At 40.8% G+C, this 57,671-nt stretch carries 47 protein-coding genes and 6 tRNA genes (2 of these 53 cut by a window edge); 36 read left to right on the top strand and 17 right to left on the bottom strand.

What is annotated here, in order from left to right:
* From fabZ to lpxA (FLL46_RS17210), 3 genes are all read left to right on the top strand, one after another.
* Positions 1 to 97, top strand: partial view of a 3-hydroxyacyl-ACP dehydratase FabZ gene (fabZ, locus tag FLL46_RS17220; RefSeq protein WP_142932558.1) — the final stretch only. 368 nt of this gene lie to the left of the window's left edge; the window shows 97 of its 465 coding nt (coding positions 369-465); its start codon lies off the left edge, out of view; it ends in the stop codon at positions 95 to 97.
* Positions 97 to 876 (top strand): acyl-ACP--UDP-N-acetylglucosamine O-acyltransferase, encoded by a 780-nt coding sequence (gene lpxA, locus FLL46_RS17215; RefSeq protein ID WP_142932557.1) that lies wholly within the window; start codon positions 97 to 99, stop codon positions 874 to 876. Before fabZ ends, lpxA (FLL46_RS17215) begins: the two co-directional genes overlap by 1 nt.
* Before the next feature lie 99 nt (positions 877 to 975).
* Positions 976 to 1,743, top strand: a complete 768-nt coding sequence (gene lpxA / locus FLL46_RS17210) for an acyl-ACP--UDP-N-acetylglucosamine O-acyltransferase (protein WP_142932556.1) — start codon at positions 976 to 978, stop codon at positions 1,741 to 1,743.
* 46 nt (positions 1,744 to 1,789) lie between these two features.
* On the opposite strand, the gene lpxB is transcribed toward lpxA (FLL46_RS17210), so the two are convergent.
* The 3 genes from lpxB to FLL46_RS17195 are packed head-to-tail and all read right to left on the bottom strand — an operon-like array spanning position 1,790 to position 5,039.
* A complete protein-coding gene (gene lpxB / locus FLL46_RS17205; RefSeq protein ID WP_142932555.1) occupies positions 1,790 to 2,944 on the bottom strand; it encodes a lipid-A-disaccharide synthase in 1,155 nt (384 codons plus the stop codon).
* Between the two features lie 56 nt (positions 2,945 to 3,000).
* On the bottom strand, positions 3,001 to 4,095 hold the full coding sequence (locus FLL46_RS17200; RefSeq protein ID WP_142932554.1) for a DegT/DnrJ/EryC1/StrS family aminotransferase: 1,095 nt from the start codon (positions 4,093 to 4,095) through the stop codon (positions 3,001 to 3,003).
* An 8-nt stretch (positions 4,096 to 4,103) separates the two neighbouring features.
* Entirely contained in the window at positions 4,104 to 5,039 is a 936-nt protein-coding gene (locus tag FLL46_RS17195) for a Gfo/Idh/MocA family protein (RefSeq protein WP_142932553.1), read from the bottom strand.
* Between the two features lie 436 nt (positions 5,040 to 5,475).
* On the opposite strand from FLL46_RS17195, the gene rnhB reads away from it, so the two are divergent.
* The gene (rnhB, locus tag FLL46_RS17190; RefSeq protein WP_142932552.1) at positions 5,476 to 6,054 is read left to right on the top strand and encodes a ribonuclease HII; all 579 of its coding nucleotides are present in this window, start codon (positions 5,476 to 5,478) and stop codon (positions 6,052 to 6,054) included.
* 75 nt (positions 6,055 to 6,129) lie between these two features.
* Positions 6,130 to 9,657 (top strand): DNA polymerase III subunit alpha, encoded by a 3,528-nt coding sequence (dnaE, locus tag FLL46_RS17185; RefSeq protein ID WP_142932551.1) that lies wholly within the window; start codon positions 6,130 to 6,132, stop codon positions 9,655 to 9,657.
* Between the two features lie 173 nt (positions 9,658 to 9,830).
* Here the strand turns inward: dnaE and FLL46_RS17180 are convergent, their stop codons facing one another.
* The gene (locus FLL46_RS17180; protein WP_142932550.1) at positions 9,831 to 10,316 is read right to left on the bottom strand and encodes a GNAT family N-acetyltransferase; all 486 of its coding nucleotides are present in this window, start codon (positions 10,314 to 10,316) and stop codon (positions 9,831 to 9,833) included.
* Between the two features lie 293 nt (positions 10,317 to 10,609).
* On the opposite strand from FLL46_RS17180, the gene FLL46_RS17175 reads away from it, so the two are divergent.
* Positions 10,610 to 11,653, top strand: coding sequence for a rod shape-determining protein (locus tag FLL46_RS17175; RefSeq protein WP_142932549.1), 1,044 nt, complete (start codon positions 10,610 to 10,612; stop codon positions 11,651 to 11,653).
* 174 nt (positions 11,654 to 11,827) lie between these two features.
* The gene (locus tag FLL46_RS17170; RefSeq protein WP_142932548.1) at positions 11,828 to 13,126 is read left to right on the top strand and encodes a coiled-coil domain-containing protein; all 1,299 of its coding nucleotides are present in this window, start codon (positions 11,828 to 11,830) and stop codon (positions 13,124 to 13,126) included.
* A gap of 85 nt (positions 13,127 to 13,211) precedes the next feature.
* On the opposite strand, the gene FLL46_RS17165 is transcribed toward FLL46_RS17170, so the two are convergent.
* On the bottom strand, positions 13,212 to 14,099 hold the full coding sequence (locus FLL46_RS17165) for a response regulator (protein ID WP_142932547.1): 888 nt from the start codon (positions 14,097 to 14,099) through the stop codon (positions 13,212 to 13,214).
* Positions 14,100 to 14,211: 112 nt separating this feature from the next.
* Complete coding sequence (gene folD, locus FLL46_RS17160) at positions 14,212 to 15,066, bottom strand: bifunctional methylenetetrahydrofolate dehydrogenase/methenyltetrahydrofolate cyclohydrolase FolD (RefSeq protein WP_142932546.1); 855 nt, start codon at positions 15,064 to 15,066, stop codon at positions 14,212 to 14,214.
* Between the two features lie 175 nt (positions 15,067 to 15,241).
* Between folD and FLL46_RS17155 the strand changes: the two genes are divergently transcribed.
* From FLL46_RS17155 to FLL46_RS17100, 12 genes are all read left to right on the top strand, one after another.
* Positions 15,242 to 15,318: transfer RNA gene (locus FLL46_RS17155), tRNA-Pro, on the top strand.
* A 60-nt stretch (positions 15,319 to 15,378) separates the two neighbouring features.
* Positions 15,379 to 15,455, top strand: a tRNA-Arg gene (locus FLL46_RS17150).
* A 66-nt stretch (positions 15,456 to 15,521) separates the two neighbouring features.
* Positions 15,522 to 15,597: transfer RNA gene (locus FLL46_RS17145), tRNA-His, on the top strand.
* A gap of 74 nt (positions 15,598 to 15,671) precedes the next feature.
* A tRNA-Leu gene (locus FLL46_RS17140) sits at positions 15,672 to 15,756 on the top strand.
* A gap of 281 nt (positions 15,757 to 16,037) precedes the next feature.
* Entirely contained in the window at positions 16,038 to 17,363 is a 1,326-nt protein-coding gene (gene tig / locus FLL46_RS17135) for a trigger factor (RefSeq protein ID WP_142932545.1), read from the top strand.
* Between the two features lie 142 nt (positions 17,364 to 17,505).
* Positions 17,506 to 18,105, top strand: coding sequence for an ATP-dependent Clp endopeptidase proteolytic subunit ClpP (gene clpP, locus FLL46_RS17130; protein ID WP_142932686.1), 600 nt, complete (start codon positions 17,506 to 17,508; stop codon positions 18,103 to 18,105).
* A gap of 158 nt (positions 18,106 to 18,263) precedes the next feature.
* Entirely contained in the window at positions 18,264 to 19,553 is a 1,290-nt protein-coding gene (clpX, locus tag FLL46_RS17125) for an ATP-dependent Clp protease ATP-binding subunit ClpX (RefSeq protein ID WP_142932544.1), read from the top strand.
* A gap of 371 nt (positions 19,554 to 19,924) precedes the next feature.
* Positions 19,925 to 22,336 (top strand): endopeptidase La, encoded by a 2,412-nt coding sequence (lon, locus tag FLL46_RS17120; RefSeq protein ID WP_142932543.1) that lies wholly within the window; start codon positions 19,925 to 19,927, stop codon positions 22,334 to 22,336.
* A gap of 236 nt (positions 22,337 to 22,572) precedes the next feature.
* Positions 22,573 to 22,845: a nucleoid-associated protein HU-beta gene (gene hupB, locus FLL46_RS17115; RefSeq protein WP_142932542.1), complete on the top strand. Its 273-nt coding sequence runs from the start codon at positions 22,573 to 22,575 to the stop codon at positions 22,843 to 22,845.
* A 13-nt stretch (positions 22,846 to 22,858) separates the two neighbouring features.
* Positions 22,859 to 22,934, top strand: a tRNA-Val gene (locus FLL46_RS17110).
* Between the two features lie 108 nt (positions 22,935 to 23,042).
* A tRNA-Asp gene (locus tag FLL46_RS17105) sits at positions 23,043 to 23,119 on the top strand.
* Between the two features lie 120 nt (positions 23,120 to 23,239).
* A complete protein-coding gene (locus FLL46_RS17100; RefSeq protein ID WP_142932541.1) occupies positions 23,240 to 25,141 on the top strand; it encodes a SurA N-terminal domain-containing protein in 1,902 nt (633 codons plus the stop codon).
* Positions 25,142 to 25,257: 116 nt separating this feature from the next.
* On the opposite strand, the gene FLL46_RS17095 is transcribed toward FLL46_RS17100, so the two are convergent.
* The 6 genes from FLL46_RS17095 to pspF all read right to left on the bottom strand — a co-directional run bounded on the left by FLL46_RS17095 (position 25,258) and on the right by pspF (position 31,902).
* Positions 25,258 to 26,235, bottom strand: coding sequence for a dipeptide ABC transporter ATP-binding protein (locus FLL46_RS17095; RefSeq protein ID WP_142932540.1), 978 nt, complete (start codon positions 26,233 to 26,235; stop codon positions 25,258 to 25,260).
* Positions 26,232 to 27,239 carry an ABC transporter ATP-binding protein gene (locus FLL46_RS17090; RefSeq protein ID WP_142932539.1) on the bottom strand — a complete coding sequence of 336 codons (1,008 nt, stop codon included), beginning with the start codon at positions 27,237 to 27,239 and terminating at the stop codon, positions 26,232 to 26,234. The genes FLL46_RS17095 and FLL46_RS17090 overlap by 4 nt, the downstream gene beginning before the upstream one ends.
* Before the next feature lie 39 nt (positions 27,240 to 27,278).
* Complete coding sequence (locus FLL46_RS17085) at positions 27,279 to 28,166, bottom strand: ABC transporter permease subunit (protein ID WP_142932538.1); 888 nt, start codon at positions 28,164 to 28,166, stop codon at positions 27,279 to 27,281.
* Complete coding sequence (locus FLL46_RS17080; protein ID WP_142932537.1) at positions 28,163 to 29,140, bottom strand: ABC transporter permease subunit; 978 nt, start codon at positions 29,138 to 29,140, stop codon at positions 28,163 to 28,165. Before FLL46_RS17080 ends, FLL46_RS17085 begins: the two co-directional genes overlap by 4 nt.
* On the bottom strand, positions 29,133 to 30,671 hold the full coding sequence (locus tag FLL46_RS17075) for an ABC transporter substrate-binding protein (protein WP_168204208.1): 1,539 nt from the start codon (positions 30,669 to 30,671) through the stop codon (positions 29,133 to 29,135). Before FLL46_RS17075 ends, FLL46_RS17080 begins: the two co-directional genes overlap by 8 nt.
* Before the next feature lie 163 nt (positions 30,672 to 30,834).
* The gene (gene pspF / locus FLL46_RS17070) at positions 30,835 to 31,902 is read right to left on the bottom strand and encodes a phage shock protein operon transcriptional activator (protein ID WP_142932535.1); all 1,068 of its coding nucleotides are present in this window, start codon (positions 31,900 to 31,902) and stop codon (positions 30,835 to 30,837) included.
* 386 nt (positions 31,903 to 32,288) lie between these two features.
* Here pspF and FLL46_RS17065 point away from each other — a divergent pair, with 386 nt between their 5' ends.
* The 13 genes from FLL46_RS17065 to FLL46_RS17005 all read left to right on the top strand — a co-directional run bounded on the left by FLL46_RS17065 (position 32,289) and on the right by FLL46_RS17005 (position 46,483).
* On the top strand, positions 32,289 to 32,504 hold the full coding sequence (locus FLL46_RS17065; protein WP_142932534.1) for a hypothetical protein: 216 nt from the start codon (positions 32,289 to 32,291) through the stop codon (positions 32,502 to 32,504).
* A gap of 103 nt (positions 32,505 to 32,607) precedes the next feature.
* Entirely contained in the window at positions 32,608 to 33,294 is a 687-nt protein-coding gene (pspA, locus tag FLL46_RS17060; protein WP_142932533.1) for a phage shock protein PspA, read from the top strand.
* A complete protein-coding gene (gene pspB / locus FLL46_RS17055; RefSeq protein WP_142932532.1) occupies positions 33,295 to 33,531 on the top strand; it encodes an envelope stress response membrane protein PspB in 237 nt (78 codons plus the stop codon).
* Positions 33,518 to 33,988 (top strand): envelope stress response membrane protein PspC, encoded by a 471-nt coding sequence (gene pspC, locus FLL46_RS17050; protein ID WP_142932531.1) that lies wholly within the window; start codon positions 33,518 to 33,520, stop codon positions 33,986 to 33,988. Before pspB ends, pspC begins: the two co-directional genes overlap by 14 nt.
* A 428-nt stretch (positions 33,989 to 34,416) precedes the next feature.
* Positions 34,417 to 37,044, top strand: coding sequence for a TonB-dependent receptor (locus FLL46_RS17045; RefSeq protein WP_142932530.1), 2,628 nt, complete (start codon positions 34,417 to 34,419; stop codon positions 37,042 to 37,044).
* A 164-nt stretch (positions 37,045 to 37,208) separates the two neighbouring features.
* Positions 37,209 to 38,150, top strand: a complete 942-nt coding sequence (locus FLL46_RS17040; RefSeq protein ID WP_142932529.1) for a class I SAM-dependent methyltransferase — start codon at positions 37,209 to 37,211, stop codon at positions 38,148 to 38,150.
* A 32-nt stretch (positions 38,151 to 38,182) separates the two neighbouring features.
* On the top strand, positions 38,183 to 40,765 hold the full coding sequence (locus FLL46_RS17035; protein WP_142932528.1) for a B12-binding domain-containing radical SAM protein: 2,583 nt from the start codon (positions 38,183 to 38,185) through the stop codon (positions 40,763 to 40,765).
* A gap of 676 nt (positions 40,766 to 41,441) precedes the next feature.
* Positions 41,442 to 42,224 carry a DUF3450 domain-containing protein gene (locus FLL46_RS17030; RefSeq protein WP_142932527.1) on the top strand — a complete coding sequence of 261 codons (783 nt, stop codon included), beginning with the start codon at positions 41,442 to 41,444 and terminating at the stop codon, positions 42,222 to 42,224.
* Between the two features lies 1 nt (position 42,225).
* Entirely contained in the window at positions 42,226 to 43,605 is a 1,380-nt protein-coding gene (locus tag FLL46_RS17025) for a MotA/TolQ/ExbB proton channel family protein (RefSeq protein WP_142932526.1), read from the top strand.
* Positions 43,606 to 43,669: 64 nt separating this feature from the next.
* Positions 43,670 to 44,134: a MotA/TolQ/ExbB proton channel family protein gene (locus FLL46_RS17020; RefSeq protein ID WP_246119342.1), complete on the top strand. Its 465-nt coding sequence runs from the start codon at positions 43,670 to 43,672 to the stop codon at positions 44,132 to 44,134.
* A 15-nt stretch (positions 44,135 to 44,149) separates the two neighbouring features.
* Positions 44,150 to 44,551 (top strand): ExbD/TolR family protein, encoded by a 402-nt coding sequence (locus tag FLL46_RS17015; RefSeq protein ID WP_142932524.1) that lies wholly within the window; start codon positions 44,150 to 44,152, stop codon positions 44,549 to 44,551.
* 1 nt (position 44,552) lies between these two features.
* Positions 44,553 to 45,173: an energy transducer TonB gene (locus FLL46_RS17010; RefSeq protein WP_142932523.1), complete on the top strand. Its 621-nt coding sequence runs from the start codon at positions 44,553 to 44,555 to the stop codon at positions 45,171 to 45,173.
* Positions 45,174 to 45,187: 14 nt separating this feature from the next.
* Positions 45,188 to 46,483 carry a tetratricopeptide repeat protein gene (locus tag FLL46_RS17005; protein WP_142932522.1) on the top strand — a complete coding sequence of 432 codons (1,296 nt, stop codon included), beginning with the start codon at positions 45,188 to 45,190 and terminating at the stop codon, positions 46,481 to 46,483.
* 519 nt (positions 46,484 to 47,002) lie between these two features.
* Here FLL46_RS17005 and FLL46_RS17000 read toward each other — a convergent pair.
* The 4 genes from FLL46_RS17000 to FLL46_RS16985 form a co-directional block, all read right to left on the bottom strand.
* The gene (locus tag FLL46_RS17000; protein ID WP_142932521.1) at positions 47,003 to 48,232 is read right to left on the bottom strand and encodes an ABC transporter permease; all 1,230 of its coding nucleotides are present in this window, start codon (positions 48,230 to 48,232) and stop codon (positions 47,003 to 47,005) included.
* Positions 48,225 to 48,926, bottom strand: coding sequence for an ABC transporter ATP-binding protein (locus tag FLL46_RS16995; RefSeq protein WP_142932520.1), 702 nt, complete (start codon positions 48,924 to 48,926; stop codon positions 48,225 to 48,227). The genes FLL46_RS17000 and FLL46_RS16995 overlap by 8 nt, the downstream gene beginning before the upstream one ends.
* Positions 48,927 to 48,974: 48 nt before the next feature.
* Positions 48,975 to 50,147: an efflux RND transporter periplasmic adaptor subunit gene (locus FLL46_RS16990; RefSeq protein WP_142932519.1), complete on the bottom strand. Its 1,173-nt coding sequence runs from the start codon at positions 50,145 to 50,147 to the stop codon at positions 48,975 to 48,977.
* Between the two features lie 68 nt (positions 50,148 to 50,215).
* Complete coding sequence (locus FLL46_RS16985) at positions 50,216 to 50,959, bottom strand: YIP1 family protein (RefSeq protein ID WP_142932518.1); 744 nt, start codon at positions 50,957 to 50,959, stop codon at positions 50,216 to 50,218.
* 249 nt (positions 50,960 to 51,208) lie between these two features.
* Here FLL46_RS16985 and FLL46_RS16980 point away from each other — a divergent pair, with 249 nt between their 5' ends.
* The 4 genes from FLL46_RS16980 to FLL46_RS16965 all read left to right on the top strand — a co-directional run bounded on the left by FLL46_RS16980 (position 51,209) and on the right by FLL46_RS16965 (position 55,972).
* Positions 51,209 to 52,009, top strand: coding sequence for an ABC transporter ATP-binding protein (locus FLL46_RS16980; protein WP_142932517.1), 801 nt, complete (start codon positions 51,209 to 51,211; stop codon positions 52,007 to 52,009).
* A 1-nt stretch (position 52,010) separates the two neighbouring features.
* A complete protein-coding gene (locus FLL46_RS16975) occupies positions 52,011 to 53,249 on the top strand; it encodes an ABC transporter permease (protein ID WP_168204207.1) in 1,239 nt (412 codons plus the stop codon).
* A gap of 229 nt (positions 53,250 to 53,478) precedes the next feature.
* Positions 53,479 to 54,882, top strand: coding sequence for an HDOD domain-containing protein (locus FLL46_RS16970; RefSeq protein ID WP_142932515.1), 1,404 nt, complete (start codon positions 53,479 to 53,481; stop codon positions 54,880 to 54,882).
* Between the two features lie 133 nt (positions 54,883 to 55,015).
* Positions 55,016 to 55,972 (top strand): bifunctional helix-turn-helix transcriptional regulator/GNAT family N-acetyltransferase, encoded by a 957-nt coding sequence (locus FLL46_RS16965; protein WP_142932514.1) that lies wholly within the window; start codon positions 55,016 to 55,018, stop codon positions 55,970 to 55,972.
* 126 nt (positions 55,973 to 56,098) lie between these two features.
* On the opposite strand, the gene FLL46_RS16960 is transcribed toward FLL46_RS16965, so the two are convergent.
* Positions 56,099 to 57,671, bottom strand: partial view of a LysM peptidoglycan-binding domain-containing protein gene (locus FLL46_RS16960; protein WP_142932513.1) — the 3' portion only. 50 nt of this gene lie beyond the right edge of the window; the window shows 1,573 of its 1,623 coding nt (coding positions 51-1,623); its start codon lies beyond the right edge, outside the window — the gene reads right to left on this strand; it ends in the stop codon at positions 56,099 to 56,101.

Here is a 57,671-nt window from a genome sequence, read left to right as displayed (position 1 = left end):
TAAAAGAACGATGTGGAAATTTGAAGCAGAGGCGCTAGTTGACGGAAAAGTTGTTTGTAGCGCCGATCTGATGTGTTCAAAACAGGATATAAAATAGTGATCCATCCAAGTGCGGTAATTCATCCATCTGCGCAACTAGCTGACAATGTTAGCGTTGGGCCATTTTCAGTCATTGAAGAAAATGTGAGTATTGATGAAGGAACTATTGTTGGTCCACATGTGGTGATTAACGGTCATACTCAGATCGGCAAGAACAATCATTTTTATCAGTTTTGTTCAGTTGGTGAAGCCAACCAGGACAAAAAGTATAAAGGCGAACCGACTCGCACAGTTATTGGCGATGACAATACCATACGTGAGTCTTGCACAATTCATCGCGGTACAGCGCAAGATCGAGAAGAGACCACTATCGGCAATGGCAATTTGTTGATGGCGTATACGCATATCGCGCACGATTGTGTTCTGGGAAATAATGTCACTATCGCAAACAGTTCCAATTTAGCTGGTCATGTTGTTGTCGGCGACTGGGCTATTTTGGGCGGGTTTTCCGGAATACACCAGTTTTGTCACATTGGAGAATATGCGTTTGTTGGGATCAGAAGTACCGTTACTCAAGATATTGCGCCATTTGTGCTGTACGCCGAATCTGCACCTCGTTCTGTAAACACTGAAGGATTGAGAAGACGCGGCTTTCATCCTGATGAGGTTGCGCTAATAAGAAAAGCCTATCGAATTATTTATCGAAAGGGATTATTAATAGAGCAGGTTGTGGAAGAGTTAACTAAACTTTCTACTGATTCTAAGTCCATTCAATTACTCGTTAATTTTATCAAGAATTCAAAGCGTGGGCTGGCTCGCGGTCCTATGATCATTTAGAATTCGTTAGCGTCTTCAGCGCAGAAGCAATATAATTCCAAACAAACTAGACACGCGCAAATCCACGCGCCTCAACTCGTTAATTGAAAGATAGTTCTTATGATCCATCCAACGGCAATTGTTGATCAATCAGCACAACTGGCTGAAAATGTGGAAGTCGGTCCATATAGTATTATTGGACCGGAAGTAGAAATTGATTCCGGAACTATTGTAGAAGCCCATGTTGTCATTAAAGGTCCAACAAAAATCGGTAAGGACAACCGAATTCACCAATTTAGCTCTATCGGTGATATTCCTCAGGATTTGAGTTTTGACGAAAACGAAAAAACTCAATTAATTATTGGAGATCGAAATAGCATTCGCGAGTATGTCAGTATTCATCGCGCGATCAGTGTTGATGATTGTGTGACGAAAATTGGTGACGATAATATGTTAATGGCACATGTTCATATCGGCCATAACTGTATCCTTGGCAATAATATAGTAATTGTTAACAGCGCAAACCTCGCTGGGCATGTGGAAGTTGACGATTGGGCAATACTCAGTGGTTTTACCGGTATACATCAGTTTTGTCGAATAGGCGCACATGCTATTGTCGGCATACAGAGTAAAGTGACTCAGGATATTTTACCTTTCTTAATGTATGCGGAATCATCACCCAAGACAATTAATGCCAAAGGCTTACAGCGTCGGGGATTCGAAAAGCAGGAAATCTTAAGTATAAGACGGGCATTCAAAACGATTTATCGCAAGGGCTATTCAAAGGAACAAATTGATAGTGAGTTGACCGCTATGGCTGTCGAGTCTAAATCAGTTCAACTGATGTTAGATTTTATTCGTAGTTCTCCCAGAGGGATTGCTCGATAAAACGAATAATAAGTTAATTGTCAGATTTCATTGTAACTAATCTACTTTAAGTGACGTGCTCGTTATTCGTTAACATTTGATAAGCTAGTTCGGCAACAATTTTCGAGCCGCCTTGAATGCCAAGTTTTTGTTTGACTTGTTTTAACTCGTTGATCATATTTTCTCGATAATCGTCATTTTCCAAAATCTCACTTATTTCTCCCGCTATTTTTTCTGGGACTGCATCTTGCTGTATAAATTCTTTGACGATCATTTTTTCAGCAACGATGTTCACTAGCCCAACTTTGTCAATGGTCATCATTCGCCGAAGTATTGCGTAGGATAAGGGCGAAATACGATAAGTGATCGCCAGCGGAATTTCCATTAAGCCGGTTTCAAGTGTGGCAGTTCCTGATGCAGTGATTATTGCGTCGCAAACGCTCATCACATTGTAAGGAAGATCGCGAATAAATTTAATGTCCAACTCAGAATATTGTTGACACTGTTGCTCTATTTCCGATTTACTCAGAGTGCTAGCAACGGCCAGTACAAACTGCAATTGTGGATGTTTTTGCTTCAGTTGTCTGGCGGATTCTAATTGTATGGGGAGAATTCTTTTTATTTCACTTTTTCGACTGCCCGGAAGTAATCCAACGGTTTTAAGCTCGGGTGAAAGTTGGTATTGATTAATTAGTGAGAGTTTATCTGTGTTAGCTTTTACTTCGTCCACTAATGGATTACCGACAAATTTTACCGGCACGTTAGCATTTTCGTAGAAGGCGACTTCGAATGGAAATAACACGGCCATCATGTCAATTTTTTCCCGCATTTTATGCACACGATGCGGACGCCATGCCCAAACTTGTGGTCCAATATAAAACAGCACTTTAACGCCATTTTTTTTGGCCGTTTGTGCGAGTTTCATATTAAACTCCTGGTAATCTACCAGGATTAACAGGTCTGGTTTTTGGTTGATAACAACTTCGCTTAATTTGTCTAATGCGCGTTTAATTTTTCGATAATTAATTAAAACTTCGACCACACCGACAACCGCTAACTCTGCACAGTCAATGATGACATCCGCTCCTGCGTCTCTGAGGTTATCTCCCCCCATCGCCATCACTTCAACTGAACTGTCAATTTCTATCAGCTTTTTTACCAAGTTGGCCGCGTGCAAATCGCCAGAAGCTTCGCCTGCGCTGATTAATACTTTTTTTACCATAATAAATTCTTTTGCAGTTTGCCGTTGTCGTTTTCGGGCAAAATTATTCGTTACGTTTAAATTGCCGTTTTGATAACTTCGCAGACTTGCTGAATTTTTTCTTCCGTTAATTCTGGATAGATCGGGAGAGAAAAACATTTTTCAACGATCGATTCGGCGTTCGGCAAGCTAAGGTTTTTGAATTGCTCCTGATAAACATCCTGTCTATGAAGCGGAATAGGATAATAAATGGCGCAAGCGATTTTGGCTTGTTGCAATGCCTGCATTATTTGGTCGCGTTTGGGGTGCAAGCAGGTATATTGGTGGTAAACGTGTTTGCCTGTTTTATCTTCAAATGGAGTCACCACGTCTGTTTCGGCAAGGAAAGTTTTATAAAGACTATCAACTCTTCTTCGGTTATCGTTAAAACGATCGATGTGCTTTAACTTGACTCTCAATATCACTGCCTGCAATTCGTCCAGGCGGCTGTTGTAACCAATTTCTGTATGATGATAGCGAACACTCATGCCATGATTTCTTAATACATTCAGATGTTCAAATATCTCGTCAGAGTTGGTGCTGATTAATCCTCCGTCTCCGAAGCAACCGAGATTTTTACTTGGGAAAAAACTAAAAGCACCAATGTCGCCAAAGCTACCAGTCTGTTTTCCATTGATGTCAGCACCGAAAGATTGGGCGCAGTCTTCAACAATTTTTATATTATGCAGTTGGCTGAGCTCAACCAGTTCTGGCATATTGACCGGTTGTCCAAAAAGATGAACTGGAATAATAGCTTTGGTTTTGCTGTTGATATTTTTTCTGACCTGTCCCAGATCCATGTTAAATGTTTTTGGATCGACATCAACAAATACCGGCGTCGCTCCGACATAACTAATTGCTTCGGCGGTTGCGATGAAAGTAAATGTTGTTGTGATTACTTCATCACCTTTCCCAACACCAGCCGCTATTAATGCCAGGTGAAGTGCATCTGTTCCTGAGTTAACACCAAGACAGTGTTTTACACCCAAGTATTCGGCTGCTTCTTTTTCGAATGCCTGGACATTTGGTCCGAGTATAAATTGTGTTGATTCGAGAGCCGCTTGAAGGCCGTCGTCAATTTCCTGTTTGAGCTCGAGGTACTGTTGTTTGAGATCAACCATTGGAATATTCATTGTTTTCTTTACTCGCTTAAAAGTTGAGAAATTTTGATTGCGGTATCGAGTGCACGTCTACCATCTTCACCAGTCACTAATGTCGGAGATTGTGTTTCAATACTATTTAGAAATGCGATGATTTCTGTTTGAAGTGCGTCATTGTTGTCGAAAGTTTGTTCATTAGCAATGATTTTCGGAATGCCATTTTCATCACATTCTTCACCTTTCTGATAAAGATTCAAAGCGCGATTTTGAAAATCAATAGTGACGCAGGAATCTTGCTGGAACAAGCGCATTTTTCGTTCGTTTTTCATGGATACTCGACTGGCAGTAACATTAGCCACGCAGCCATTTTCAAATTCGAGTCGGGCATTCACAATATCGGTAGAGTTCGTCAAAACCGGCGCGCCTGAAGCGGAAATGGATTTAAGTTCCGATTTGACTATGTTCAAAATAATATCGATGTCGTGAATCATCAAGTCGAGAACAACATTAACGTCGGTTGCTCGTGGGTTAAAAGGTGCTAATCGGTGTGATTCAATAAATAAAGGCTTTGTCAGTACTTTGTCTAGCTCTAGCACCGCAGCATTAAAACGCTCGAGAAAACCAACCTGGATTAACAAGTCTTTTTGTCGAGCTAATGCTAATAATTCATCGGCTTGTTCGACTGTCACTGTGATAGGTTTTTCAATCAGAACATGAGTACCATGGTTAAGAAAATCTTTTGCAATTTGGTGGTGCAGGCTAGTTGGCGCAGCAATGCTGACCGCGTCAACTTTGCCAAGAAGTTGTCGATAATCGGTGAGTGCTTCAACCGAATATTGTTTCGCGATTTCTGAAGCGGTCATCTGGCTGGCATCGACAACTGCTATGAGTTGACTGTTTTCCAGATTGGCATATTTTTGAGCGTGAAATTTACCGAGATAACCAACACCAATCACAGCTGTTTTGATTTTATTCATTAAAAATTCTGCTCTTTTGCGGGTTAATAGGAGACTGGAATAGCCTGTATGATAAAGCGCGACAATAGCATAAATTGACTGGATTTGAAATGTACTAGCCTATACTGTGGGATGGTTCTAAACGTCACTCAATCCTAAATATAAATTATTTCTTCGCCTTTTCGAACAGTTAGAGATACCAGTTAACATTTAGAAAATTGGAAGGGAAAACCGCTGGGATTAGCGAGTTAAATATGAAATAATGCCTTATCTCATTGATTGATCTTGGCTTTCTTTAACCCTTTGTAATTAAAGGAAAAAACACAACTCTTAGTAAAGCCTTGAAACAAGTTTATCGACTTGTTTACTGATCGAAAAAATTGACCTAAGTGCTTATTTATTCAAACAATTTTTAGTGAGTATTGGCTCGTATTTTACAATCTTCAGGGGAATCTAATTGTATAAAGACCATCTGACCGCTGGTGTTGATGAAGTGGGTCGAGGCCCATTAGCCGGGCCGGTAATTGCAGCCGCAGTCATTCTTGATCCAAAGCAGCCGATTGAAGGCTTGACTGATTCTAAAAAGCTTTCTGAGAAAAAACGGATACAACTTGCTGAAGAAATTAAACTTAAGGCATTGAGTTGGTGTATCGCTCGGGCAGAACCGTTGGAAATTGACGAAATCAATATTTTGAATGCGAGTTTGCTGGCTATGCAACGTGCGGTGGAAGGGCTTGAGGTTAAACCTGGACATTGTCTCGTCGATGGCAATAAATTACCGAAACTTCCTTGTACCGCTGAAGCAATCGTTAAAGGGGATTTGACTGAACCGGCAATCAGCGCGGCATCTATTATTGCCAAGGTAGCACGTGACCTTGAAATGATAGAAATGGAAGCTGTATTTCCTGGCTATGGGTTTGCGCAACATAAAGGCTATCCGACGAAAACACACCGTGAAGCGCTGGCAAAGCTTGGCGTTACAAAGATTCATCGTAAAAGTTTTGCGCCGGTGCAAAAACAATTACAGCTGATTTAGGATATTAATCGGTCAGTGTGTTGATTAATTGACGCTTGCTATTCAATTCATTGATAGGCTTATTGATAAAAGAATATGACAGAAAAACAAGACCTTGAAACGCAAACTGATGAAGCTATAGACTCGCCGGTTTATGATTTTGTCCATCTTAGAGTGCATTCTGAATTTTCCATGGTTGATGGGATATGCAGGATTAATCCTACGATTGATCGTGTTGCAGAAATGTCGATGCCTGCGGTTGCATTAACCGACCATATCAATTTTTGTGGTTTGATCAAATATTATCGTCGAGCAATAGCCAACGGCGTTAAGCCTATCGTTGGTGTTGATTTATGGATCAATGATTCAGAAGATGAAAATGAAGTATTCAAAATTGCTGTTCTCTGCCAAAACGATGACGGTTATTTAAATGCGAAGCAGTTAGTTTCAAGAGCCTATCAAACTAACCAGAAATTGGGATTACCCATTGTCGAAAAAGAATGGTTAATTGATCATAGCGAGGGGCTCATTGTTTTGTCCGGCGGAAAAGACGGCGATGTGGGTCGATCCTTGATCGCTGGGCACCACGAAATTGCCGCTAAACAACTTGGTTTCTGGAATCATCATTTTCCCAATCGTTATTACCTGGAACTGCAGCGGACTGGCCGACAGGGAGAAGGGGCTTACATTCAATCGGTTGCCGGGTTTGCTCAAGGCTCTGGCACACCGGTGGTTGCGACAAACGATGTTTGTTTTCTGGAGCAGGCAGATTTTGAAGCCCATGAAATTCGCGTGTGTATTAACCAGGGAAGAGTGCTTGATGATCCGCGTCGACCCAAGAGCTACACTGATCAACAATATCTAAAATCAGCTAAGGAAATGTCCGAGTTATTTTCCGACATCCCCGAAGCGTTGCAAAATACTGTCGAAATTGCAAAACGATGCAATTTATCGCTACATCTCGGCGAATATTTTTTACCTAATTACCCAATTCCTGATGGTTTGACCATCGAGGAATATTTCTGTCAGTTGAGTGAAGAAGGTCTTGAGGAGCGACTGGTTGAAATAATGGACACCAGCGCACCTGACTTCAGTGAAAAGCGAAAGGAATATGATGAACGACTGAAGGTGGAACTCGACGTTATTAATCAAATGGGATTTCCGGGTTACTTTCTGATTGTTGCCGACTTCATTCGTTGGGGGAAAGACAACGATATTCCGGTTGGACCTGGACGAGGTTCAGGCGCGGGCTCTTTAGTTGCCTACGCTATGAAAATTACCGACCTTGACCCACTTCAATATGATTTACTTTTCGAGCGTTTTCTTAATCCAGAAAGGGTATCGATGCCTGATTTCGATATCGATTTTTGTATGGATGGGCGTGATAGAGTTATCGATTATGTTGCAGAAAAATACGGACGAAATAGCGTTTCACAGATTATTACCTTTGGTCGATTAGCAGCAAAAGCTGTTATCAGGGATGTAGGCCGAGTACTCAGTCAGCCGTACGGTTTTGTCGATAAGATGTCAAAACTAATCCCTTTTGATGTTGGTATGACACTGAGCAAAGCCTGGGAGCAAGAAGAAGAGATTCGTCAAAGATACGAAGAGGAAGAAGATTTTCAAGCAATCTGGGACATGGCAATAAAACTCGAAGGGATTACCCGAAATGCGGGTAAGCATGCGGGGGGAGTTGTTATATCGCCTTCAGATCTGACAGATTTCGCTGCACTTTATTGTGATGAAGCGGGCGAAGGACTGGTAACTCAGTTTGATAAGGACGACGTTGAGTCTGCCGGTCTGGTTAAGTTTGACTTCCTTGGGTTACGAACGCTAACCATCATTGATTGGGCCGTTGGCATGATCAATGAACAATTGATCCCTGCCGGAGAGCCCAATCTCAATATTGATACGATTGCTCTGGATGATCCGAAAACCTTTGAGCTATTAAAATCTGCCAACACCACCGCAGTATTTCAGCTTGAATCTCGCGGCATGAAAGAGCTAATCAAAAAACTCTTACCCAGTAATTTCGAAGATATCATCGCTTTGGTAGCACTATTCCGACCTGGTCCGTTAGGCTCGGGAATGGTGGACGATTTCATTAATCGAAAGCATGGCCGTCAAGAAGTTGCCTATCCCCATTCAGATTACCAGCACGAGGATCTCAAACCTGTTTTAGAACCTACTTATGGCATTATTCTCTATCAAGAACAGGTTATGCAAATCGCCCAGGTTTTGGCTGAGTTTAGTTTAGGCGGCGCTGACCTGTTACGCCGTGCAATGGGTAAGAAGAAACCTGAAGTAATGGAAGAACAGCGCAAGATTTTTATGAAAGGCGCAATCGCCAGAGATGTTGATGGTGAACTGGCCGGACATATTTTTGACTTGATGGAAAAGTTTGCGGGTTACGGTTTTAACAAATCTCACTCTGCAGCTTACGCCCTGGTTTCCTTCCAAACTGCCTGGTTAAAAACCCATTACCCTGCGGCGTTTATGGCGGCCGTTATGTCTTCTGATATGGATAACACTGATAAAGTGGTGACCTATGTTGACGATGCCAAATCGATGGGGTTAAAAATCGTACCGCCCGATGTTAATCGCGGACTTTATAAATTTACCATTGATGGCAGGCAGACGATTATTTATGGCATCGGTGCGATTAAAGGCGTTGGTGAGGGAGCCATTCAATCTATTGTTGATCAACGAAATAAAGATGGTGTTTACCGGGATTTATTCGATTTTTGTAATCGAGTCGATCTGAAGAAAGTAAACCGGCGAAACCTCGAAGCGTTGATCCGGGCTGGAGCGTTGGATGCCCTTGGACCGGACAGGGCTGTCATGATGGCATCCCTTGAGCATGCGATAAAAAGCGCCGAACAATTTAAACGAGATCAACTTTTGGGGCAAAATGATTTGTTTGGTTCGCCGACTGAATCTGGAGAAGGAAAGTCACCAGAATTTGCGTTAGTTCGACCGTGGCCGGAAGACAAAGTACTACAGGGTGAAAAAGAAACTTTAGGTTTGTACTTAACGGGTCACCCGATTGATCGTTACCTACCCGAGATTAAACAGTTTTGTAATCTACGCCTCAATTCATTGCAACCGACACGTCGTGGAGAATATGTTTCGGTAGCCGGTCTAATTGTTGGTATTCGCGTGATGAAAACCAAGAAAGGTCTAAACTGGGCGATTGTTTCGCTTGATGATCAAAGCGGTCGAGTTGATGTAATGGTTTATAGTGATCTTTATGAAGTTAACCGGGATATTTTGCGAACTGATGAAGTGATAGTTGCCAAAGGTGATATATCAAATGATGATTTTTCCGGTGGTCTAAAAATGAGCGCGGTGGAATTAAGTGAACTCACCCAGGTACGCGAGCGTCAGTCAAAGTATTTGCAAATTGAAGCTGACTTTAGCGAAAGTAACTTGTTAGCCGAGGAAATTGTTGAGTCACTCACGCCTTATAAAGGTGGGTTATGCCCGGTTCGACTCCGATGTAAACTCGATGGCATTGGTTCGCAGATTATCGCTGGCGGTGATTGGTCTGTAAAACCGACTGATGAGCTGATGTACAATCTTAAAAATTTGAAAGGTTGTCGCAGAGTCGCCGTGGTTTACTGAGTATACCAATTTACTTACCATTTGATCTCGACGATAGATAGTGGCAGTTGAACTTAGCAACTATTCAAATGCGCACTTAGCAAATAAATCTGCCCATAAATACTGGTTTTGACCAGTATTAAATTGTTATCAGGGCAAACAAGGAAACGCTTGGCTGGAGCTGTTCATGGCTCTCATATCGGTTTAATCATGCGATAATCATCCATAATAAAGCCTGAACCGATATCAATCTGAATAGATTCTCTGTTTTCAAAACCCAGTTTTAAGTAGATTTGATAGGCGGGATTATATTTGTTGACGGTTAATTCCAATTGATTACATTCTTTTTCTTTTGCTAATTGATGGACTTTATTGAGCATAACTTTCCCAATACCTTTACCTCTCACACTTGAATTCAGGTAAAACTTACTGATAAATAAGCTCTTTTCTCTCTTTTCCACCGACATATAGCCGACAGGTGCTTTGTCATGGCTAACGATAAAATACTCAAATCCCTGTTCTATTTGTTCTGTAATTACTTCGCGACTTTGGAATTTATCGAGCATATATTCAACTTGCTCAAGCCCGATAATCGGTTCGTAGTGTTCTTGCCAAATTGGGCGTGCAACTTTTTCGAGGAGAGAAGCGTCATCTGTCGTTGCTAATTTTATTTCTACCATGGATGGTTTGGGCCTTTCGTGGGTTCTGGAACTTAATTTGATGAAATACATCATAAAACATAAGAAATTTAAAGCAAACTCTTCTGTTTGCTGCAGAACTGAGCGATAATCTGGGCCAATTAATATTATTGCGATTTGTGTTGTACGCTTCAGGGGCTGTTTATCTTTTGTTTACCGTCACTGCCAATGGCAATGTTATAGTCGCAATAGCGACGATAAACGAAAGATATACAGATTCTAGCCAACGCTAAATTTGATGAAAAGAGAATAAATAAGCGGAAATTAACTGAAATATGTTTAATAAAATTAGAGGCCTTTTTTCGGCCGATCTTTCCATAGACTTGGGAACTGCTAATACTCTAATCTACATGCGAGAACAAGGAATCGTCCTTAATGAGCCTTCTGTTGTAGCAATTCGTCATGAACGAGGAGGAAATAAATCTCTCGCTGCGGTCGGTAAAGACGCGAAAGTCATGTTGGGGAGAACTCCGGGTAATATTACTGCTATCCGCCCATTAAAGGACGGTGTAATCGCTGATTTTGAAGTCACGGAAAAAATGCTTCAGGAATTTATTCGAAAAGTTCATGATTCAAGTTTTTTCATGCGTCCAAGCCCCAGAGTCCTCATTTGTGTGCCTTGCGGTTCAACTCAGGTAGAAAGAAGAGCCATCAAAGAGTCAGCCTATGGTGCTGGAGCGCGCGATGTTTACCTCATCGAAGAACCGATGGCTGCAGCCGTCGGAGCTGGGTTACCAGTAGGCGAGGCCAGAGGTTCAATGGTAGTCGATATCGGTGGTGGAACGACCGAAATTGCAATATTGTCACTTAATGGTGTTGTGTCCTCTGATTCGGTCCGCATCGGTGGTGATCGATTTGACGAAGCAATCATCGATTACGTCAGAAGGAATTACGGTACTGTCATCGGAGAAGCGACCGCTGAGCGGATTAAACACGAAATAGGGACGGCATTTCCCGGTAACGAGGTGATGGAAATTGACGTAAGAGGGCGCAACCTGGCAGAGGGAATTCCGCGCAGTTTTACCATTAATAGCAATGAAGTCTTAGAAGCATTACAAGATCCACTTGCAGGAATGATAAGAGCCGTGCGTTCGGTACTTGAACAGTCCCCCCCCGAACTTGCAGCGGATATATCTGAGCGAGGTATGGTATTAACCGGTGGCGGTGCGCTAATCCGGGATCTTGACAGGTTATTTCTGGAAGAAACCGGCTTACCCGTCATTGTTGCACAAGACCCGTTAACCTGTGTTGCAAGAGGAGGCGGTAAAGTTCTTGAAACCATTGAGGAGCATGGTGGAGACCTCTTCTGGCAAAATTAGAAAACACGTTAAAAAGCTAACTTCGGTTAGCTTTTTTTTTGACTGGGATTCCGGGGGGTACGTTGATGTGAGTTGGCTGATAGGGACTGGCAAACTCGACGAGTTAGATCAGGTAAGTAAATTAACTTTCTATATTCTATAATAGGTATGTGCGAGTAAATACAGGTTTTATTATTGTCTGCGTCTGGTTTAATTATTATTGGTGAAGTTTTCCTGGTTCTGGTGGGGATCGGCGGATTCTTATTCTATTATTTAAATAATTTAAACAATGAACTTCGCAGTAGCAACGACAAGTTAAGAGAAAAGCTAAAAGACGAAAAAAGACGAGCAAAAGGCTTAAGAGTCAAAATTCAGGATCAAAATAAAACTATTGTCGAGCTTGAGAAAAAAATTGAGAATATTGATGGAAGATCTGATAGTTCTCAACAGGCACTCACCGAATTAGAAAGTGAATATCAATCGGTCCAACAACAGCTCGAAGAGCTCGAAAACTCTAACCAAAATCTACAGCAGCAACTTTCAAATTTAGAAAAAGAACTGGAAAGTTCCCACAAAAAAGCCCAGCAACTTGAGTCCGAGTTGAATCGGTCTGACGATGAAAATTATGAAGAGCTTTATTATGATTTGAAAAATTCAATTGCCTATAATATGAGTGGCGGCGATCAGGTACTCGATGTGCTTCGCGATCGCTTAAGGGAAAATGGTAACCTGGCGGAAAGTGAAAAACTAGCCGAATTAAAAGAGCGATATAATTCTTTAGGAGAAATGGTTGGTATTGTCAGCGAAGTCGAACTATTTGTAGATATTGACGAAGAAGAAGAGGAAAACGAATTAGAGAAAATTGAGGAAGCAGAGAGCATTTCCAGCGATGTCAATGATACTTTGAAAGCGGCAAAAGCGTTAGAGGAAAGCTCCGGCAAAATGCTTGAATCGAAAGAACAAGAGGTAGCGAAATTGACGAGCGAACTAGTTGAAGCGCTCGCAATGAACAAAAAGTTGAGCGGCGATCTTGAAATAACTAATAATCAATTGTTGGCTTTTGTGGCTAAGGCTAGAACATTTCAGGCGCAGAAAGAGCAAATTAAAATGCACAAAGCCACTCAAAACCAGATGCATCGAAATTTTGTGAACCTGAATGCAGATTACAAACAGCTAACCAGAAAACATAAAACGCTGGAAGCAAGAAACGAAATGCTTGCAGCGCAGCTTAGAAATTCCTCGGAAGACAATGAAACCATCAACAAACTAGAGGTTTTACGGTCACAGCTGGAAGACACTGAAAAAGTGATGGATCGATTAATTATTGAAAAAGAAATGCTGGAACAGCAATTTTTAACTGTGTCAGAAGAGTCGTTGGTTCATTCGGAATCAACCAAAGCATTGGAGCGGCTGACCAGCGAACATCAATTGTTAGAACAACAATTTTTAGAAGTATTGAACGAACTGGATGCTGACCACACGCCGTCGGAATAAAAGTTGTCAGTAGTTTAAAAGTCGATAATTTGAGCCGTTTATTTTCTTAAAGCACTTCTTTTCAAACAAGCCGAGCCAGGTTTGGTTAGTAGCCGTTTTGTGATTCCAGACAAATAATGGCGTGACAAGAAATATCATCATCGAAAGTAAATTTGAGATCCAGTCTTTCGTCTTTGGGAACATTGTTCATCCTCTGAACCTTGCTTATCATTTTTTGCATACTGTATGTTTTAAATAAACTCAATTCCTGAGAATCCTTAACATTATAAAAACATACCGCGATGATCGATAAAGCCTTCATTAATGATTTAGCCAATAATTTGTCGTCGAATGCTTCGCCTTTGAAAATGCTGGTGGCAAAACTTTCAGATAACTTATCAACGGTCTCTGACTCTAGGATTATGACGGCTTTAACTTTTTTTTCTGAATCTCCGAATAGCGCTAACGTGCAAGGTAAAGTCAGGTTCTCAACAGAAATTGGCTCTACTTTGCTCACCTTAATTTTTGAGTCGGTAATAGTTGAAAGCAGAATGCTGACAGCTGATGGTGAAGGAAAGATAAGCTCTTGAGTTATCGGGATAGGTTCATCTTTAAGCGACGAAACACCAGCCAGGGCTGGAATGAGACTTTCCTTTAATTTTTCCACGGTAAAGGGTTTATTGACAACAAACATCGCGCCCGCGTCTTTTGCCCTTTGGATTGAGTTTTGATTTCTTTCTGCGGTGATAAGTCCGATTCGAGTTTCCAGACGTAATTCTTTAACTCTTTGAAGTAGCTCTATGCCTGTCATTTCCGGCATATGCCAATCGAGCAAAACCATGTCGGGGTTCCAGGTCCGTATCCGCTCTAATGCTTCTTTTCCGTTATCTGCAAATTTAAAAAAGTGATCGCTATAACCCGCATTGCTCAGAATCCGGCGAACGATAGTTTGCATTGCTTTACTATCATCAACAATAAGAAACTTGATGCCCATAAGTTAATGATTTAGCTTAAAAAAATCCTTTGTCATTGTTCTAAGACTAGCGTTTTCAATTTTTTTTGCAAGCTTTGCATTGCCTAATTGCCTAAAAATTGACAATTCAACCTTATTTATCAGATTCTTCAGCCGCCATCAGGGTATTTTGCATGAGTGTCGCAACCGTCATTGGGCCGACTCCACCTGGAACAGGTGTTATCCAGCCGGCACGTTCCCTGGCTTCATTGAACTGGACGTCGCCGGTTAACTGTCCGTTAGATAGACGATTAATACCAACATCGATAACAATAGCACCAGGTTTTATCCATTCCCCCTTAATCAGACCTGGTATGCCAACTCCCACAATGACCAGATCGGCGTTTGCAACGTGACTTGCCAAATCTTTGGTAAATTTGTGACATACGGTGACGGTCGCACCGGCCAGAAGCAGCTCCATGGCCATCGGCCTACCAACAATGTTGCTGGCACCAACTACAACGCAATTGAGGCCTTTTACATCTTGTCCTATTGATTCTAGTAATAACATCACGCCAAACGGCGTACAGGGGCGCAGGCGGGGTATGCGTTGTACTAGTCGGCCGATATTAAAAGGGTGAAAACAGTCAACGTCTTTTTCCGCCTTTATTGTTTCCAGAACCTCGCTGGCGTCCAGATGATCAGGTAATGGTAATTGAACCAATATACCGTCGATGTCTGAATCATGGTTTAGACGTTCAACTTCACTAATTAATTCTTGCTGAGAAATTGAGTCATTAAGTAGTATTTTCCGGGAATTAAACCCTACTTCCTCGCACGCTTTCACCTTTTTCCCAACATAAACGTCTGAAGCTGGGTCATTTCCAACCAGAATTACTGCAAGACCAGGTGCTCTTTGGCCTTGTTGTAGTCGAATTTGGACCTTTTGTTTAATTTTTGAGCGTAGTTCTGCTGATACTTTAGTGCCGTCGATAAGTTGTGCGACCATGAAGTGGGGTACCAAATAACTTGTAGAAATAAAGGTGGCTATTTTCTCAATTGTCGCTCTAACTGCCAAGTAAAAGTTTTTTTAATAATAATTTAGTTTTCTTTGTTGACGACGGTCAGATTAGCCAGTATTATTCCGCGCTCCTTGAGGAGGTCAACTCCAACAACAGGAAAACCGGGGAATAGCGCAGTCTGGTAGCGCGCCTGCTTTGGGTGCAGGATGTCGGGGGTTCGAATCCCTCTTCCCCGACCAGGTTTTCTGGTATTCAGTTTGCAGGATATGCAAAATTGCTGAATATTAGTCAGGAACAGTGCGCCCGTAGCTCATCTGGATAGAGCATCGGCCTTCTAAGCCGAGGGTAGCAGGTTCGAATCCTGCCGGGCGCGCCATATGCCTGAGTGGGTTATATCTTGAGTAAAAAGCATTTATAATGCTCTGCTCGTTTGATTTTTATGGTGGACGTAGCTCAGTTGGTAGAGCCCCGGATTGTGATTCCGGTGGTCGTGGGTTCAAACCCCATCGTCCACCCCAGTTCTTGGCAATTTGCTTGAAGAAGCTGCTAATTAAGTTAGCTTCATATAGAAAATAGCCTTGATTTACAAAATGCGAGAGTGGCGGAATTGGTAGACGCGCTGGATTTAGGTTCCAGTGTCTTGCGGCGTGAGAGTTCGAGTCTCTCCTCTCGCACCATTTTGTAAGTCTAAATAGTGTAAAATCAGAATCTGCGGTTTAATGCAAACTAGTGGCGTTCTGATAGATTTCTGGCTTGAGCTAGTTGGTGGTCGCCTGAGCTTTGGTGCTAACCAAATGTCAAAATAGGATGCCTCATTACTGCGCATTCATTAAGAAGCTCACGCAATTTCCTTTCTTAGTCTCAATCCAACTATATAATAAGATTGGTATTCTGGTAATCAAATATCGGTATATCCTGTCTAAGTTAGATGTATAAAAAACTCAGTTGGAGCATACAGATGCAAGTTTCCGTTGAAACGACTAATGGCCTAGAGCGAAAGCTAACAATTGGCGTACCTGCGAATAAAGTTGATGATGTCGCATTACAAAGAATGAAAGAGTTAGCGAAAACTCAAAGAATGAATGGTTTTCGACCTGGTAAAATTCCGCTTAATGTTATCAGGAAAAAATTCGGTAACCATGTTCGTCAAGAAGTTGTGTCAGAAGTTATGCAGCGTTCCTTTTACGAAGCTGTTGTTCAAGAAAAACTTCAGCCTGCAGGTGCGCCACAAATTGAGCCTGTTTCAATGGATGAAGGCAAAGATCTAGAGTTCACAGCAACATTTGAAGTGTACCCAGAAGTTGAGCTAAAAGACTTCAATGAGATTGAAATCGATAGAGTGACTGCTGAGGTTGGTGAAGAAGACTTGTCAAAAATGATTGACACCTTACGCGAACAGCAAGCTAACTGGGTAGAAGTTAAGCGTAAATCGAAAGAAGGTGATCAGGTTATCATCGACTTTACCGGTACTATTGACGGTGAAGAGTTCGCTGGCGGAAAAGCTGATGATTTTGCGCTTCAACTAGGTCAAGGACAAATGATCCCCGGTTTCGAAGATCAAATTACCGGAGCGAAAGCAGGTGATGAATTAGAAGTTAAAGTCACTTTCCCTGAAGATTACCAAAATAAAGATGTTGCTGGTAAAGACGCCGTTTTCGCTACTAGCGTTAAAGTTGTCAATAAAAAAGAAACGCTTAAAATGGGTGAACTTGCGGAGAAACTGGGCATTGAGGACGGTAGCATCTCTAATATGAAAGTTGATGTTCGCAAAAATATGGAAAGAGAGCTTTCCCAGGTTCTTACCTCAAAAGTGAAAGAACAGGTGATGGAAGCCTTGATCGAGCTTCATGAATTTGATGTCCCTAAATCAATGATTGATCAAGAAATTGAAAACCTTAAAGCGCAGGCAATGCAACAGTTTGGCGGCCAGGGCGCTAGCTTACCTGAATTACCATCAGAAATATTTGAAGAAAAAGCGACCCGTCGTGTGAAGCTTGGCTTGGTGGTTGGCGAGATTATCAAGCAAAACAAATTAACTGCTGATAAAGAAATGGTAAGAACCAAACTTGAAGAACTTGCATCTGTCTATGAAAAACCTGAAGAAGTGATTAATTACTATTTGTCGGACGAAAACCGATTAAATGAAGTTGAGCAGCTTGTTCTGGAAGATAATGTTATTCAATTCGTACAAGACAGCGCCAAGGTGACAGATAAGCCACAATCTTTTGATGAAGTGATGAATCCAAAGGAAGAATCTGCTGAGAAAGAAGACGCGAAAGAATAACAGTCTCAAAGCTCTTTATTATTTACCAACCCGGTATTGAAACTGCTATAGTTAACCCATATGTTAGCTAACAGTTAGATACTGGGTTTTTAGTTTATAAATGTCTGAAATAAAAGGAAACGAGATGATAACAACAAGCTCTATGATTGAAGAACAGGCTCTCGGTCTGGTACCAATGGTTGTTGAACAAACGGCAAAAGGCGAGCGTTCCTACGATATATATTCTCGATTATTAAAAGAGCGTGTTATTTTTCTGGTCGGGCAGGTTGAAGATCAGATGGCTAATTTAATTGTGGCTCAACTGTTATTTTTAGAATCAGAAAACCCAGATAAAGATATCTCACTTTATATTAACTCTCCTGGTGGGTCGGTAACTGCAGGTATGGCGATTTATGATACGATGCAATTTATTAAACCGTCGGTTTCCACTTTATGTATTGGTCAAGCCTGCAGTATGGGCGCATTTTTACTTGCTGGCGGTGCCGCAGAAAAACGCTTTGCTTTGCCAAATTCTAGAGTGATGATTCATCAGCCTTTGGGCGGATTTCAGGGACAGGCGTCCGATATAGAGATTCATGCGCAAGAAATTCTTAAAATGCGTGAAACATTAAATAAAATCCTCGCACATCACACAGGGCGTAAGCTCAAGGAATTAGAAAAAGACACCGATCGTGATAATTTTATGAGTGCGGAAGAAGCGGCAAAGTACGGAATTGTCGATTCTGTTATCTCTAATCGATAATAGTTGATTTTGTTTAAAAATCGGATTAATTTCACAATTAGTAGTTTAAATAGCGGCTTTTCTGTCGACAAAGTAAGGCGATTAGGTCTAAGCTTTACCTTGTGACTAGGTTAGTTAATGCTATATACGACCTAACTATAGAATTTAAAGGAAATCGAATGAGCGATAACAGAAAATCAGGTGGACGTGATGATAGCGGTAAGCTTCTCTACTGTTCTTTCTGTGGGAAAAGCCAACATGAAGTCAGAAAGCTAATTGCAGGTCCATCCGTATTTATTTGTGATGAGTGCGTAGAGCTCTGCAATGATATTATTCGTGAAGAAATTCAAGAAGTTACTCAAGATAGTGACTCTAGTAAATTACCGACGCCCAGAGAGATTAATGACATTTTAGAGCAGTATGTAATTGGTCAAAATGCTGCAAAAAGGGTGCTTTCTGTTGCTGTTTATAACCACTATAAGCGTTTACAAACAGGCACTAATTTAAAGAATGATGATGTTGAGCTAGGTAAAAGTAATATTTTATTGGTTGGACCTACCGGTAGCGGAAAGACATTATTAGCGGAAACACTAGCCAGACTGCTAAATGTACCGTTTACTATTGCAGATGCAACGACGCTTACCGAAGCGGGTTACGTCGGTGAAGATGTTGAAAATATCATCCAAAAATTATTACAAAAATGCGATTATGATGTAGAAAAAGCGCAACATGGTATTGTGTACATCGACGAGATCGACAAGATATCTCGTAAAGCAGATAATCCATCGATTACTAGGGATGTGTCTGGTGAAGGTGTACAGCAGGCTCTGTTGAAGTTAATTGAAGGGACTGTTGCATCGGTTCCGCCTCAGGGTGGCCGTAAGCATCCTCAACAAGAGTTTTTGCAAGTTGATACCAGTAGTATTCTGTTTATTTGTGGTGGTGCTTTCGCTGGATTGGATAAAATTATTCGAGACCGCTCTGAACGTTCCGGCATAGGCTTTGGCGCGCAAGTAAGAAGTAAAGATGAGTCGAAAAATATCGGCGAAGTATTTAAGGACATAGAGCCAGACGATTTAGTTAAATATGGCCTTATTCCTGAATTTGTTGGTCGATTGCCAGTTGTTGCCACACTTGAAGAGTTGGACGAAGACTCCCTGGTTCAGATTCTTTCTCAGCCAAAAAATGCGCTTACTAAACAATACTCTAAGCTATTTGATATGGAAGGTGTAACTCTTGAGTTTAGAGACGATGCCTTAAGAGCTGTAGCGCAGAAAGCAATGATCAGAAAAACTGGCGCGAGAGGACTTAGGTCAATTCTTGAGAAAGTGTTACTTGATACCATGTACGATCTTCCGTCAATGGAAGGTGTGACCAAAGTTGCGATCGACGCTGCTGTGGTAGATGGTGAGTCAGAACCATTACTTATTTATGAAAGTCAGGATAAAAAGGTCGCTGCGGATAAGTAGCTTCTTTAATTTAGTGTGAAAAACTGACTTTTGTCAGTTTTTCGCTTTCTGGCCAATTGAAATTTTCTTGCAATATCCCAATATAACCTCAAGATAATCAGGGCTGTTTGTTTTTGCTCCATAGGGAAGTACACCTATAGAGTTATTAGAAAGATAGACAAATCCCAACCAGTGCGATAATTATGCTGTTATCGCTGATTGATGTGATCGATGTGATTTAGTACTGATCCCGTACCAACGACGAACATTTAATGCTACTCTCTAGCAAAGGTTGAGTGCATCACTTGCCTGCGGGATCATTGAAATACTATTAGAGACTCCGGTTACACTAGAATATACGCTCCTCTGGAGTACCAACCAAGAGACATAACATGCCTTTAACAGTAGAAAGTAATCAACTGCCTGTTTTACCACTACGTGATGTAGTGGTTTTTCCTCATATGGTTATTCCGCTTTTTGTCGGAAGGGAAAAATCAATCAAGGCGCTGGAATTTGCTTCTGATAGTAGTAACCAGGTTTTGTTGGTTGCTCAAAAAGATGCTAATAAAGATGAACCGGGTGCTAAAGATGTATATTTACAGGGCTGTATAGCCAACATTCTACAAATGCTCAGGCTACCCGATGGCAACTTAAAGGTATTAGTGGAAGGCGTTAGCAGAGCTTCGATATCAGAGCTTTCTGAAAAAGAGGGCTTGCTGGTTGCTGATTTCGAACCACTTGATTCGATCAAACCTAAGCTTGAAGAGCAAGGTGCGTTATCTCGCTCGATTAAAGCAATGTTTGAGAATTACATTAAATTAAACAAAAAGATTCCTTCAGAAGTTCTCAATACTGTATCTGCCATTGATGACGCAGAAAAGCTCTCAGATATTATTGCCGCACATTTAGTACTCAAGATTACAGAAAAGCAAAAAGTATTAGAAATTGTTGATGTAGCGAAACGGCTTGAGTATCTAATGGGGCTGATGGAGTCTGAAATCGATCTTCTGCATGTCGAAAGAAAAATACGTGGCAGAGTCAAAAAGCAGATGGATAAAAGCCAGAGAGATTATTATCTCAATGAACAAATGAAAGCTATCCAAAAAGAGCTTGGTGATGAGGATAGTGTTTCAGACATAGAAGAATTGGCTGCTAAAGTAAAATCCGCCGGCATGCCGAAAGAAGCGCGAGAAAAAGCAGAAGCTGAAGTTAAAAAGTTAAAAATGATGTCGCCTATGTCTGCTGAGGCGACGGTAGTACGCGGTTACATCGATTGGATGCTGAATATTCCGTGGAAAAAGCGCAGCAAGCTAGATAGTGATATTGAGAAAGCTCAAAAAGTACTGGAGTCAGATCACTATGGATTAGAAGAAGTTAAAGAAAGAATTCTTGAATTTCTTGCGGTACAAACACGGGTTAAGAAGCTCAAAGGGTCTGTATTATGTCTAGTTGGCCCTCCCGGCGTCGGTAAGACATCTCTGGGTGAATCAATCGCAAGAGCAACAGGAAGGCAGTTTGTCAGAATGTCGTTAGGTGGTGTCAGAGATGAAGCAGAAATTCGCGGCCATAGACGAACATATATTGGGTCTATGCCAGGAAAAATACTGCAAAAACTTAGCAAAGTAAAAGTGCGTAACCCGCTATTTTTACTAGATGAAATTGACAAAATGGCGATGGATATGCGCGGTGATCCTGCGTCGGCCCTATTGGAGGTATTGGATCCTGAGCAAAACAGTACTTTCAATGATCATTATCTTGAGGTGGATTACGATTTATCTGAGGTGATGTTTGTTTGTACGGCGAATTCGATGAATATTCCTGGTCCTTTACTTGATCGAATGGAAGTGATTAATTTATCTGGTTATACCGAAGATGAAAAACTGAACATAGCCTCTCGCTACTTATTGCCTAAACAAAAGAAAGTGAACGGTCTTGAGGAATCAGACATTCAAATTTCTAAATCATCTTTGACTAATGTGGTTCGTTTTTATACCCGAGAAGCCGGTGTGCGAAACCTTGAACGAGAAATTTCGAAAATTTGTCGAAAAGTCGTTAAACAATTAATGTTTGAAAAAAATAAGTCTCAAATAAAAGTGAATACCAAGAATCTCAATAAATACCTAGGCGTTGAGAAATTTGATTTTGGTAAAGCGGGAGAAAAAGATCAAATCGGTCAGGTTACCGGACTGGCCTGGACTCAGGTTGGCGGCGATCTTTTAACCATTGAAGCGGCGGTAACGAGCGGAACCGGCAAGGCTATTTCTACCGGTCATCTTGGTAATGTAATGCAAGAATCGATTAAAGCTGCAATGACTGTGGTTCGGAGCCGAGCTAAGTCTTTGGGAATCGAAGAAGATTTCTACCAGACTAAAGACATTCATGTTCATGTACCTGAAGGTGCAACACCTAAGGATGGCCCCAGTGCCGGTGGAGCTATGTGTACTGCGCTGGTCTCCGCGCTAACAGGCATTGCTGTCAGGCGAGATGTCGCTATGACTGGTGAAATTACCCTTCGTGGAGAAGTGTTACCGATAGGTGGATTGAAGGAGAAATTGTTGGCAGCGCATCGCGGCGGCATTAAACGAGTTCTGATTCCAGAAAAAAATGTCAGGAATTTGAAAGAAATTCCACAAAATGTCATTGGAGATCTTGAGATTATCTCTGTTAAGTGGATTGACGAAGTCTTAGAGAAAGCGCTAGTGAGTATGCCGACGCCAATTTCTCACAATGAAGATAAGGAGACTAGCAGCAAAAAGACGGCCAAATCTGGTAAATCTCAAAGCCAGGAAGTAAAGCCGCACTAAATATTCGCTGTTGGCTTTGATCAAGCTTAAAAATGGAGCATCTGTCAAAAACGCATGTTTCACTTTTAAAATGCTCTAAATTTGACCAAAGCCGCGGTTTTTCTGGGTTTAAGACGATTTGTTGCTTGACAGGTAAATTACTCCGTTGGTATAAAGTTATCCGCGAGGGGCATATACCGAATTATCTCTAAACCTATGCTCTCAAAATCAACTGATAAGAATTAAAGGGGAATTAAGTGAATAAATCTGAACTTGTAGATGCAATTGCATCAGGCGCTGACATATCTAAAGCTTCTGCAGGCCGCGCATTAGACGCGATGATTGACGCTATTACTGAAACACTCCGTAAAGGCGATCAAGTCGCATTAGTCGGATTTGGTACCTTTTCTGTAAAAGATCGTGCTGCTCGCACTGGCCGCAATCCTCAAACTGGAAAAACCATCGATATTCCAGCTGCAAAAGTACCTGGATTTAAAGCTGGTAAAGGCCTTAAAGACGCGGTAAACTAGCGCTCAATTTTTCGGGCGCTTAGCTCAGTTGGGAGAGCATCGCCCTTACAAGGCGAGGGTCGCTGGTTCGAGCCCAGCAGCGCCCACCAGCTTAAGAGTTTAGATTTTCTGTACTTAATCCAAACCTAATCAATCATTAGTTGGGTTTGATTAGAATTTGGATTCACTAAAAGCCTTTTAAGTTGTGTTTGGGTTAAGGAGCGGTAGTTCAGCTGGTTAGAATACCGGCCTGTCACGCCGGGGGTCGCGGGTTCGAGTCCCGTCCGCTCCGCCAAAATAAGCGCGCCTTGGTTGGCGCGTTTTTTTATCCGTTTGATTGTATTTTATCCAACAGATTAAAAAGAAAAACAATATCGAGTTTTTAAAACCAAGTTTGTAAAATGAGCGATTCGCTATGTTAGAAAATATTAGAGAAGGGGTAAAAAAGCCCTGGGTTAAAGTTGTAGTCTTTGTAATTGTTATTTCATTCGTGTTTGCCGGATATTTCAGTTCATCGTTTTTCTTAGGAGATCCGAATGCTGTTGCAGTGGTAAACGGTGAAAGCATCTCTCAGAGCGAGTTCCAAAGAGCCTATAATAACTTTAAAGCACGTCGCGCTGATTTTTATAATGCTAATGTTAAGACCGAAGAAGACGAAAGAAATTTTCAAGAAAATGTTCTTCAACAGCTGATCACTATGAAAGTGACCGAGCAATCAACTAATGAGCTTGGTTTAAGGTTATCAACCAACGCACTAAGAAAAGTAATTCAAACTGATCCAAATTATCAGCTCGATGGCAAATATTCGTCAGGTTTGGTCGACCAAACTCTTGCTCGTGCTCAAATAAGTCGCGAAGCATTTAAATCAATTTATGCGAATCAGGAAACTAGTCAGCAACTAATCGGTGGTATTACGGGCACTGAGTTTACTTTAAAAAGTGAAGCCCAATCTGATTACGAGTTGATGTCTCAAAAGCGTTCTGGAAAAGTTTTGAAACTTGATTTTGAAAAGTTTAAAGCCGGTCTTGAAATCGGTGAAGATGATCTTAATCAGTATTATCAAGATAATCAGGAAGCATTTCGAATTGAAGAAAAAGTTTCCGTTGAGTATGTCGAATTGTCAGTTGATTCACTGCAGAATGCTCAAGACCCGACTGAAGAAGAAGTTGAAACATACTATCAGGATAATTTAAGTCGATTTAGGTCTGAAGAGCAGCGTCAATATTCGCATATTTTAATTTTGTCAGAAGACGGTGAAGACGAAGCTCTCGCCAAAGCCACTGCAATTAGTGAAAGAATAGCGAAAGGTGAAGATTTTGCAGAAATTGCGAAAAGCGAATCTGATGACGCTCCGACTGCAGAAGTGGGCGGAGATTTAGGTATTTTATTACCAGGGTCGTTAGAAGAGTCAGCTGAAGAAGCTGTCGCTAAACTAGTTAATGCTGGCGATGTAACTCAACCAATTAAGATTGAAGATGGTTATCAGATTTTAAAATTAACCAATCTGATTGAAGGTAATGTTCAACCGCTTGAGCAAGTGAAAGCTGAATTAGTTCCAGAGCTGAAAAAGCAGAAAGCTGAGGAAATTTTCCATGCTAAGGCTGAGCTTTTGAAGGAAAAATCATTTGAGTTTGCGGATTCACTATCTGAGGCTGCAACTGCTACAGAGCTTGAAGTTAAAACCAGTAATTTATTTGGTCAATCAAGTAGAGAAGGTATTTTTGCTAATCAAACAGTCAAAGACGCAGCGTTTAGTACTGATGTTAAAGACGGGTTACTGAATTCTCAACCGATAGAGTTGGGTGAAAATCACATAGTCGTTCTTCGATTAAAAGAACATAAGCCGAGTGAAATTCAACCACTTGAAGAGGTTAAAGATAGAGTGAGAAATAATTTAATCCAATCGAGAGCAAAACAAGCTGCAGGAGATCTAGCCAATACTTTATTGACTAAGTTAAAAGCACAAGAATCAATTGATGAATTATTGACAGAAAATACCTTGAGCTGGACTGATTTGGACAAAATCGAACGTAACAATGCTAGTTTGTCTTACACAACTAATCAGCAGTTTTTCAAGATGCCGACACCAGCAGAAGGTGAAGTCTCTCTAGAAATGGCTGAGGACTATCAAGGATTTGCTGTGCTCATGTTAAGCCAGGTGGAAAAAGGCGATTGGTCAAAAGCTGATGATGCGAACAAAAAACAAAGAGAACTTTATATCAGCAGCTATTTTGCTAACGCAGGATACAGCGCGTTCATCGAAAATAATCGTAAAAATGCTGACGTTAAACGAAATCTTGGAGTTCTATCTCGTTAGTAGAGTTGTTTCTTTATAGTAAAAAAAGGGCGGATTCGCCCTTTTTTTATTTTCGCGTTTATTGTGATTAGTGAAAAACAAACAAGCCCTGACTTGGCTGAAAAAACTGTTATGGACTAACTCGCTTGCTTTTGATCTGAGTTAACATTAAAGCAGGCGATTTCATGACCATTTTGATCGGAGAGAAGTGGCGGAGCTTCTTGTTCGCAATGGGATTGGCAATACTGACAGCGTTTGGCAAAACAACATCCTTCTTCACCAACTCCCTTACGTTTTGAAAATTGCGGTTGTGCGAAATCAGGAAATCTTCGTCGATACATAGGTGTGCTGGCAAAAAGCGCCTGGGTATAAGGGTGTTGCGGATCGTCATAAATGTGTTCGATACTTCCCAGTTCCACTACTTCACCATGAAACATTACCATTACATTATCAGCGATATGTTCAACTACATTGAGATCATGGGAAATGAATAAGTAGGAAATTTTCATTTGCTCTTGAAGCTCTTGCATTAAATTTAATATTTGAGCCTGAATAGAAACGTCAAGGGCGGAAAGCGGTTCGTCAGCGATGATTATTTTTGGATCTAGAATAATTGCTCTTGCGATAGCGATTCTTTGACGCTGCCCACCAGAGAACATATAAGGGTAGCGGTATTGATGTTCCGGTAGCAAACCAACTTTGGTAAGTGTTTCTTCGATTTTTCGTTTCCTTTGTTTTGCTGAAAGTTGAGTATTTATCAATAAAACTTCTTCCAAAGTTGAACCAACACGGGCTTGTGGATTGAGTGATTCATAAGGGTTCTGGAAAATCATACGAATATTTTTGAAGCGAAGCTTACGGTGTTTTTTGTTTTTGTAGTTTAACTCTTCGCCGTTAAATACAACACGGCCATTGGTCGGTGCTTCGATTCCAATAATTTGCCTGGCTAAAGTCGATTTTCCTGAACCTGACTCACCAACAATTGCGAGTGTTTGTCCGGCATCAAGAGTAAAACTAATGTTTTTAATCGCTTCCAGTCGCGCAGTTTTACCAAATTGATAATTTCTCAAGTTGTAGCATTTTGATAAGTTCTGTGCTTCTAATAAGTGCATCATTGTTCCTCTTGTTCCAACGGTTTTTTTACTGTTGGTGACGGCTTGGCCAGATGACAACGTACCTTGCCATGATTTTCTACGCTGAGTAATTCAGGTTTGTTAACGCACTGCTTTTCAGCTTTAGGGCAGCGTGGGCCTAAACGACACCCCACAGGTAATTGATCCATCGCTGGAATTTGGCCTTGTAGCGCAAACAGGCGACTTCCCTTTACGTGTCGATCACCTAATTGCGGGACACTATCTAACAACGCACGAGTATAAGGATGGCGTGGAGAGTTTAAAATATTTTCGGTGGCAGCGTGTTCCATTAACTGCCCTGAATAAATTACTCCAATACGATCAGTGTTTTCTGATAGAAGGGCAAAGTCGTGAGTGATCAACATCAATCCAGCTTTTTCAGATTGACTTAAATTGACGAGTAATTCAAGAATTTGAGCCTGGATGGTAACATCTAATGCGGTGGTCGGTTCGTCGGCAATTAGTAATCTTGGTTTACACGCCAGCGCCATCGCAATTGCAACTCTTTGATTCATGCCGCCCGATAACTGGTGGGGGTAAAGTTTAAGCAAAATTTCAGGTTTGGTGATACCGACTGAGTCCAAAAGTTCCAGAGCGCGTACTCGCCTATTTTTTCGAGTTCCGCCCTGATGTATAGAAAGCGTTTCATCAAGCTGACTACTCACAGTAAAACAAGGATTTAAGCTAGCTTGGGGTTCTTGAAAAATAATAGCAGCCTTTGAGGCGACATAAACAGCGCGATCCATTGCTGACATTTTCATTAGGTCTTCGCCATCCAGATTAAGATAATCTGCACGCATCACCATCTTGGTCGAAAGCAGTCCCATTATTGATAGGGCGAAGACACTTTTTCCTGAGCCAGACTCTCCAATAACGCCGAGTATTTCACCTTCATCCATTTTTAGTGAAAGTCTTTCAACAATCGACAGCGGCCCACTGCTACTATGGTAAGTGACGGAGAGATTTTCGACCCGTAATAACTGCATGTTTAAATGACCGAGACTTTTTTAATAAATAACAACACGCTAATTTCCCAAATCCATCGCATCGCGCAAGCCATCGCCAACAAGATTGATTGATAGTAAGGTGAAAAAAATCGCCAGACCAGGTAAGGTCACGGTCCACGGAGCGTTAACGATATTGTTGTGTGATTCAGAAAGAATTGTGCCCCATTCTGGATGTGGTGCTTGAGCACCTAAGCCCAAAAAGCCAAGCGCCGCTATTTCGAGTATTGCTGTTGAAAATGCGAGAGTTAGTTGGACAATTAATGGTGGCAATATATTCGGAAAAATAGATTTGCAAAACAGACGTATTTTACCTGAACCGTCAAGAATCATTGCCGTGACATATTCTTTATTAACTTCGTTTTTAATGGCACTTCGTGTGACTAAAACAAAATGCGGAATTAACACGATAGCTACGGCATAAATTGCGTTTGGTAAGCCGGGACCAATGATGGCGACAATGACGACAGCCAATAAAAGAGAAGGCAGCGCTAAAACCAAATCCATAATTCGAATAGTAATTTGATCAACAAACTGATTTGATAGTGCTGTCAAGCTACCTAAAAATATTCCTACCGAAGCTGCAATGGCGACAACAAAGGTGGCTAATTTTAGAGAAAGACCCGCGCCATGAGCCAATCGGGAAAAAAGATCTCTACCTAAGGCATCGGTTCCAAAAATGTGGGCGCTAGTCCCGTCCTCATACCACGAAGGAGGGAGTAAATAATCTGCCGATTGTAATGTAGGATCGTAAGGAGCGATAAAAGGAGAAAATATGGCAATCAATATGATTAAAGACAATAGCAATAACGCCGATGTCGCTAATTTATTGTCGGTAAAATTTTTCCACCAGCGGGCTGCGGAACTTGGAATGCGTCTTTGTTGATAAAACTGCGGAATGTTATTCATTCTTGCAACCTCATCTTTGGATTTACATAAAATGACATTAATTCAACCGCGATGTTAATCATTATTACTAGAGAAGCAGTTGCTAATAATCCCGCGTGAAGGGTGACAAAGTCCCTGCGATAAACCGCTTCTAAGAGCCATTTGCCAACGCCTGGCCAGGAAAAAATCGTTTCAGTAATCAGCGTTCCGGTGATGAGTACACTTATTTGTAAGCCAATGATTGTCAGGATTGGTAACATGGCGTTGCGTAAAGCATGTATCCAGATAATTCGACCATGAGAAAGCCCCTTGGCTTTAGCCGTTCTAATGTAATCGCTTGCGAGGACTTTTATCATCGCTGAGCGTGTAACTCGTGTAAATATTGCCAGAGGAATTGTAGCAAGTACGATAGCGGGTAAAATTAGATGGTGAAGTGCGTCATAAAATGCTTCTATCGCATAAGGTTGATCGGACAAAAGCGTATCAATTAGCATAAAACCTGTTACAGGAATGATGTCATATTCAAATCCCAGCCGACTGGCCACTGGCGTAACACCAAGCGACAAAGAAAAGAATAACACAAGTAACATTCCCCACCAGAAAATCGGCATGGAATAGCCGACTAGAGTACTCGACACAACGAGTTTGTCCGGCCATTTATTTTTATTTTGCGCAGCGGTAATGCCTAGTGGTATCCCAAGGGATAGCGCTAACAATAAAGCTGTGATAACTAATTCAACGGTGGCTGGAAAATAAATGAAAAATTCTTTAAGAACATCAGTTCCTCTTGACTGAGAAAATCCCCAGTCACCGGTGATAATATGTTTAATATAGCTGACATACTGTTCTACCAGACCGTCTGGTGCCTGAGTGGTATCTAACAATTGGAAACGAGACTCAATCGGAAAAAATAACGTCAGACCAAAAGTAAAAAAAGTCAGTATGACTAGACTGGACAATAGGATCAGTAGCTGACGTAATATCATTTTACTCATCGTTTAATACCTCAGAATTTTCGAGGTATACATCCTTAAAGTACACACCACCAGTTGGAATGATTGCAAAGTTTTTCACGCGAGGATTAATGATAAGATGTTGAGTAGCGTGAGCAATAGGGACCCAGGGCGATGCTTGTTTAAAAACCCGTTGCGCCTGTTGGTAAAGTTGAGTTCGACTTTTTACGCGTGTTTGTGATCGTGCTTGGTGAATTAATTGATTAAATTGGGGGTCACACCAAAAAGAAGAATTTGTGCCGGTCATAGTTCCTGCACAACTCAGCAGTGGTGTAAAAAAGTTATCAGGATCGCCGTTGTCACCGGTCCAGCCAAGTAGCGCAGAATGATGTTCGCCTTTTCTGACTTTATAAAGGAATGCGCCATACTCATAGGTTTCGATGTCAACATTAATCCCGATATCACGTAAGTTTTGCTGGATGAGTTCAGCCATTTTTTTTGCGTTTGGATTATAAGCTCGTTGAGCAGACATAGTTGAAATCGTCATATTAAATCCGTTCGCATAACCCGCCTCAGACAATAATTTGCGCGCTTTTTCTGGAGAAAACTCAAAATCTTTAATCGACTTGTTGTACGCCCACATGTTTGGAGGTATCGGGTTTTTGGCCTCTGTTGCTGTTTTTTGGTAAACGGCATTAATAATCGAGTTTTTATTGATAGCGTGGTTAATCGCGTGACGTACCAGGTGATTGTTAAATGGAGGCTTAGTGGTATTCATCGAAAGATAGGCAATGTTTAAACCTGCTTCGCTAATAACCCGAGCGCTTTGAAATTGTTCTGCCGAAGTTATATGGACCGGTAACGGATTCGCCATGACGTCGCACTCGCCAGCAACAAGCCTGGCAAAGCGTAACGAAGGGTCTGGCGTTATTGCAAAAACAAGGTTATTCAGCCGCTGTTTTCCCTGCCAGTAATCTGGGTGAGCCTTGTATCGAATATAGGCATCGGGCTGGTAACGGACCAACTGAAAAGGTCCGGTCCCGACAGGTTTACTATCGATTATTTCTACTTTGTTCTGTTGTGCTAGCTGCTGAGCATATTCAGCTGACAAAATCGACGCGAAATCCATCGCTAAGGATGCAAGAAAGGGGCTTTCGGCACGGCTTAACCGAAACTTAATTTTATGTGAACTTATTTTTTCAATGCTCTCAATCAGGCCGCCCATCCCCATCGATTCGAAATAACGATATCCTAGCTTTGAAGTATTATGAAATGGGTGGTCTTTTTGCCATTGGCGTTCAAAACTAAATAATACATCGTCGGCATTAAATGGCCGTGTAGGTTTGAAGTTTGCAGTGGTATGAAATTTCACATCGGTACGCAAGTCAAAAATGTATTCTTTTCCGTCAGCTGATATTGTCCAGTGAGTGGCTAGAGCCGGTTCAATAAGAGTGCTACCAGGCTTAAACTCAACAAGTCGGTTGTAAAGCGTTCTGGAAGAGGCATCGAAAGTTGTGCCTGAGGTAGATAACTGAGGGTTAAAAGTTTGCGGACTGCCCTCGGAGCAATACACTAAAACATCGTCCCTCACGTTGGCCTTCTTTTGATATTGGCAAGCAGATATTAAACTGATTACAACAATAATATTAAGAAAGCGCATTATTGGGAATAGGCTCTTAATGGACACTTTATTTCACTACTTTCACAGTTTTAGTTATATTCACAAACAGATGAATTCACTTGTGTTCGAGCAATTGATATTTTTTCAAATATCCACGCAGTTGATGATAAGTCAAGCCGAGTAATTCTGCACACTTTTTCTGATTAAACTGTGCATTCTCAAGGGCGTTCTTGATAATGTCGACCTCCAGATCAATTATCGACTGTTTTAGATCAATAGGAAAGTTGAATAGAGAATTATTGGATGAATCATTATTGTTTGCGGACTGCTGACTACCTTCAACGATGGCTTGTTCGGGCTCATTGACCTTCTCGTCATTAGATAGTCGTGTTTTTTCACCACTTATTCGGTAAGGAGAAGCGAAAGGGTCAAATTGAATGTCATCTATCATTGCATCTGCCGCAGATTTATAAATGCACCGCTCAATCACATTTTTTAATTCTCGAACATTGCCTGGCCATTGATAATTGAGTAAAGCCTGCTCTGCTTCCTTACTAAAACCTGCGAAATAGTCCCTGCCTAGCTCTTTGGTCATTGCCATTGCAAAGTGCTGTGCTAACCTCAAAATATCTGAGCGTCTCGCTCTTAAAGGTGGAATAGTGATTACATCGAAAGCAAGCCGGTCGAGTAAATCGGCGCGAAACTTTCCCTGATGTGCTAGTTCAGGCAGGTTTTCGTTGGTTGCTGCAATTAGTCTCACATCGACTTTAATGGTTTTGCTACCGCCCACGCGCTCTAGCTCACCATATTCAATTACTCTTAAGAGCTTTTCTTGCACCGCTAGTGAACTGTTGCCTAGTTCATCCAGGAATAGACTTCCTTTGTCTGCAAGTTCAAATCGCCCCAGGTGGCGCTTGCTAGCACCGGTAAACGCACCGGATTCGTGTCCAAATAATTCAGTCTCTAATAAATTTTCATTGATGGCCGCACAATTGAGTTTTACAAATGGTTGTTCCCAACGGCTGGATAGATAGTGAAGCCTTGCTGCGATCAGCTCTTTTCCCGTGCCACGTTCACCGACCACCAACACTGGTTTGTCAACGGGAGCGACCAAAGACACTTGTTCTAGCACTTCTAAGAAGCTTGAAGCTTCACCTATAAGATTGTCGGTATCGCGATTCATGTTTAGTTGCTCTTGAATAGAAAAAGTGTTTTATTGCCTGTGTTTTAGTTTTTGTCCGGACTATTTTTCACTCACAACCAGCTCAATATATTTTTAGTGCTAAATATTAATGGAACTATGCAATAGTAGACCTATGTATTAGTAGACCAGTATATAAGCAGCACTAATCTGGCGGTACATGGCATCTATTTAGCGTGTCAGTTGGTAGAATTGACTAAATTATAGGTTATTTTCACACATAGGAATGTATGAAGCTAGTAAAAAATAGGAAATAATTATTAAATACAAAGGCTTAAGTATTATCTTAAAAGTTGGCACAAAATCTGTAACTATCATTGGAAAATCAACTTAATTAGCCAAGTTAACCAATTTTTGAGGCAATAGTCATGTTAACACGGAAATCACACAAATCACTTTCACGCCGAGGCAGCAAGCTATTAGTGGAAGTGGTTATTGGCGTTATTGGATTGCTGGGAATTATGTTGGCCCAGGCGGGACAGACTGAGAAACTTAACGGCCAGGATTCTTTAGAACACAATGCTGGTTTTGCTCAAGTTTCAAATGTTTCGACAAAGATAGACTGGTTAGAAGTTCTTTTTTAAGAACTGATTAAAGACATTCGTTCCAAGTTATTATTTTTTATCATTATTTTAAAGCTTCTCTATTGTATTGAAGTCGTTATTTTAAAATCAGGAGGTAGTCGTAATGGGCATTTTTTCGAGATTTGCTGATATCGTCAATGCAAATATCAATGCTTTGCTGGACAAAGCTGAAGATCCGGAAAAGTTAATTCGCTTGATAGTTCAGGAAATGGAAGACACCCTGGTAGAAGTGCGAACGTCATCAGCCAGAACAATTGCTGAAAAAAAGGACATTACTCGACGCATTGAATTTTTAAAAGCTGAAGCAGGGGAATGGGAGAGAAAGGCGGAACTTGCGATTACCAAAGGACGCGAAGATTTAGCCAAATCTGCCTTACTAGAGCGCAATAAAGCGACAGAAGTCGCTGATGAACTTCAGCTAGAACTTGATAAAGTAGAAAATGAACTGGCGAGACTTTCGGCGGAAGTCAGCCAATTACAAGAAAAGCTCGATGATGCCAGAGCGCGCCAAAAAGCGTTGCTTATGCGGCACAAAACAACTTCTTCGAGATTAAAGGTTAAGCGCAGCCTTTATGATTCTTCTGCCGAAGACGCTGTTACTCGATTTGATAGATTTGAGCGTAAGCTCGATGAACTAGAATCAGAAGTTGAGTCTTTTGACGTTGGAAGAAACAAAAATCTGGCCGATGAAATCAATGACTTAGAGAAAGAAGATGAACTTGATCGCCATCTGGCAGAGTTAAAATCGAGGGTAAACAAAAGTAGCAAATCGACCAAGGAGACCAAATAGATGGAAGAATTAGTCTTTGTTCCGATGATCTTATTCATGGTAATTGTAGCGCCGATCTGGATTATCATGCATTACCGTTCCAAAAATCAGAAAGAATCAGGTATTTCGGAAGCCGACCATTCTCGGCTACAGGAACTGACCAAAATAGCAGATTCGATGATGGAGCGAATTGAAAATCTTGAATCTATTCTTGATCAGGAAACCCCTGAGTGGAGAAAAAAATATGAGAGAGAATAGAGGTTACTCGGGCGAAAAGAGAAGATTGTTCAAAGATCCCGACAGGGCAAAGATATGTGGTGTTTGTGCTGGAGTTGCTGAATATTTCGGATTTGAAGTTTGGGTTGTCAGGATTATTGCAGTATCTGCATTGTTATTGGGGTCTGGCGCAATTGTTCTAGCATACCTGGTCTTGTGTTTTGTACTTGATCCTAAGCCCGGTAGCCAAGGTAACAAAGGGTGTTTTGGCAGGGAAAGGCGCCGACATCGTGACGAAAACAACTACGAAAAAGCAGAGTCCAAGCCCTATCGATCGAGTGTAAAAGACGTTTGGCGTTCAGGAACCGCACCCAAAGATGCGTTGACCAGAGTTGAAAATAAGTTTTCAGACGTCGAAAAAAAATTACAGAAGCTTGAATCTTTCGTAACTTCTAAGCAATTTGAACTGGCGAGAGAGTTTAATAAAATGGCCAAATAGGATATTTTGGCCATTAATAATCTTAATAAATTTAATTGGAGATTTTTGAGTTTTATTTTATTCAATAACAGGATCTCCGAAAATCTTCGTAGTTTGCCAATCTGACAATATATTGAATTTTTGTTGAATACAACCACTTGAAAATAGCCAGTTTTTTCTTTAAAAAAGTGCGATTTTAAAAAAAAATGTTGTTCAAAAAACACCCCGAAACTTACTTGAAACCCTCTGAAGCCCGCATAAAATAAGACTTTTTACCCAAAATAAAAAAAGTAACAAAAAGTTGACCTACATAATTAATAACGGTTAGTATCGGAGCTGGCAGATCAGGCCGTATGGCCAAAAAAGGCTGGTTTTGGACTCCTCGAGCATAACGAGAAGCCAAAGCCAAGCTTAATAACAACCTCCATGACAACCAGGGAGAATTAAAATTGAGTACACTAGATAAACGCAATCCAATTGCGACGGCGGTGAAGTTTGCGTTATTCGCCAGCGCAACCGTTTCTGCTTTTTCAGCTCCGACTGTTTTCGCAGCGGAAGAAGAAGCTACAGAAGAAAAAATCACAATTACTGGTTCGCGAATCAAGCGAACTGATGTTGAAGGCTCTTTGCCAATTACTGTCATTGACAGACAACAAATTGAAATGAGTGGCGAGAGTTCAGCTGCTGATTTCCTACGTAACTTAACATTCAATAGTTCTGGTTCATTCAGACCTCAATCTGGTAGTTCTTTACAGGGTGCTTCTACTCTTTCATTACGTGGTATCGGTTCTGACCGTACTTTAGTATTGATTGACGGTCGTCGTTTACCTAAGTCTCCTATTTCTGGTCAAGCGCAAGACTTGAATAACATTCCAGTAGGCGCAATCGAGCGAATCGAAGTATTATCTGACGGTGCATCTGCGGTATACGGTTCTGATGCAATCGGTGGTGTTGTGAACGTCATTACGCGTTCTGACTATGAAGGCGCTGAAATTATGTTAGGTAGTGCAAGTGTAAGCATTCCTGATGATGGCGGCGACAGAGAAGAAGGTTACGTAATGTTTGGCGCTTCAAGTGCTACTTCAAACCTACTTGGTGGTGTTTCTTGGAATAGCCGAGACATCATTTTCCAACGTCACTTACCATGGAATAACCCAGGAGCTTCTAACTTCGGTAATAACTTTACTACTTTAGACGCTAATGGTGGTGATAATCGTGATTACACTGCTATACCAGGTGCTTGTAACTTCCCTGGTACTGGTTATTTCTTACGAGACGTAAATGGCGTACCACGTTGTTCTTACGACTTCACATTGGTTAGTGCTGACGAAGCAAGTACTGATAACCGCTCACTTTGGTTAAAAGGTAAGCACGAAATCAATAGCGACTGGGAAATTTGGGCAAATGCAAGTGTTGCTAAAACCAGCTCATTTGGTCGTTATGCTCCTGTACCAGATTCGAGCTTCTTTTCTAGCCGTTTAAGTGCTACTAGTCCTAACAACCCAACCAACCCAAATGGTAACGTTTATGATGCTTCTCTTGGCCTAGCTCCTCAAGAAGTTAACTGGTGGCACCGTTTTGATGCACTAGGTAATCGTGATTCTGTTGTAGATAATGATTTACAAGACCTTCAGGTTGGTGCAACTGGTTTAGTTGGTGATGTTGAATTAGATTTCGGTGTTCGCAGAACCAAAAACAGAAATAACGATATCGGCCGTAACTTCCTGCTTCGTTCTGCTGCTGCGGAACTGATTGAAAGCGGTGCTTACAACTTGGCAGACCCATATGGTTCAAGCGATGCTGTTTTGAACTCAATGAGAGTAACGACTTCTCGTATCAGTAAGTTTGACCAAAATGAAATGTGGGTATCTGCTGCATTTGATTTGTTTGAGCTTGACGGCGGTACAGTACAAGCGTTTGTTGGTGCTGAATATCGTGAAGAAATTTATTCTGACCAATATGACTCGCTATCTGAAGCTGGTCAGGTTGGTGGTTCGTCAGGTAATAGTGCTGGTGGTTCACGTGATGTTACAGCTTACTATTTCGAAGCATTAGCTCCGCTAACTGACGACTTGGAGCTTAATGTAGCTGGTCGTTACGATGATTACAGCGACTATGGTAGTGATTTCTCTCCAAAAGTTTCTGTTAGATGGCAACCGATGGAAGAAGTAACATTACGTGCTTCTTACGGTGAAGGTTTCCGTGCACCGACATTAGATATTTTGACTCAAAAAGATTCTTTTAGTGCTGATACTGTAGTTGACCCTCAAACTTGTGTTGTGCAAGGAATCTCGCCTTGTACTGGTGTGCAGATCAACGGTACTGTTACTGCAAACCCAAGCTTAAGTTCAGAGCAGTCAGAGCAATTCTCTGCTGGTATCGCTTATCAGCCAACAGATTGGTTTAACTTTACCTTTGATTACTTTGATATCACTATCACTGATAGAATCCGACAGTTTACAGCACAGTCTCTAGTTGACGCTCAAAACCGAGGGGACAGTATCCCTGCAGGTCTAAGTGTTACTCGTACAGCTAATGGTGCGATTGACAGTGTGGTTCGTGGTTCTGCGAACGAAGGTGAATTAGCTGTATCTGGTTTTGACTTCAACGGTCGCTTTAACTATGAACTGTTCGGCAACAAAATGGCGACAAATGTTCAGTGGAGCCATGTTTCTAGCCTTACAGTAACGAATGGTGACGGCTCACCTGGTGATGGTCGTGAGCAAGTTGATGATCCTGGAGTTCCAGCAGATCGTTTGGTTATTTCGAACACAGTTGAGTTAGGCGACTTTAGCATTGGCTATAACCTTAACTACATTGGCGATCAGTACGATGATGTTAATACTGATAATAATGGTGTTACGACAAAAACTGGTCATGTACCTAGCTGGGTAACTCATGACATTCAGTTTAACTACCACACTGCTTGGGATGGTAAGGTAACTGTTGGTGTTCAAAATGCTGGCGAGAAGTTCCCACCAGTTGGAAAAGGTGATGTTGGAAGCCGTGATTACGATTTCGAACTTTACCACGGATATGGGCGAATCACTTACTTGAGATATACCCAGTCCTTCTAAGATAGTTGTTTCTATCGACAAAGGCGTGCCAGGTGCACGCCTTTTTTAATTAAAGATCAGAACCAAAAAGCTCAGCAGGGAAAATTCTCTCTGAAGAGAATTGACTGTCGAAATTCGCGCTATAATCCCTTAAACGAACTGAAAAACTGAGTTGCCTCGCATTTATGAATAAGAATTTGAGTCATTGGAGTAATTATTGGCAAGGAGGAAACCTAACATCATTACCCCAGGATTTCCTGGAAAACTACGATGGTGAAATCGCAAGTCTTTGGAAGAGTGCTTTCTCATTACTTTCTTCTCCAAAGAGCCACATTTTAGATCTCTGTACCGGTAACGGCGCGATCGCATTGCTTGCGGCAAAGTATTCTCAAGCTAATCAGTTGCAGATGGATATTACTGGAGTTGATGCTGCAAAGATTTCTAAAAACAGCATACTATCGAAATACTCACATTTAGAAGAGCTGTTACAAGCAGTTAATTTTATCGGCGAGTGCAAAGTTGAAGATATAAGTTTACAGTCTGATAGATTTGATCTTATTACCAGTCAGTATGGAATCGAGTATTGTGATTGGGAGCAGGTTGCCATCCAGGTCTGCCGACTTCTAAAGCCGGGCGCGCATTTTGTCTTTATTAGTCACGCAAGTTCGACGGCTATTTTAAGTACGATGGAGCAGGAAAAAGAAGACTACAGTCTGCTGCAAAAAGCCGGTGTTTTTTCTGCCTTAGCTGCTTATCTTGAAGGTAGAAGCAGTCACCGAGACATGGTGAGAAAAATCAAAAAAGCATTTAAAAAAGTCAATGAAAACTTTGCTAAGAGCCAAAGCGAACTACTGGCTGGTGTTCTTGGATTTATGCAGAAAATTATTATAACCGACAAAGGCGAGCTAGATAAGCATAAAGACGAAATCAGGTTTATTTATCAACAACATATATTTGCTTTCGCGCGCCTTCAAGATGTTTTAGGAGTTTCAAATAAAATCAAAGAAAACCCTGACTGGTACCTTGTTTTCCAGGAGAAAGGGTTGAATTTGGTTCAGCAAGGAGAAATATTGCAAGCTGGTAGTCATAATGCAGGAAACTTCTATAAATTTATTAAGCCAGAATAAATATTGATTTAACTGGTTACTGAGGAACTGATGTGAATAGTCAACAATTTGAAGTCAATCCCCAAGTCACGATTCTTCATAAAAATGGACAAATTTTTGCAGCAGATCTTTCTGGCGAGCTTAATCCTCTCACTCTCGTTATTCCCGATTTAATTCTGTTGTCTCTTTTTGCTTCGAGCCGTCATCCAGAAGTTGCAGCAAAAATTTTTCAGACAAACGAGTTAGTAAAAGGGCTTGGTTCAAATATTCCTTTAGAGCAAATTTATCAACGTATTAGCCACTTTATTCAAAGTAAACTTTTACTAGAGCATCCATCGAAGTATCAAAAAAATGAAACCCTGGGTATTAGTCTGCAAACAGATAATACCAATTTAAATATCAGTGATGTGAGTATCCTGAAATTAGGTATGAATTTTTCCTTAACGATTTGTGATTCAGGATTTAAAATTTGGTCTTCGTTGCTTAGAGATTCTGTTGTACTGACTTTAGAGGAAACACTAATACTACTTTCTTTTTCTAGCGGTAAGACAGTAGCTGATATTATCAGCCAGAGACTTTTTTCAGCTGAAGAAAAAGAAGTTAGAAGTAGCATCGCTTCAATGATAGCGTTTGGTTTGTTACTAGTCGAAAAAAACGAGACAGCAATACAAAATGATCAATCAAGCCCAATGCCGACAGCCAATCGAAATCGGGTTAACTATTCTAACAGCACCGATGTCACTTCTTGGGAAGAGTTGGAACTCAATGGCAAAATTCCAATTTATTTTGTTCCGCATATGGAGAACCACTACCCATTAGCATTAGGAATGATTTTTAGTGCAATTAGCGAATATAAAAATGGCGCTCTTTTAGATAAATATTGTTTGGTTCCTATCACCTATCTTTCACCAGATAAATTCCTTAATGGTCCATACAGAAAATTTGGAAATGGAGTTTGGCTTTTTTCGAACTATATGTGGTCGCTCGAAACGAATCTAAAAATATCTGAAATTGTAAAACAGCACATGAATGGTAATTTGACAATTCATGGCGGTCCTAGCACACCTAACTACGAGAAAAAATGTGCTGAGTTTTTTATTAAAAACAAGTCGGTTGATATCGCAGTTCATGGAGAGGGGGAGGTAACAATTAATGAAGTATTGGAGTGCTTATTTAAAAATAAAAGTGGAGCGATATCTTATGGCGCAGAAAATTTAAAAAATGTTACAGGAATTACCTATCGAAATTATAAAGCGGAAAATAATCAAGTTTATAGAACCGAGGCTCGGAATCGGTTGAAAGAACCAGACTCAATTCCTTCTCCTTACAACAAAGGATATTTTGATTTGTACGGTGGTAACGTTGATGCAGCTATTATTGAGTCGAATCGAGGATGCCCTTTTAAATGTACTTTTTGCGACTGGGGCTCAGCAACCAATCAAAAAATACGCAAGTTCGACTTGGAAAGAGTGAAACAAGAAATAGAGTGGATTGCGCGAAACAATGTGAGAGTTCTTTGGATTGCTGATGCAAATTTTGGATTGTACGATCGAGATATTGAGTTGTCAGAGTTCATTGTAAAAATGAAAGGACAATACCAATTCCCACAAGAGGTTGTCGTTAACTATACAAAGAATACCACTTGGCGATTGGCTGAAATAATTAAGATATTTACTAAAGGTGGAATTATTAGCCAGGGAGTAATTTCTATTCAAACGACTGATGTGAAGACATTAGAAGTTATCAAGAGAAAAAATATCAAAACAGAAAAGTATGACGAACTCAGCCAAATATTTTCTGAGTTAAAGTTACCTCTTTCGACTGATTTGATGTTAGGTTTGCCAGGGATAACCGTGGATGCATTTAAAAACGATCTGCAGCGGTATTTTGAAAGAGATGTTTCAGTAAAGGCTTATCCCACACAATTGTTACCGAATAGTCCGATGGCAGATCCAGAATATATGCAAAAATATCAAATAGAAATTGATAAAGATGACTTTTTGGTTTCAACCTATAGTTATTCGAAAAGCGATTTGCAATTTATGAAAACATTCTATCGCATTTATACTATTGCCGATGGCTACTCTTTATTGCGCTACGTACTTCGTTTCTTGCAGTGGGATCATAATATCAAAGCGATTGACTTTTTAAGTTCGCTGGCCGAGGTAGTAGAAAGTAATACCACGCGCTTTCCGAGAATTACATTTGCGCTAAAGTATTTTGAAGTTGACAAAATAATGCCTGGAGGATGGCGTTTTTTTTACGATGAAATCGCGAAGTTTTGCGAAAGCAAATATGGCATCTTGAGAGATAGTGCATTCGATACGGTGTTACTCGTTAATGAACTAGCAATGCCCGATGAGTTTATTACTTACCCGATTTCGACAAAACTTTCGCATGATTTTGAAGCTTATTTTCATGCAAATAATTCTAGAGGAATTCGAAACTCCGAAAAACTGATTAACTATGCGAAAGGAGAGATTGTTTTTGATGATCCCGACGGAATGGCAAATATTAATTCTCAATATCTACAGTATGACTCTCACCAGTTTTTCTGGGAAATCAGATCTTCAATTGCCAGGGCAAAGTCAACATCAGACTTTAGCCAATTGCCTCATGTCAACGACGCAAGTTAAGTGACAAATTTTAAAAGGTTGGACAAGATCTTTAGAGAAAAAAGCACAACCTAATTTATTGTTGATTTAATCGCAAAAAATCAGTTTATCGACTAGACTAGTTTTCGAAAAAGATTGAATTTCGTTTAATTTTTTGAATAAAAAAATATTTAGTTCTAACTTAGAAAATGACAATATAATTCTTCGATGTTGTTTATCTTTTAGTTTACTGGTGCGACCAGTTGAGGCTCGCTTTTATTGTGTTTAAAGCACTGACTGAATTTTTAGTTTAATTTTTATTTAATTGATAGTAATAAAATTAGGCTCCACCTATTTATTTTTCAAAGAGTATTCTGCTATTCGAAATAACCAATTCATTTATATTCAGGGAGGTAACCCCATTTCTTTTATCCTACGTTTGAAATTATTTAGCGCGTTATTAATGAGTCTAAAAAACCCTAAAAAATAAGCGAAAAATATGATTTAGCTAGGGATAACCGATTGACTCACATAAATATTATGTTTATAGTCGGCGTTATCGTGCGTTTGGGGCTACTACAGACGCACTGTACGAGTTTTAATAATTTGGGCCGTGATAATAACTAAATACTTCTATGGTTCGGATTTATTCGTAATATCAATAAGTTAAAAGCTATATCGTTTTTATTTTCAACCCTAAAAATAATTAGGAAGTCACATGCTTAATCGCAATAACATAAGTCTAACACGAGCTGCATTTTCTGGAATGATAGCTCTATTTTTGGCGGGTGGTGCTTTTGCAAACCCGGTTGATCAGTCTATCGCTATCGAAAAGCAGGTCACTGCTGCTTCAGCCAAGTCCCAGCAAAAAGTCGACAGGTTTGCTGAAAAAACTCTCGAATTGTCGGCTGAATATAAAAATACCTTAAGAATTATTGAGAGCTTAAAAATATATAATAACTCGCTTGAAAACATCATAGCCTCTCAAGAAAAAGAAATGCTTTCTATTCAAAATCAAATGGATACGATTGATACTACTGAAAGAGGCGTTATCCCGTTGATGAACGAAATGATCGCTTCTCTTGACAAGTTCGTTCAACTTGACCTTCCATTTAAAGCCGAAGAGCGTAAAAACAGGGTTGAAGCACTTAAAAACAATATGCTCCGAGCTGATATTTCCAACTCAGAGAAGTATCGAAAAATTCTTGAAGCCTATCAAACCGAAATTTCATACGGTGAATCGATCGATTCGTATAAGGACAAAATTCAGACTAGCGCTGGAGAAAAACAAGTCGACTTCTTACGATTTGGGCGTGTTTTGCTAGTTTACCTCACACTTGATGGTCAAAATGCAGGCTACTACAATCCCGATAGTGGTCAATTCGAGGCGTTGGATAACGAATATATCAGATCGATTGAAGTCGCGATAAAAATGGCAAACAAACAAGCTGCACCAGAACTTATCAAATTACCAGTACCAGCAGCAAAAGGGGCTAACTAAAATGAAATTAAAGAATATCCTTATCGCTGCCGTTTTGGCGGGAGCAGCGGTTAATATTTCTGCTGCCGAACAAAAAAACCTTGGCGCTGTTGAGCCTCCTGCTGCGCAGACGCTAGATGAACTTCTGAAACTTGTTAAACAAAATAAGATTCGCCAAACCAATGTTAATAAAGAAAGAGAAGCTATTTTCTTAAGAGATCGAAATCGCCAAAGAGCCCTACTAAATCAAGCTCTGGCTGAGAAAAAAGCAGAAGAAGATCGTATGAACCGTCTTAAGGCGCAATACGAAGCCAATGAAAAGCGACTTTCTGAAATGGAAGATGAGCTTCATTTGAAAGCTGGTACCCTTGGTGAAATGGTTGGTGTTGTTCGTCAAGTTGCGGGTGATACTGCAGCGCGTTTTAGACGTTCAATTGTAAGTGCTCAGTACGCTGGTCGTTATGAACTTTTGGAGACCTTGGCCCAAGCGAAAGAATTTCCTCAAATTCCTGAAATTCGTAGCCTGTGGGTTGAAATGCAGAATGAAATGACTGAGCAAGGAAAAGTTGTAAAGTTCTCCGGTGATATCATCAATACCGAAGGTCGTTCCGAGCCTCGCACTATCTCAAGAGTTGGTGTATTTAATTTGGTGTCAGACGGCGAATACTTAGTATTTGATTACGATAAGCAAGATATCAAGCAGTTGAACAGACAGCCTGTTCCACGTTTCCTTGGTATGGTTGACCCTTATCTAAGTACCTCTAGCGGCTATGCTGCACTGGCGCTTGATCCTTCTCGTGGAAATATCTTGACTCAAGAGGTGAAGCGGGAATCTTGGCCAGAGCGTGTACAAAACTACGCTGGTCCGGTAGGAACTGCTATTGGTGTGGTTTTATTAATAGGCTTGTTAATCGTACTTGAGCGTTTATTCACGCTACTTTCACTACGTGGAAAAATGAATGCACAAGCGAAATCAAGCACTCCAGGAAACAACCCGCTTGGGCGTATTATGGCAGTTTACCTTGCTAATAAAGATGACGATGTTGAGAATCTCGAACTTAAACTCGACGAAGCTGTCTTAAAAGAAACACCAAGAATTGAACGCGGTATCACAATTATTAAGGTATTCGCGGCAGTAGCACCTTTGATGGGACTACTTGGTACGGTGACAGGTATGATCGAAACATTCCAAAGCATCACGCTATACGGTACAGGTGATCCGAAGATCATGGCTGGTGGTATTTCTTCAGCGTTGATTACAACTGTTCTTGGAATTGTTGCGGCATTACCTCTAATTCTTACCCACAGTGTTGTATCGGGCATTTCTAAAGGCTTAATTCACACGCTAGAAGAGCAAAGCACTGGTTTAATTGCTCAGCATGAAGAAGAAGCAGGAGCTTAATTAGATGCTATTTTTCGAAGACCTATACGATACAGTCATCCGCTTCTTTGAAGCGGGTGGAGATGTGTTATGGTTCATCGCAGCAGCGCTAATTGTAATGTGGACAATGATCATTGAACGTTTGTGGTATTTTTCTCATACCTTCCCTAGACAATCACGTTTGTTGATTGCTAAATGGGAATCTCGAAAAGACACCACGTCGTGGCAGGCTCACAGAATAAGAGAAGCTTGGATTTCTCAAATGAAAGAAAAGCTTCACTCCGGTTTATTGGTAATTAAGACAATCGTATCAATCTGTCCAATGATTGGATTGTTAGGCACAGTAACTGGAATGGTGGGCGTGTTTGAAATTATGGCTTTGTCTGGTACTGGTAATGCTCGCTTAATGGCTGCGGGGATTACACAGGCTACAATTCCTACAATGGCCGGTATGGTCGCGGCACTGTCTGGGCTGTTTATCAGCTCCAGATTAGAGTATTCAGCAAATGTTCACGCTCAAGAACTTGCTGATCATATGCCCCACCAATAGCGAAGGAATCATTTCATGGCTAAAAAGAGTTTAAAACCAAAAGAGGAAGAAGCAGCGATTGATATGACTCCGATGCTAGACATCGTATTCATCATGCTGATCTTCTTTATTGTTACAACCTCTTTTGTAAAAGAAGCTGGTGTTGACATTTTGAAGCCATCAGCGACCACTGCGGTGAAGAAACCTAAAGCAAATATTTTTGTTGGTATTACTGAGCAGGGCGAGATCTATATGCAAAAGCGCAAAGTAGAAAAAGACTCTGTTCGTTCCACTATCGAGAATATGCTTTTAGAGAATCCTGAAAGTACAGTGGTAATCCAAGCTGATATGCGAGGAAATTCTGGCGTTCTTCTTGATGTAATTGATGCAGCTAAGAAAGCGGGAGTTCAAAACATCTCAGTAGCAGCGGAGAACTAATATGCAAAGAATATTTATTGGTTTAGGAATAGGTGGAAGTGTCACTTTTGGGCTATTTGTCCTGATGGCATTTCTGATTAAAGCCGAGCTTCGGCCACCAGATAGAAGTGAATCACCGCCTATTCAGATTTCGATGGTTGAGCCAGATGACGAATTAAAGATTCGTGATCGAAGAATTCCGAAGAAGCCACCACCACCAAAGAATCCGCCTCCGCCACAAAAGCAAAAAATTGCTAAAGTGCAGAAGCCAACGCCACAAAACATGAATATTAAAATGGCGAAGTTACAAGTTGGTGTAAGTGGAGATACATATTTAGGCCAGGTTGCCGGCACACAAGGTATGGGTGATGGTGATGCAATTCCTATGGTGGTAATTGAGCCAAGATACCCACGTAAAGCTGCAATGGAAGGTATAGAGGGTTGGGTTCGATTCCAGTTTACCGTTGCGCCAGATGGTACACCTAAAGATGTCGAGGTTCTTGATGCTAAGCCTAAACGCGTATTTGAAAGAGATGCTCGAAAAGCAATCTACAAATGGAAATTTAAGCCTAAGGTAGTTGATGGAAAGGCGATTGAGCAACCAAATATGCGCTATACCATGGAATTCAAGTTGGGCGAATAGAAGGTTTATCCGATATGAAAAAATTTATTGTAGTAGGTGCTTTATTAGGGATGTCTGCGAGTTTTTCTGTCGTTAACGCGGCAGAAGTTCCCAGCACGTCTCTGACTAAAGTTTGTAAGCCGCTCGTCAACAAAAATTTAAAAACACCTCAACCACCAATCCGTGGTATCGACGAAAGAACGCATAAGCGTATTACTCGAGCCCAGGAGAAAATGGCTGAAGGTAACTATCCTGAAGGGATAGAGATTTTGAAGAAATTGGCTGCATCGGCTAAAAGCGATTATATAAAAGCGACTGTTAACATCCAGCTTGCCTACGCTGTAGCTCAGCAAGGTAAACAGCTTGATTCTCTTCCTTATTTCAAAAACGCACTAAGATTCGGAGAGAACAATCTGCCCCACGATAGAGTTCAACAAATCAGAGAAAATGTTGCTGGTTTGATGTATTCCATTGGTGAGAAAAAGGAAGGCGTTAAATTAATGGAAGAATGGATGAAAAAGTCGAATGTCGACAAAGCTAACGCTTATTATTTACTCTCAGCTATGTATGCAGATCCTGATATTGGCCGAACAAAAGATGCACTTTGTCCTGCATATTTTGCAACCCAAACAGAAAAAGCGCCTAAGAAAAGCTATTTTCAGTTGTTGTTAGCGCTTCATTGGGAACTTAAAGACGTTATTGGTTCTGCCAATATGTTGAAGAAAATGGTTGAGTATTTTCCGACAGAGAAGAGTTTTTGGCGTCAATTGTCGCAAATTTACATGCAGTTAGATAAAACAAAAGAGTCTCTAGCGATTATGGAGATGTTTTATTTGAAAGGTAATTTTGAGACAGAGACTGACTATAAATTTATGTCTCAGCTATTTAGCTTCGAGCAAATTCCTTATCGAGCCGCTCAAATTATGGAAGAAGGTTTGAAGAAAGGTGTTGTTAAGCCTGAAGAGAAGAACTGGAAAGCTGTTGCGACGAATTATCACGTTAGTAACGAGCTTAAAAAGGCGATTGTGGCGTATGGTAAGACTGCCGAAATTGCTAAAGACGGAGAAAGCTTTTTAAGACAAGCTGAACTTTACGGTGATTTAGAAAACTGGGGATCTGCTGTTACTGCGTATGACAAAGCCTTGCAGAAAGGTGGTTTAGATGACGCTGGTAGAGCTATTTTCGGTAAAGGCGTTGCACTAGTTAATATGGGTCGTTGTGATAGCGCTTTTGCAGTGTTTGACCGAGCTTCTAAGTATAAAAACTACCGAAAGCGTTCGATTCAATGGACTAGTTTTGCTAAGGATAGAAAAAAACATAAAAAGTGTTAATATTTTGTTTTTAAACTAAAAAACTGGCTTTGGCCAGTTTTTTTTTGCTTCTGAAATTTATACTGTAATCCGGTTTAATAGTTATTTTCAGATATTGCACGAATTTTTAGCAATTGAATGTTAAAAAAACTTTCACCAGCTAAAGATATTTTCTTCTTCTAATAGGTTCATTTTGTTTTTTAGTATAGTGACTTAGAGTTGGCTACTGCATTAGCTGAGATAACCGTCTCATGAGTCATCGCCACTGAGCAATGGGATTAAAGCTACCTTTGCGGTTTTGTTATGTTAACTCGCATCGATATCTCTTAAGAATACTCGCACTTTCTAATCCTTCAGTCCGTCTATTGTCTGTTGTTATTGCAGATATTTTGACAACATACATTGAGCGTAGAATCTTTTGATTATTTTTATCCTGACAATAAGGTGAGTTAAAATAATTTTAACGCCCTGAGTGATTCAATCTGCTCATGGATTAATCGAAAACGGGTTTTTAGCATCAAATGACTGATTTGCCGTTGTCTATTCGTATCTTAGAGCGTCTATTGGATCTAGATTAGCGGCTTTAGCCGCCGGTAATATCCCAAATAGAATTCCGACAAAAGCTGAAAATCCGAACGCTATCCCGACTGCCCATAATGGAACATTTGCAGCGGGAAAGTTAGGAATCGCAGCTGCGGCCAGCATTCCTAGCCCGTATCCGAGCACAATGCCGATAATTCCGCCAAGTAGAGATAAAACCACCGCTTCAATAAGAAACTGAAGTAATATATGGTGCCTTTTAGCCCCAATCGCTTTGCAAATACCTATTTCACGAGTTCTTTCTGTTACCGAAACGAGCATGATGTTCATAATACCAATTCCACCAACAATGAGAGATATGCTGACAATTCCACCGAGAACGACGGTCATGGTACTGATAAGCTGAGAAATACCAGAAGTTAGCTGCTCTGGGGTTTCTATCTTAAAATCGTCATCTTCATCTGGTTCTAAATGATGCTGTTTTCTTAAGATCGTTCTCAGTTTGGCCTTAATTTGATCAAGGTCATCGACATTTTTTAATTGAAGTTGCACAAAAATATCGGGTTCTAAAAGATTTCCATTTAAACCTCGCATTGTGTTGTAGGGCAAGATAGCGAAGTTATCCTGGCTAAAACCAAAAAAAGATCCCCTAGGCTCCGCCAGTCCTATTACTTTCAACCATTCTCCTGCAAAATTAACAAAGCTACCAACGGGGTTATTCGGCAAGGATAAATCTTCCCGCAGCTTTTCACCGATCACGATAACTTTTCGCCGAGTCTGATTATCACTGTAAGACAAAAATCGACCATATTTGATGTCAATGTTTTGAACATCTTGATAGGTATAAGTTGTTCCAGCTATTTGCGCGAAAGCCTGGTTTCCTTTGTATTTAACCGGGCTCGTTCCGCCGATTGTCGAGCTCAAGGTCGGTGTGATAAATTCTACACCTTCAGAATGTCGGCGAATCATTTCGACATCGTTTGCTGAAATTCTCGCGATTTTACCTTTCATTCTTTCTTCTCTCGGAGTGAAAGAACGAATGGAAATAGAGTTAGAGCCAAACCCCTCAAACTGTTGATTGATCGAATGGCTTAGTCCTTGAATCACTGAGACAACTGCAATTGTTGAACTCACACCAATGATAATTCCTAAGGTTGTGAGGAAGCTTCTGAATCCGTGGGCTTTAACCGAGAGGATAGCGCTGCGGAAACTTTCAATTAAACTAAACAAGAGCTACCTCCTTTTCATTGACGTAGTCTTCAATGATTTGACCATCACTAAGGCGAATCACTCGATGGCAGTGTTCTGCGATCTCGTCTTCGTGGGTAACCATGATGATTGTTTGACCTTCTTGGTGAAGTTCGTCGAAGAGTTGCATGATATCGCGAGTTGTTTGCGAGTCTAGATTTCCCGTTGGTTCATCGGCTAGCAAAATTGATGGACTAGTTACCAGCGCGCGTGCGATTGCGACTCTTTGCCTTTGCCCGCCGGATAACTGACTGGGAATATGGTCCATGCGGTCAGATAAATTGACTTTTTCAAGTGCTTGCGTTGCGAGCTTTTTTCTTTTTTCGAGAGAAACTCCCTTATAAACTAGTGGCAGCATAACATTGTGAAGGGCATCTGCTCGAGGAAGTAAATTGAAGCTTTGAAAAATAAAGCCTATTTCCTGGTTACGAATATCGGCTAACTCGTTCTGACTTAACAGCGAAACATTTTTATCATTGAGTAAATATTCTCCTTCAGTTGGCTGATCCAGGCATCCCAAAATATTCATCATGGTCGACTTACCTGAGCCTGAAGAACCGATAAACGCGACGTAGTCATTTTGTTTGATGGTCAGATTAATATGATCGAGCGCTTTCACGGTTTGATCACCCATGCTGTAGAATTTACAGATGTTGTTAAGCTGAATTAAACTCATTGCGGTAATACTCGAATTGATTTTCCAATCAGAACTGGTGTTAAATTCTTATGCTTCATTGTCAGCTATCGCTACTTTGTCACCATCTTTTAAGTGGCGAACAATTTTATCCGGGCCCGTAATTATCGACACGCCTTTGTCTAGCCCTTCGAGGATTTGTTGAAAAGAATCATCAGAAATGCCTGCCTTTATTTGTGTTTTCTTTGCGACTCCGTCACTAAGCACAAACACAAAGTTTTCAACTAAATCTTTATCATTGTCTTCTTCGGTTTGAATGGCTTTGACCGGAACAGCTAGCATGTTCTGTTCTCCACGAGTAAAAACTTCCGCACGACAGCTCATACCTGGACGTAAACTAATGTCAGCGTTTTCTCCTAGTTTGAGCTTTACCGCAAAGCTTAAACTCTGACTTCCCCGTGAAACTTTAGCGCTTGAAGCAATTGACTCAACTGTTCCTGAAAGAGGCGTATCAGAAAATGCGATCGCGATAATTTCCGCTTTTTGTCCAACATTGATATTAGCAATATCGGCTTCATCAACGTTAATTTCCGCTAACATACTTTGAGGATCGGCGATGGTCATCAGAGAAGAACCAACAATATTCGTTGTACCTGAAATCGCGGTTTCACCTTCTTTGATATCCAGGGAAGTGATAGTTCCATCGATAGGGGATACAACTTTAGTTTTTGAGAGCTGATCTTTGGATTGCTCTAATCTTGCTTCAACTTGTTTTAATTGCTCATAGCCGGCTTTTAAATCGATTTTAGCAACACTATATTGATGAGTTATCGCATCGTATGCATCTGTGTCCAGCAGTTTTTGTTCAAACAATTTTGTTTTACGTTTCCATTGTCTTGCTAAATTTTCTACGACCATTTTTTGGCGTTCGATAGCGACACGTTGTTGATCTACTGCCGCTTGTTGCTGTTCAACAGCGGCAACGTAAGTTTGATCATCGATTTTTAAAACTAATTGTCCTTTTGAAACTTTTTGGCCTTCCTCAACATAAAGTTTGCTGACCTTTCCGATTACCTCGGCGGAAAGTTTCACTTCTTCTTCGTGCTTTAATTGGCCCGATGCAAGTATCGACGCCTTGATGGTTTGCATGGTTACCTGCTCTATTTCTACTTCTTTCAATGTTTCACTTTTAAAGTATTTTTTGGTTAAAGGTATACCGACAACTAATGCAGCCATTAAAGTAAAGACTAATGCTTTTTTCATACTTGCTTTCCTAAATCTCTCTATTGAATCGCTTTAGAACCTAATTAATTAACTCATTTTTAATTAAGCTAAATGAATAAAAGTCGAATCCCGTAATAAAGCACAAAAGGTAAAATCACTATCATGAACGACTTTATTGTGTCTTTCCCTGTCCATTTCGAATATCCAATGGTCAACAGAGCGATGCTCCAGAACATGGTAATATCGGTTGTAGCCAATATATTCCCCATTCCTTCAATTGCATTCATACCGAAGAACAACTCGTTTAAACTTAACGGGTTCAAAGATTCGGGGGAGAGCTGACCATCGGTCGAAGTGAATACGACTACAGCCGAAGCCAAGGTTCCTAAAAGTGATGGTAGTGAACTCCACGAAACGAAAGAGAGCCATTGCTTAAATTGAAAGCCATCATTAGTAATTCCTGAGACAATAACAAAATAGAGGGCTTGAATGCAGTAAATCGCAGCAATCCCCAGGCCGGCCATGACGGCACCAAATCCGCCCATCATGCTCGGTGACATCATTTCCATACCTTGACGCATTTGGTCTTGCTCTGCTTTGGTCACGTCGCCAGCTTGCATTTCTACCATGTGATCTACAAACCATTCGTAATCGATAGTTGCGTAGAGCGCTATAATTAATGCCATGTTAAGTAAAACTATTGTTAACAATGGGAAGGCAACCGGGTATGCATATTTCAAATCTTCGTAAGCTTTTTGAGGAGCTGCAAAAATATTGGTGAAAATGGTTAAACTTTTAGGTGATTCTGAGGCCAGGTTTTCCTCTGAGACGTCATAGGGAGATTTAGTCATTTTCTATTTCCTATAAAAATTAAATTGAGTTACTTTGGATAATGAGTCAGATGAATTGGGAATTTATTACATCGATAATCGTTCGAATTGAAAAAATATTCCGTTTTATTGTTTATTTAATTAAAAAACAGCTACTCAAAAAAGAATTTCACAATAAATGTAATAAATCTGCTAAATAAACGACTATCCTCAAAGCAAACCAAATTCTCGATGAGTTTTCAGTCAATTTACTAAAAGGGAAAATTCTTAATGCTCGAAGTAAAAAACTTAATGAAACGATTTCGTCTTGATAACAAGACAATCAAGGAAAATAAGAAAAAGAGTAAGGAAATGTTAGACAGACGAGAACAAGGGCATTGGTTTAATGCCGTTGTCGATGTGAGTTTTAGTTGTGAGTCAGGTGAGGTTTTGGGGCTATTAGGGCCTAATGGCGCTGGCAAAACAACTAGTCTAAGAATGTTATCTACTGCACTTCAGCCGACTTCCGGGCAGATAGTCATAAATGGTGATGACGTCGTCGCTGACCCCTTAGCAATGCGTAAACGCATTGGATTTTTGTCTGGAACAACCAGCTTATACCACCGTTTGACCGTTAGAGAAAACGTGCAATATTTTGGTCGTTTACATGGTATGAACGAAGATTTGCTGGAAACTGAAATCAAAAAAGTATTTGACCTGTTGGACATTCACAGTTTTGCTGATAAGAAAGCCGACTCACTATCAACGGGTATGAAACAAAGAGCCAATATTGCTCGAACAGTTATTCATCAACCTGAAGTAATTGTTCTTGATGAGCCGACTACCGGTCTTGACGTCATTTCGGCGAAAACTATCCTGGATTTTATTGAGTCGTATAAAGGTAGTGACGTTCCTGTTGTTTTCTCCACACATCATTTGCATGAAGTTGAGAAGCTATGTGACAGAGTTGTTTTGATCAACGAAGGAACAACCCAATTTAATGGCACTCTAGATGATTTTAGAAGGGTTAGTGGTACTGGTAATTTATATGATGTGTTTGTAAAGCTGGTTGATGAAAAGGAGGTGGCTTAAGATGTTAAAAGTCTATTTTAAAGAACTGTTAGAGTTAACTCGCGATAAGAAAACGCTGATATTTACTATTCTTTTACCGACTTTGATTATGCCTATAATTTTACTAGGGTTTACAACATTGTCGGTAAAAATTGCCCAAAAAGCCAATGTAGAAACTTTGAAGTTTGCCATTGTTGGAGGCGACTATTTTCCGGAATTAAAAGAAGTTTTGACGAATAACGAAAGTTTGAAGTTCAGCTTGGTAGATGTGGACAAAAGTGAAAGTGTCAATGAACTTATTAACGATAGTGAAATCAGGTTCGCTTTGGTTATCTCTGAGAATATTCGAAAAGATATTGATGATGGCTTATCCGGTGAAATAGAGTTTCGCTATAATGATTCCGCAGCCACCAGCGCGTTGATTTATAAGCGAGTTAACGACGCGATTGATTCTCTCAAGGTAGCGGAACTTAACAAAAGATATAAAAGTATTGGGTTAACACAGGAGCAAGGTGAAGCCTTCTCGAAGCCAATAAAATTAGTGAGGAAGTCAACAGCTGACAAGAGAGAATCTTTAGGAGAAAAGTTCGGTGCCCTGCTACCATATATTTTAATATTGGTTGGTTTATCTGGTGCTATGTATCCCGCCATTGATCTCGGAGTTGGAGAGAAAGAAAGAGGGACATTAGAAACTTTGTTACTAACGCCCGTCCCAAGGTTTCAATTAGTATTTGCGAAGTTTGCAGTAATATTTACGACTTCATTTCTATCTGTTTTTCTAAGCTTAATAAGTTTCGCTTTGGTAACGACAATTTTCGGTCCAATGTTTGTTAACAGTATGGGGGCCGAGGCTAGTAAAAGTGCGGGAGAAGTATTGGAAACTCTTTCGACGGTTTCGATAACAGATGTATTTCTGATGTTTAGCATGTTGGTACCGGTAGCCGCCATTTTTGCATCTGCTCTTTTAAGTGTTTCAATTTACGCTAGAACTTTTAAAGAAGCGCAGAACTACATGTCACCAATTATGATAGTTGTGTTTTTACCACTAATTCTATCGATTTTACCTGGCGTTAAGCTTGATTGGGTCTGGGCCTCTGTTCCAATTACTAATGTGTCGTTAGCGATTAAAGAAATATTTAAGGGCACGATAGATATGGATATGTTATTTGTTATTTTTGCATCCACAACGCTTATTGCTGGCTTGCTGCTCGCTTTATGTAACTGGTGGTTTCAACGCGAACAGGTTTTATTCCGTAACTAATTCATATCAGATAAAACAGGCCTGAATTAGATTAGTCCAATTAGTTTAGGCATGTCAGGAAAAGGTTCTCCATTGGCTGTGGAGAATCTCTATCCGCACATTGTTCGTTGATTTTTCCAAGTTGTTCGTTACCTGCTAGAGCTAAATATTTTGGCGTATTTATCACTACTGATCCTCACTTTGACTTGTCGTCTATACTTAGTATTACGATGAATTAAGCCGATAACCAATGAGTGATTTTCCAGAAAACAAAGAAGCATGGTTAAAGCTATTAAAACATACCTCAATTCCAAGCTTTAGTTCCAGTATTCAGGCGCTTTCCAGTGTCGAAGATTACAGCAGTTCACATTCCTCTGAGCTAGCACGAACTATATTAAAAGATCCTAATTTAACTGCTTCTGTTTTAAAGCTCGCGAATAGTGCCCAATTTAATACCTATGGACGTTCGATCAGAACCGTTAGCAGATCAATCATGGTGTTAGGTCACAAAGCCATCAGAGAAGTCTGCGCGAGCTGCCTGTTGATGGAACAGTTTTTGAAGCAGGGAAGTTCAAATAACCTGCAAGCCTTGGTAGCCCGCTCTTTTCACGCGGCGATTCAGGCGAAAGAAATTGCGCAGATGCAAGGTTTGAAAAGTACTGAAGAGATTTTTATTTCAGCTCTGTTACTGAGCTTAGGGGAAATTGCAGTTTATTCCGCGATCGAACCGGCTAACTCCTTGTCGCAGAAACTAAGAGATTCTTACCCGTTATCTGGCGGTCAGGAAAAAGATATTATCGGTTGTTATTTTAACGATTTAACTTTGGGGTTGTGTGATGCCTGGAATATAGCGCCGATGATCGGAGAAATGCTAGAAGGCAAATATGCGGAAAATAGCCCAACGAGAAGTATTCTGTTAGGGAGTAGTTTTGCGTCAAGCTGTGAACTGACTGGCTTGAATCGCGCGATTTCAGTTCATCTGAAATCGATAACTCGCTATACCGGAAAGTCACCGGAAATTGTTACCGATAAACTCGTTCAAGCTACAGAAGACACGCAGAAAAGCTTGACTCAGTTTGGTATTAAGCTGGATGTAAAACAACCACGAAAAAGCGTTGAAGTGCAGAGTGCCGCTCCAATCAAAATAGAAGTAGATAAAATCCTTCAGTTGGATGTGATTCAGGAACTCTCTGTTTTGTCCCAGGAGTCTGTTGATATCAATGTCATTTTGCAGCACTTACTCGAAGGGATTCATCGGGGAGCTAGTTTCAGCTGTGCGTTAGTGGCTTTATTAAATCGAGATAAAAGTCGAATAGTCGCAAAACATGCAATTGAGAAACGAGGTAGCCAGACAAAAGAGAACTTTAACTTTAGTTGCTACCACGATATACCTGAAATTCACCGCAAAGTGATGACAAACCGAAATATTATTCAACAAAACCAGTTAAGACCTCAAGGGGCGACACTTAGAGCAATTACCAAGCGCACCGGCTGTCAGCAGGCCGTCTGGGGGCCACTAATTGTTGAAAATAAGGCCATTGGATGTATTTATGCAGATAATGGTCTAAATGGGCCGCCAATCAGCCAGGAACAGCTTGAAGCTTTCCAACTATTTGTTTGCCAGGCGAAGTTATTTCTCTATCAACTTAAATGATCTGAACTTAGGGGAAATAATACCGGCAAATAAATCACAAACTAAATAAATTTCAACTAAAATTTGCATTTACGTAAGTCGCTACCTAATATTATCTTGTATAGAGATATTTGATTGGAGAAAAGAGGTACCAATGCAAAGATTAGAAGATTTTGGTGTACTAACCTTGGGGTCAAGATTAAAGCGGTTGAGCGATTTGATGTTTCGCCAGACTGATGAACTATACAAACAAAAGGGGGTTGATCTGCAGGCACGTGCCTTCCCAATTCTTCAGTTGCTCTCTGTTAATGGCAATCTTCCTGTCACCCAACTTGCTGATTTACTTGGGCAAACCCATCCATCTATTAGCCAAATGAGTAAAAAATTGGAAAAAAGCGGGTGGTTGTATCACGAAGTAGATAGTCGAGATGAAAGAAGACGAATGCTGGCACTAACGCCTCAGGGTTACGAGCTGGTGGACAGGCTTCAGCCACTTTGGGATAGCTTGAAAATCGTCATGGAGCGTATTTTAGAAGTAGCTGGTCACAACCTTATCGATAATATTGCAGTACTGGAGCGAGAGCTAGCTAAGCGATCTTTAGTCGAACGAGTTGAACTGGTTGAGAAACAGCAAAGGCGCAAACAGGTAGAAGTGATTCATTATGAACCTCAGTATCAGGACGATTTTTACCGACTAAATCGCCACTGGTTGGATAAATACTTTTATCTGGAAGCGATTGACCACGAAATTTTGTCTAATCCAGAATCCAATATCATTGAGCCCGGTGGCTTCGTTTTGTTAGCTCGGCTTGAAGGAAAAATCATCGGTACAGCTGCGCTTATCGTTGCTGATAAAAGTAGATTGGAGTTATCCAAAATGTCAGTGGATGAACAGTATCAAGGCTTTGGTATCGGTGAAAAGCTGACTAAAGCGGCCATTGATCAGTACCTGGCGACCGATTATTCGACCCTTTATCTAGAATCAAGCAGAAAACTATTACCCGCGTTGAATTTATATCGAAAAATGGGGTTTATTGAGCAAGAAGCACCGTTTCAGCAATCTCATTATTCGCGAGCGGATATTTATATGGAGTATTCAGTCGGAGTTTAGTGGAAAGAGGTCTGTTGCGGTTAGAGTTAGGGGGAGATAAGATACATTGAGTGATTCAAATCGAATCACTCAAGTCATGGCTGCTTCGCTAGTTGTCTTACCAGAACGAGTTATTCTGCCAATTAGCTAATATTGCCGCGTAATATCAACGTAAAGTGTTAACGAATCGCCTGGCTGCAAGTATTTCTTTTTACCCATTTTCTTGTTCCATTTTTTTACGCTATTCAAATTCACATTAAATTTGTCAGCGATTCTCGCAAGTGAATCTCCTCGGCGAACTTTATAGTATATTTTCTTGGTTTTATTGGTTCCTGCAGACAACCCCGCGACCTTAACTGGTTGTTTAGTCCAGACAACCAATTTTTGCCCGATTTTTAATGGGTCAGTCGGCGCCATATTATTCCACTTCGCAAGACTACGGATATTGACTTTGTACTTACGAGACAAATCCCACATAGAGTCACCGCGTTTTACCTTGACAGTAAGCTTGTTCCCTTTGCGTTGCCTACTTTGTCGAGCTAGTAAACGCTGACTTGCACTTTGATGGTATTTGTCTCGTGCTTCTGAAGCCACAGGAATTAGCAGGCTTTTTCCGGCACGAATTGTGTTTTTGCGGATATTGTTATTGTCCCTGAGAAGCGCGACGGTAGTACCGAATTTTTTGGCAATGCTTATCAGGCTGTCACCAGGTTTAATCTGGTATTTTTTATAGGAAATACGCTGCTCTTTTGGAATTGTCGCTAAATTTCGCTTAAAAGTATCGACTTTATTAATGGGAAATAATAAATAATGAGGGCCTTTTGGCGCTGTCGCCCATTGATTAAAGGCAGGATTGAGTTGATATAGATCGGTCATTGATATTTCCGCCATAGCAGCAGCCAGACTGAGGTCTATTTGTGATTCCGTTTTTACGCGATCAAAATAGGGGAGATTGGCAACACGCGTCCACTGTTCATCGTCAGGTTTTCTGTTGGCAAGAATATCAGCCAATGCTAATAGTTTAGGCACATATGCTTTAGTTTCTTTTGGTAGTTTTAGCGCCCAGAAATTGGTAGGTTTGCCGCTTTTCTTATTGCGTCTGATAGCTTTTCTAACATTGCCTTCTCCAGAATTATAGGCAGCTAATGCATGCAACCAGTCACCATCAAATCGTTTATTAAGATAGCTTAAAAAACGAATCGCGGCTTTTGTGGACAGGTAGACATCTCTGCGACCGTCATACCACCAGTTTTGTTTTAGTCCGAAATTTCGACCGGTTCCTGGAATAAATTGCCACATACCCGAAGCTCGACCGTGTGAGTAGGCAAAAGGATCAAAAGCACTTTCAACAATGGGCAATAAGGCCATTTCAAGTGGTAGGTCGCTTTTTTCTATTTCTTCGACAATATAGTGAAGATAAGGCGCGGCACGCTTGGTGACCCTCTTCATATACTCTGGATGCTTTAAATACCAGCTTTTTTGCGCTCTGACACGTCGATTGTCAGGGATTTCGAAGGTGAGCTGCTGCGCTATTCTGTCCCAGGTATCATCGAATGAGGTTGGGTCAATTTCAGTTATTTCCGAGTCACACTTTGCACTGAGCAAAGTTTTTTCTTCTTCGAGCTGACGCTGTTTTTGCATGGCCAGTTGTGCCGCAGCCGATTGATTGTTTGAGACCAGATTAAGAGCGGGGTCAGAACTGCCGGTGATAAGGGTTTTG

The organism is Aliikangiella coralliicola (genome assembly GCF_007004725.1).
Classification (GTDB): Bacteria; Pseudomonadota; Gammaproteobacteria; order Enterobacterales; family Kangiellaceae; genus Aliikangiella; species Aliikangiella coralliicola.
This window is presented reverse-complemented; position numbering and strand designations above follow the sequence as displayed.

Bases quoted from the DNA above. Each gene is read 5' to 3' on its own strand.
- clpP (WP_142932686.1), top strand. From the start codon at position 17,506: ATGATTGAAGAACAGGCTCTCGGTCTGGTACCAATGGTTGTTGAACAA.
- FLL46_RS17165 (WP_142932547.1), bottom strand. From the start codon at position 14,099: ATGGGCATCAAGTTTCTTATTGTTGATGATAGTAAAGCAATGCAAACT.
- FLL46_RS17175 (WP_142932549.1), top strand. From the start codon at position 10,610: ATGTTTAATAAAATTAGAGGCCTTTTTTCGGCCGATCTTTCCATAGAC.
- dnaE (WP_142932551.1), top strand. From the start codon at position 6,130: ATGACAGAAAAACAAGACCTTGAAACGCAAACTGATGAAGCTATAGAC.
- lpxB (WP_142932555.1), bottom strand. From the start codon at position 2,944: ATGGTAAAAAAAGTATTAATCAGCGCAGGCGAAGCTTCTGGCGATTTG.
- FLL46_RS17100 (WP_142932541.1), top strand. From the start codon at position 23,240: ATGTTAGAAAATATTAGAGAAGGGGTAAAAAAGCCCTGGGTTAAAGTT.
- FLL46_RS16990 (WP_142932519.1), bottom strand. From the start codon at position 50,147: ATGAAAAAAGCATTAGTCTTTACTTTAATGGCTGCATTAGTTGTCGGT.
- FLL46_RS17030 (WP_142932527.1), top strand. From the start codon at position 41,442: ATGCTTAATCGCAATAACATAAGTCTAACACGAGCTGCATTTTCTGGA.
- folD (WP_142932546.1), bottom strand. From the start codon at position 15,066: ATGGTCGCACAACTTATCGACGGCACTAAAGTATCAGCAGAACTACGC.
- pspF (WP_142932535.1), bottom strand. From the start codon at position 31,902: ATGAATCGCGATACCGACAATCTTATAGGTGAAGCTTCAAGCTTCTTA.
- FLL46_RS16970 (WP_142932515.1), top strand. From the start codon at position 53,479: ATGAGTGATTTTCCAGAAAACAAAGAAGCATGGTTAAAGCTATTAAAA.
- FLL46_RS17065 (WP_142932534.1), top strand. From the start codon at position 32,289: ATGTTAACACGGAAATCACACAAATCACTTTCACGCCGAGGCAGCAAG.
- FLL46_RS17095 (WP_142932540.1), bottom strand. From the start codon at position 26,235: ATGATGCACTTATTAGAAGCACAGAACTTATCAAAATGCTACAACTTG.
- FLL46_RS16980 (WP_142932517.1), top strand. From the start codon at position 51,209: ATGCTCGAAGTAAAAAACTTAATGAAACGATTTCGTCTTGATAACAAG.
- FLL46_RS17085 (WP_142932538.1), bottom strand. From the start codon at position 28,166: ATGAATAACATTCCGCAGTTTTATCAACAAAGACGCATTCCAAGTTCC.
- lon (WP_142932543.1), top strand. From the start codon at position 19,925: ATGCCTTTAACAGTAGAAAGTAATCAACTGCCTGTTTTACCACTACGT.
- FLL46_RS17010 (WP_142932523.1), top strand. From the start codon at position 44,553: ATGCAAAGAATATTTATTGGTTTAGGAATAGGTGGAAGTGTCACTTTT.
- FLL46_RS17015 (WP_142932524.1), top strand. From the start codon at position 44,150: ATGGCTAAAAAGAGTTTAAAACCAAAAGAGGAAGAAGCAGCGATTGAT.
- lpxA (WP_142932556.1), top strand. From the start codon at position 976: ATGATCCATCCAACGGCAATTGTTGATCAATCAGCACAACTGGCTGAA.
- clpX (WP_142932544.1), top strand. From the start codon at position 18,264: ATGAGCGATAACAGAAAATCAGGTGGACGTGATGATAGCGGTAAGCTT.
- FLL46_RS17090 (WP_142932539.1), bottom strand. From the start codon at position 27,239: ATGCAGTTATTACGGGTCGAAAATCTCTCCGTCACTTACCATAGTAGC.
- FLL46_RS17200 (WP_142932554.1), bottom strand. From the start codon at position 4,095: ATGAATATTCCAATGGTTGATCTCAAACAACAGTACCTCGAGCTCAAA.
- pspA (WP_142932533.1), top strand. From the start codon at position 32,608: ATGGGCATTTTTTCGAGATTTGCTGATATCGTCAATGCAAATATCAAT.
- FLL46_RS16985 (WP_142932518.1), bottom strand. From the start codon at position 50,959: ATGACTAAATCTCCCTATGACGTCTCAGAGGAAAACCTGGCCTCAGAA.
- pspB (WP_142932532.1), top strand. From the start codon at position 33,295: ATGGAAGAATTAGTCTTTGTTCCGATGATCTTATTCATGGTAATTGTA.
- FLL46_RS17080 (WP_142932537.1), bottom strand. From the start codon at position 29,140: ATGAGTAAAATGATATTACGTCAGCTACTGATCCTATTGTCCAGTCTA.
- FLL46_RS16995 (WP_142932520.1), bottom strand. From the start codon at position 48,926: ATGAGTTTAATTCAGCTTAACAACATCTGTAAATTCTACAGCATGGGT.
- tig (WP_142932545.1), top strand. From the start codon at position 16,038: ATGCAAGTTTCCGTTGAAACGACTAATGGCCTAGAGCGAAAGCTAACA.
- FLL46_RS16965 (WP_142932514.1), top strand. From the start codon at position 55,016: ATGCAAAGATTAGAAGATTTTGGTGTACTAACCTTGGGGTCAAGATTA.
- pspC (WP_142932531.1), top strand. From the start codon at position 33,518: ATGAGAGAGAATAGAGGTTACTCGGGCGAAAAGAGAAGATTGTTCAAA.
- FLL46_RS17005 (WP_142932522.1), top strand. From the start codon at position 45,188: ATGAAAAAATTTATTGTAGTAGGTGCTTTATTAGGGATGTCTGCGAGT.
- FLL46_RS17195 (WP_142932553.1), bottom strand. From the start codon at position 5,039: ATGAATAAAATCAAAACAGCTGTGATTGGTGTTGGTTATCTCGGTAAA.
- FLL46_RS17040 (WP_142932529.1), top strand. From the start codon at position 37,209: ATGAATAAGAATTTGAGTCATTGGAGTAATTATTGGCAAGGAGGAAAC.
- FLL46_RS17180 (WP_142932550.1), bottom strand. From the start codon at position 10,316: ATGGTAGAAATAAAATTAGCAACGACAGATGACGCTTCTCTCCTCGAA.
- FLL46_RS16975 (WP_168204207.1), top strand. From the start codon at position 52,011: ATGTTAAAAGTCTATTTTAAAGAACTGTTAGAGTTAACTCGCGATAAG.
- FLL46_RS17025 (WP_142932526.1), top strand. From the start codon at position 42,226: ATGAAATTAAAGAATATCCTTATCGCTGCCGTTTTGGCGGGAGCAGCG.